Annotated in this window: 54 protein-coding genes (2 of these 54 only partly in view); 27 read left to right on the forward strand and 27 right to left on the reverse strand. The window is 69.2% G+C overall.

Going from position 1 to position 56,929, the window contains the following annotated elements; genetic code table 11:
• Positions 1-773, forward strand: the 3' portion of a protein-coding gene (locus ACWPOB_RS02590; RefSeq protein ID WP_455399899.1) for a cytochrome P450. It extends 487 nt beyond the left edge of the window; 773 of the gene's 1,260 nt are visible here — the last part of the coding sequence; its start codon lies off the left edge, out of view; the stop codon is at positions 771-773.
• Positions 774-825: 52 nt separating this feature from the next.
• On the opposite strand, the gene ACWPOB_RS02595 is transcribed toward ACWPOB_RS02590, so the two are convergent.
• Positions 826-1,977 carry an acyl-CoA dehydrogenase family protein gene (locus tag ACWPOB_RS02595; protein WP_029541658.1) on the reverse strand — a complete coding sequence of 384 codons (1,152 nt, stop codon included), beginning with the start codon at positions 1,975-1,977 and terminating at the stop codon, positions 826-828.
• Positions 1,978-2,029: 52 nt separating this feature from the next.
• A complete protein-coding gene (locus tag ACWPOB_RS02600) occupies positions 2,030-3,199 on the reverse strand; it encodes an aromatic ring-hydroxylating oxygenase subunit alpha (protein WP_006936272.1) in 1,170 nt (389 codons plus the stop codon).
• A 164-nt stretch (positions 3,200-3,363) separates the two neighbouring features.
• Here ACWPOB_RS02600 and ACWPOB_RS02605 point away from each other — a divergent pair, with 164 nt between their 5' ends.
• From ACWPOB_RS02605 to ACWPOB_RS02615, 3 genes are all read left to right on the forward strand, one after another.
• Entirely contained in the window at positions 3,364-4,350 is a 987-nt protein-coding gene (locus tag ACWPOB_RS02605) for a GNAT family N-acetyltransferase (protein ID WP_455399802.1), read from the forward strand.
• 174 nt (positions 4,351-4,524) lie between these two features.
• Positions 4,525-5,349: a mycofactocin-coupled SDR family oxidoreductase gene (locus ACWPOB_RS02610; RefSeq protein ID WP_455399803.1), complete on the forward strand. Its 825-nt coding sequence runs from the start codon at positions 4,525-4,527 to the stop codon at positions 5,347-5,349.
• A gap of 19 nt (positions 5,350-5,368) precedes the next feature.
• Complete coding sequence (locus ACWPOB_RS02615) at positions 5,369-6,865, forward strand: aldehyde dehydrogenase (RefSeq protein WP_100055025.1); 1,497 nt, start codon at positions 5,369-5,371, stop codon at positions 6,863-6,865.
• A 98-nt stretch (positions 6,866-6,963) separates the two neighbouring features.
• Here ACWPOB_RS02615 and ACWPOB_RS02620 read toward each other — a convergent pair whose 3' ends face one another.
• From ACWPOB_RS02620 to ACWPOB_RS02630, 3 genes are all read right to left on the reverse strand, one after another.
• Positions 6,964-7,626, reverse strand: coding sequence for a TetR family transcriptional regulator (locus ACWPOB_RS02620; protein WP_100055043.1), 663 nt, complete (start codon positions 7,624-7,626; stop codon positions 6,964-6,966).
• A gap of 86 nt (positions 7,627-7,712) precedes the next feature.
• Entirely contained in the window at positions 7,713-8,576 is an 864-nt protein-coding gene (locus tag ACWPOB_RS02625) for an alpha/beta fold hydrolase (protein WP_100055026.1), read from the reverse strand.
• 23 nt (positions 8,577-8,599) lie between these two features.
• A complete protein-coding gene (locus tag ACWPOB_RS02630; protein ID WP_029541674.1) occupies positions 8,600-9,391 on the reverse strand; it encodes an SDR family NAD(P)-dependent oxidoreductase in 792 nt (263 codons plus the stop codon).
• Positions 9,392-9,503: 112 nt separating this feature from the next.
• Between ACWPOB_RS02630 and ACWPOB_RS02635 the strand changes: the two genes are divergently transcribed.
• The 5 genes from ACWPOB_RS02635 to ACWPOB_RS02655 all read left to right on the forward strand — a co-directional run bounded on the left by ACWPOB_RS02635 (position 9,504) and on the right by ACWPOB_RS02655 (position 15,198).
• Complete coding sequence (locus ACWPOB_RS02635; RefSeq protein ID WP_455399804.1) at positions 9,504-10,466, forward strand: PDR/VanB family oxidoreductase; 963 nt, start codon at positions 9,504-9,506, stop codon at positions 10,464-10,466.
• Between the two features lie 8 nt (positions 10,467-10,474).
• Positions 10,475-11,914 carry an MFS transporter gene (locus ACWPOB_RS02640; RefSeq protein ID WP_455399805.1) on the forward strand — a complete coding sequence of 480 codons (1,440 nt, stop codon included), beginning with the start codon at positions 10,475-10,477 and terminating at the stop codon, positions 11,912-11,914.
• Between the two features lie 124 nt (positions 11,915-12,038).
• Positions 12,039-13,556: a class I adenylate-forming enzyme family protein gene (locus tag ACWPOB_RS02645; RefSeq protein WP_100055028.1), complete on the forward strand. Its 1,518-nt coding sequence runs from the start codon at positions 12,039-12,041 to the stop codon at positions 13,554-13,556.
• 28 nt (positions 13,557-13,584) lie between these two features.
• The gene (locus ACWPOB_RS02650; RefSeq protein ID WP_455399806.1) at positions 13,585-14,427 is read left to right on the forward strand and encodes an enoyl-CoA hydratase-related protein; all 843 of its coding nucleotides are present in this window, start codon (positions 13,585-13,587) and stop codon (positions 14,425-14,427) included.
• A gap of 114 nt (positions 14,428-14,541) precedes the next feature.
• The gene (locus tag ACWPOB_RS02655) at positions 14,542-15,198 is read left to right on the forward strand and encodes a TetR/AcrR family transcriptional regulator (RefSeq protein WP_050034674.1); all 657 of its coding nucleotides are present in this window, start codon (positions 14,542-14,544) and stop codon (positions 15,196-15,198) included.
• Positions 15,199-15,249: 51 nt separating this feature from the next.
• Here ACWPOB_RS02655 and ACWPOB_RS02660 read toward each other — a convergent pair whose 3' ends face one another.
• Positions 15,250-15,843, reverse strand: coding sequence for a TetR/AcrR family transcriptional regulator (locus ACWPOB_RS02660; RefSeq protein ID WP_455399807.1), 594 nt, complete (start codon positions 15,841-15,843; stop codon positions 15,250-15,252).
• 86 nt (positions 15,844-15,929) lie between these two features.
• Between ACWPOB_RS02660 and ACWPOB_RS02665 the strand changes: the two genes are divergently transcribed.
• From ACWPOB_RS02665 to ACWPOB_RS02705, 9 genes are all read left to right on the forward strand, one after another.
• Complete coding sequence (locus ACWPOB_RS02665) at positions 15,930-17,153, forward strand: cytochrome P450 (RefSeq protein WP_455399808.1); 1,224 nt, start codon at positions 15,930-15,932, stop codon at positions 17,151-17,153.
• 74 nt (positions 17,154-17,227) lie between these two features.
• Positions 17,228-17,788, forward strand: coding sequence for a TetR/AcrR family transcriptional regulator (locus ACWPOB_RS02670; RefSeq protein ID WP_006936248.1), 561 nt, complete (start codon positions 17,228-17,230; stop codon positions 17,786-17,788).
• A gap of 3 nt (positions 17,789-17,791) precedes the next feature.
• Entirely contained in the window at positions 17,792-19,003 is a 1,212-nt protein-coding gene (locus tag ACWPOB_RS02675; protein ID WP_455399809.1) for a cytochrome P450, read from the forward strand.
• A complete protein-coding gene (locus tag ACWPOB_RS02680; protein WP_455399810.1) occupies positions 18,996-19,796 on the forward strand; it encodes an SDR family oxidoreductase in 801 nt (266 codons plus the stop codon). Before ACWPOB_RS02675 ends, ACWPOB_RS02680 begins: the two co-directional genes overlap by 8 nt.
• A complete protein-coding gene (locus tag ACWPOB_RS02685) occupies positions 19,793-21,151 on the forward strand; it encodes a cytochrome P450 (RefSeq protein WP_455399811.1) in 1,359 nt (452 codons plus the stop codon). The genes ACWPOB_RS02680 and ACWPOB_RS02685 overlap by 4 nt, the downstream gene beginning before the upstream one ends.
• Before the next feature lie 11 nt (positions 21,152-21,162).
• Positions 21,163-21,357, forward strand: coding sequence for a ferredoxin (locus tag ACWPOB_RS02690; RefSeq protein ID WP_006936239.1), 195 nt, complete (start codon positions 21,163-21,165; stop codon positions 21,355-21,357).
• Positions 21,358-21,374: 17 nt separating this feature from the next.
• On the forward strand, positions 21,375-21,926 hold the full coding sequence (locus tag ACWPOB_RS02695; protein ID WP_455399812.1) for a nuclear transport factor 2 family protein: 552 nt from the start codon (positions 21,375-21,377) through the stop codon (positions 21,924-21,926).
• Positions 21,927-21,931: 5 nt separating this feature from the next.
• The gene (locus ACWPOB_RS02700) at positions 21,932-23,179 is read left to right on the forward strand and encodes a hypothetical protein (protein WP_455399813.1); all 1,248 of its coding nucleotides are present in this window, start codon (positions 21,932-21,934) and stop codon (positions 23,177-23,179) included.
• A 122-nt stretch (positions 23,180-23,301) separates the two neighbouring features.
• Positions 23,302-24,870 carry a GMC oxidoreductase gene (locus ACWPOB_RS02705; protein WP_455399814.1) on the forward strand — a complete coding sequence of 523 codons (1,569 nt, stop codon included), beginning with the start codon at positions 23,302-23,304 and terminating at the stop codon, positions 24,868-24,870.
• Positions 24,871-24,891: 21 nt separating this feature from the next.
• On the opposite strand, the gene ACWPOB_RS02710 is transcribed toward ACWPOB_RS02705, so the two are convergent.
• Both ACWPOB_RS02710 and ACWPOB_RS02715 read right to left on the reverse strand, forming a co-directional pair.
• Positions 24,892-26,397: an FAD-dependent oxidoreductase gene (locus ACWPOB_RS02710; protein ID WP_455399815.1), complete on the reverse strand. Its 1,506-nt coding sequence runs from the start codon at positions 26,395-26,397 to the stop codon at positions 24,892-24,894.
• Between the two features lie 29 nt (positions 26,398-26,426).
• Positions 26,427-27,278 (reverse strand): LLM class F420-dependent oxidoreductase, encoded by an 852-nt coding sequence (locus tag ACWPOB_RS02715; protein ID WP_455399816.1) that lies wholly within the window; start codon positions 27,276-27,278, stop codon positions 26,427-26,429.
• Between the two features lie 160 nt (positions 27,279-27,438).
• Between ACWPOB_RS02715 and ACWPOB_RS02720 the strand changes: the two genes are divergently transcribed.
• Positions 27,439-28,086: a TetR family transcriptional regulator gene (locus tag ACWPOB_RS02720; protein ID WP_100055038.1), complete on the forward strand. Its 648-nt coding sequence runs from the start codon at positions 27,439-27,441 to the stop codon at positions 28,084-28,086.
• Between the two features lie 48 nt (positions 28,087-28,134).
• Here ACWPOB_RS02720 and ACWPOB_RS02725 read toward each other — a convergent pair whose 3' ends face one another.
• The 6 genes from ACWPOB_RS02725 to ACWPOB_RS02750 all read right to left on the reverse strand — a co-directional run bounded on the left by ACWPOB_RS02725 (position 28,135) and on the right by ACWPOB_RS02750 (position 35,905).
• Complete coding sequence (locus ACWPOB_RS02725) at positions 28,135-28,959, reverse strand: hypothetical protein (protein WP_455399817.1); 825 nt, start codon at positions 28,957-28,959, stop codon at positions 28,135-28,137.
• Between the two features lie 212 nt (positions 28,960-29,171).
• A complete protein-coding gene (locus ACWPOB_RS02730; RefSeq protein ID WP_165041487.1) occupies positions 29,172-29,309 on the reverse strand; it encodes a methionine/alanine import family NSS transporter small subunit in 138 nt (45 codons plus the stop codon).
• Positions 29,306-30,847, reverse strand: a complete 1,542-nt coding sequence (locus ACWPOB_RS02735) for a sodium-dependent transporter (protein ID WP_100057075.1) — start codon at positions 30,845-30,847, stop codon at positions 29,306-29,308. The genes ACWPOB_RS02730 and ACWPOB_RS02735 overlap by 4 nt, the downstream gene beginning before the upstream one ends.
• 101 nt (positions 30,848-30,948) lie before the next feature.
• Positions 30,949-32,136, reverse strand: a complete 1,188-nt coding sequence (locus tag ACWPOB_RS02740) for a lysylphosphatidylglycerol synthase transmembrane domain-containing protein (protein ID WP_455399818.1) — start codon at positions 32,134-32,136, stop codon at positions 30,949-30,951.
• Entirely contained in the window at positions 32,133-33,566 is a 1,434-nt protein-coding gene (locus ACWPOB_RS02745; protein ID WP_455399819.1) for an HAD-IB family hydrolase, read from the reverse strand. The genes ACWPOB_RS02740 and ACWPOB_RS02745 overlap by 4 nt, the downstream gene beginning before the upstream one ends.
• Positions 33,563-35,905: a glycerol-3-phosphate 1-O-acyltransferase gene (locus tag ACWPOB_RS02750; protein WP_100057077.1), complete on the reverse strand. Its 2,343-nt coding sequence runs from the start codon at positions 35,903-35,905 to the stop codon at positions 33,563-33,565. The genes ACWPOB_RS02745 and ACWPOB_RS02750 overlap by 4 nt, the downstream gene beginning before the upstream one ends.
• 170 nt (positions 35,906-36,075) lie before the next feature.
• Between ACWPOB_RS02750 and ACWPOB_RS02755 the strand changes: the two genes are divergently transcribed.
• Both ACWPOB_RS02755 and ACWPOB_RS02760 read left to right on the forward strand, forming a co-directional pair.
• Positions 36,076-37,557 (forward strand): bifunctional aminoglycoside phosphotransferase/ATP-binding protein, encoded by a 1,482-nt coding sequence (locus ACWPOB_RS02755; protein WP_455399820.1) that lies wholly within the window; start codon positions 36,076-36,078, stop codon positions 37,555-37,557.
• 52 nt (positions 37,558-37,609) lie between these two features.
• Positions 37,610-38,335 (forward strand): VIT1/CCC1 transporter family protein, encoded by a 726-nt coding sequence (locus tag ACWPOB_RS02760; RefSeq protein WP_100057079.1) that lies wholly within the window; start codon positions 37,610-37,612, stop codon positions 38,333-38,335.
• Between the two features lie 38 nt (positions 38,336-38,373).
• On the opposite strand, the gene ACWPOB_RS02765 is transcribed toward ACWPOB_RS02760, so the two are convergent.
• The 3 genes from ACWPOB_RS02765 to ACWPOB_RS02775 all read right to left on the reverse strand — a co-directional run bounded on the left by ACWPOB_RS02765 (position 38,374) and on the right by ACWPOB_RS02775 (position 41,940).
• Positions 38,374-39,267 (reverse strand): universal stress protein, encoded by an 894-nt coding sequence (locus tag ACWPOB_RS02765; RefSeq protein WP_044476559.1) that lies wholly within the window; start codon positions 39,265-39,267, stop codon positions 38,374-38,376.
• Between the two features lie 52 nt (positions 39,268-39,319).
• Positions 39,320-40,312, reverse strand: coding sequence for a zinc-binding alcohol dehydrogenase family protein (locus ACWPOB_RS02770; protein WP_455399900.1), 993 nt, complete (start codon positions 40,310-40,312; stop codon positions 39,320-39,322).
• Positions 40,313-40,413: 101 nt separating this feature from the next.
• Positions 40,414-41,940: a CYTH and CHAD domain-containing protein gene (locus tag ACWPOB_RS02775; protein WP_455399821.1), complete on the reverse strand. Its 1,527-nt coding sequence runs from the start codon at positions 41,938-41,940 to the stop codon at positions 40,414-40,416.
• A gap of 278 nt (positions 41,941-42,218) precedes the next feature.
• On the opposite strand from ACWPOB_RS02775, the gene ACWPOB_RS02780 reads away from it, so the two are divergent.
• Together ACWPOB_RS02780 and ACWPOB_RS02785 are read left to right on the forward strand one after the other, a co-directional pair.
• On the forward strand, positions 42,219-42,752 hold the full coding sequence (locus ACWPOB_RS02780; RefSeq protein ID WP_455399822.1) for a flavodoxin domain-containing protein: 534 nt from the start codon (positions 42,219-42,221) through the stop codon (positions 42,750-42,752).
• Complete coding sequence (locus ACWPOB_RS02785; protein WP_455399823.1) at positions 42,742-43,749, forward strand: Acg family FMN-binding oxidoreductase; 1,008 nt, start codon at positions 42,742-42,744, stop codon at positions 43,747-43,749. The genes ACWPOB_RS02780 and ACWPOB_RS02785 overlap by 11 nt, the downstream gene beginning before the upstream one ends.
• A 24-nt stretch (positions 43,750-43,773) precedes the next feature.
• Here the strand turns inward: ACWPOB_RS02785 and ACWPOB_RS02790 are convergent, their stop codons facing one another.
• Both ACWPOB_RS02790 and ACWPOB_RS02795 read right to left on the reverse strand, forming a co-directional pair.
• Complete coding sequence (locus ACWPOB_RS02790; RefSeq protein WP_006946948.1) at positions 43,774-44,280, reverse strand: SRPBCC domain-containing protein; 507 nt, start codon at positions 44,278-44,280, stop codon at positions 43,774-43,776.
• A 29-nt stretch (positions 44,281-44,309) separates the two neighbouring features.
• Positions 44,310-45,230, reverse strand: a complete 921-nt coding sequence (locus ACWPOB_RS02795) for a pseudouridine synthase (protein ID WP_455399824.1) — start codon at positions 45,228-45,230, stop codon at positions 44,310-44,312.
• Positions 45,231-45,330: 100 nt separating this feature from the next.
• Here ACWPOB_RS02795 and ACWPOB_RS02800 point away from each other — a divergent pair, with 100 nt between their 5' ends.
• Positions 45,331-46,191 carry a universal stress protein gene (locus ACWPOB_RS02800; RefSeq protein WP_100058449.1) on the forward strand — a complete coding sequence of 287 codons (861 nt, stop codon included), beginning with the start codon at positions 45,331-45,333 and terminating at the stop codon, positions 46,189-46,191.
• A gap of 11 nt (positions 46,192-46,202) precedes the next feature.
• Here ACWPOB_RS02800 and ACWPOB_RS02805 read toward each other — a convergent pair whose 3' ends face one another.
• Both ACWPOB_RS02805 and ACWPOB_RS02810 read right to left on the reverse strand, forming a co-directional pair.
• Complete coding sequence (locus ACWPOB_RS02805; RefSeq protein ID WP_455399825.1) at positions 46,203-47,402, reverse strand: site-2 protease family protein; 1,200 nt, start codon at positions 47,400-47,402, stop codon at positions 46,203-46,205.
• Entirely contained in the window at positions 47,369-48,268 is a 900-nt protein-coding gene (locus ACWPOB_RS02810) for a universal stress protein (protein WP_455399826.1), read from the reverse strand. Before ACWPOB_RS02810 ends, ACWPOB_RS02805 begins: the two co-directional genes overlap by 34 nt.
• 129 nt (positions 48,269-48,397) lie before the next feature.
• Between ACWPOB_RS02810 and ACWPOB_RS02815 the strand changes: the two genes are divergently transcribed.
• Both ACWPOB_RS02815 and ACWPOB_RS02820 read left to right on the forward strand, forming a co-directional pair.
• On the forward strand, positions 48,398-49,399 hold the full coding sequence (locus tag ACWPOB_RS02815; RefSeq protein WP_455399827.1) for an alpha/beta hydrolase: 1,002 nt from the start codon (positions 48,398-48,400) through the stop codon (positions 49,397-49,399).
• Positions 49,392-50,270, forward strand: coding sequence for an oxidoreductase (locus tag ACWPOB_RS02820; protein WP_100056658.1), 879 nt, complete (start codon positions 49,392-49,394; stop codon positions 50,268-50,270). The genes ACWPOB_RS02815 and ACWPOB_RS02820 overlap by 8 nt, the downstream gene beginning before the upstream one ends.
• Here ACWPOB_RS02820 and ACWPOB_RS02825 read toward each other — a convergent pair.
• The 3 genes from ACWPOB_RS02825 to ACWPOB_RS02835 form a co-directional block, all read right to left on the reverse strand.
• Positions 50,245-50,991 (reverse strand): aspartate/glutamate racemase family protein, encoded by a 747-nt coding sequence (locus ACWPOB_RS02825; RefSeq protein WP_455399828.1) that lies wholly within the window; start codon positions 50,989-50,991, stop codon positions 50,245-50,247. The genes ACWPOB_RS02820 and ACWPOB_RS02825 overlap by 26 nt on opposite strands.
• A gap of 5 nt (positions 50,992-50,996) precedes the next feature.
• Positions 50,997-52,568, reverse strand: a complete 1,572-nt coding sequence (locus ACWPOB_RS02830) for an NCS1 family nucleobase:cation symporter-1 (protein WP_455399829.1) — start codon at positions 52,566-52,568, stop codon at positions 50,997-50,999.
• A 128-nt stretch (positions 52,569-52,696) separates the two neighbouring features.
• Positions 52,697-53,437 (reverse strand): GntR family transcriptional regulator, encoded by a 741-nt coding sequence (locus ACWPOB_RS02835; protein ID WP_455399830.1) that lies wholly within the window; start codon positions 53,435-53,437, stop codon positions 52,697-52,699.
• A 166-nt stretch (positions 53,438-53,603) separates the two neighbouring features.
• Here ACWPOB_RS02835 and ACWPOB_RS02840 point away from each other — a divergent pair, with 166 nt between their 5' ends.
• Positions 53,604-54,473, forward strand: coding sequence for an oxidoreductase (locus tag ACWPOB_RS02840; protein WP_455399831.1), 870 nt, complete (start codon positions 53,604-53,606; stop codon positions 54,471-54,473).
• A 66-nt stretch (positions 54,474-54,539) separates the two neighbouring features.
• On the opposite strand, the gene ACWPOB_RS02845 is transcribed toward ACWPOB_RS02840, so the two are convergent.
• The 3 genes from ACWPOB_RS02845 to ACWPOB_RS02855 all read right to left on the reverse strand — a co-directional run.
• Positions 54,540-55,610: a potassium channel family protein gene (locus tag ACWPOB_RS02845; protein ID WP_455399832.1), complete on the reverse strand. Its 1,071-nt coding sequence runs from the start codon at positions 55,608-55,610 to the stop codon at positions 54,540-54,542.
• A gap of 96 nt (positions 55,611-55,706) precedes the next feature.
• Entirely contained in the window at positions 55,707-56,345 is a 639-nt protein-coding gene (locus ACWPOB_RS02850) for a potassium channel family protein (RefSeq protein WP_029541736.1), read from the reverse strand.
• 19 nt (positions 56,346-56,364) lie between these two features.
• On the reverse strand, positions 56,365-56,929 hold the 3' end of the coding sequence (locus tag ACWPOB_RS02855) for a TrkH family potassium uptake protein (RefSeq protein ID WP_455399833.1). The gene runs 812 nt beyond the window's last position; only the last 565 of its 1,377 coding nucleotides appear in the window; the start codon falls outside the window, past its right edge — the gene reads right to left on this strand; its stop codon occupies positions 56,365-56,367.

Raw genomic sequence — 56,929 nt, forward strand, 5'->3', positions numbered from 1 at the left:
GGCCTCTCGACGATGCCGAACAGTTCACGGAGTGGACGGATATTGCGCTCCAGGGGATTCCGGGAGCCGGCGAGGAGGAATCCGCCCGTGCCCGGGCAGAAGCGGCAACGAACGTGTTCGAGTACTTCGGTGCATTCGTGGATCGGGTGCGTTCCGGGCAGGAGGACGCGGAGAGCGTCACCGCGCAGATCATCGATACCCCGATCCGGATGGACGGAGTCGAGCGGCACCTCACTGACGAGGAACTGCGCCGCATGTTCTTCCTGCTGCTCATTGCCGGACTGCACACGGTGCAGGGTTCACTCGGTTGGGCCATGGTGCACCTTGCGAACAACCCGGTGCAACGGCAGGCGCTCATCGACGACAGCAGCCTGGTGCCGGACGCAGTCGAGGAGATCCTCCGCATCGAAGCGGCAGTCAGCATGGGCCGGCGGGCCACCCGCGATGTCGAGATCGCCGGCGTCAACATCAAGGCCGACGATCAATTGTTGCTCCTGCTGTGTGCGGCCAACCGCGACGAAGCCGAGTTCGACAATCCGGACGCGTTCGTGATCGATCGTGGCCCGAACAGGCATCTGTCGTTCGGCGCCGGGCCGCATCGGTGCCTCGGGTCTCACCTCGCCCGCCTCGAGCTCACCTTGGCGATGGAGGAGATACATCGGAGAATCCCCGACTACGCGCTGGTCGACAGTGATCCGCCGTTGATGCACGGCACGTCGGTGCGTGGTTGCGTGCGGCTACCGCTCACGTTCACACCGGAATCGCGAAGCTGACACGAGGAAGGGGACCCGATTCGATCGGGTCCCCTTCCTCGTGTGCCGGGGCTCAGGCCTTCAGCAGATCACGGTGGATGATTTCCTTCATGATCTCGTTGGTGCCACCATAGATCCGCTGGATGCGGGCGTCGATGAAGGCCTTCGCGACCGGGTATTCCATCATGTAGCCGTAGCCGCCGTGGAACTGCACACCGGCGTCGATCACACGGCCCTGCAGCTCGGTGGCCCACAGCTTCGCCTTGGACGCGTCGACCGCGGTGAGCGTGCCCTTGTTGTGTTCACGGACGCAGCGATCGAGGTAACTGCGTGAGACCTCCACCGCCGTCTGCAGTTCCGCGAGAGTGAAGCCCATTCCCTGGAACTCGCCGATGCGCTTGCCGAACGCGGTGCGTTCCTTGACGTAGTCGAGTGTCCAGCTCATGACGGCCTCGGCGGACACCTGCGCGGCGATGCCGATACCGAGCCGCTCCAGCGGAAGGCTCTGCATGAGGTAGCCGAAGCCCTGCCCCAGCTCGCCGAGCACATTCTCCTTGGGAACGCGGACATCCTCGAAGAACAACTCGGCCGTGTCCTGGGCGTGCAGACCGACCTTGTCGAGCTTGCGGCCGCGGGAGAACCCGGGCGTTCCGTCTTCGACCACGAAGAGGCTGAACCCTCGCGAACCGGCTGCGGGGTCGGTCTTGGCGAAGACGATGACGAGGTCGGCCAGGATGCCGCTCGTGATGAACGTCTTGGACCCGTTGAGGACCCAATGGTCGCCGTCGCGCACCGCGGTGGTGGTGATGCCCCGCAGGTCGCTGCCCGCGGCCGGTTCGCTCATCGCGATCGCGCCGATCGTCTCGCCCGTGACGAATCCGGGCAACCACCGCTGCTTCTGCTCATCGGTGGCATGGCGGAGCAGGTAGTTGAGGACGATGTCGTCGTTGGTCGAGAAGCCGGACTGCAGCGCGGACGCGCCCACCCGCGCTATCTCGGACTGGATCACGACGCGAAAGCGGTAATCGAGCTCGCCGGGCCCACCGTACTGCTCAGGGACGCTCAGGCCCAGCAGTCCTTGCTTACCCGCGGCGAGCCAGGTTTCCCGGTCGATGAGCCGGTCGGCGTCCCACTTCTCGAGATTTGGGACGACGTGCTTGTCGACGAAGCTCCGCACGGAGTCGCGAAACAGTTCGTGGTCGTGTTCGAAGAGATCGCTCTCCATGTAGTCCTCCTGTTGCGGGGCGCCCGCAGGCGCCCCGCTGTGGTGTTCGGTGTCAGTTCTCGCCGACGAGTTTCTGGATCTCGCGGCGGAAGACCTGGTTGGCAACCTCGTTGCGGCCCAGGAGCATGTTGCCGGCGTTCGCGCTGTCCATGGCGACCTGCGAACCACGCAGGATCGGGAAGTCCTCGTTGTGGAGGACCGCGATCAGGATCTCGACGTTCTTGTCCCAGATCCGATTCCAGCGCTCCTCGGTCATGCCGCTGTCTTCGAGCGTCGGTGCGATCAGGCGGATCTCCATGTGGCAGCGCTGCGGATCGCTCCGGTGGGGGCGGAAGGTGAGCAGTTGGAAATGGTCGGGCTGCTTGAGCAGGGTGCTGTTGGGACCCACCAGGTGGCTTTCCGTCACGTGCTCGGCGAGGCTGCGATCGCCGGGGTCTTCCTCGATCCACCGGTCGATGGTCTTGCGGAGATTGAGGAACCGGCAGTGATGTCCGAAGTCCTCGAAGGCCATGACGTTGGTGTGGATGTGCTTGGCGGCGGTGTTCGGGTGCGCGTACTGGATGTGGTAGCCGTCGAGGAACGCGTCCTGCATCAGCTTCCAGTTGACGGGCTCGTCGAAGCGCTGAACTCGGGTAGTCACCATTTTGTCCATGCCGTATGACCCCATGATCGAGTCCATCTCGGGGCCGAGCCAGTCTGCGACATCGATGGTGGCGTCGGCGTCGTCGACAACCCAGACGAATCCGTGACGTTCCTCGGTCGGGAGTTGCACGAGGTTCCGTTCGGAACGGTCGGCGTCACCGAACGTGTTGTCGCGGGTGATGGTGCGCAGCGCGCCGTCGGTGTCGTAGGACCAGCGATGGTACGGGCAGGAGAACAGGCGGCAACGGCCCTTCTCCTCCTTCTCGACCATCGCGCCGCGGTGACGACATTGGTTCACCAGGGTTTTGACGCTGCCGTCGCGCTGACGGACGACGATGACATTGTTCCGCGGCAACTGGAGGGTGACGAAATCGCCCGCGCGGGGGATCTCGGAGCCGTGGATGATGATCGACGGAACCCGGCCGAAGACACGCTCGCGTTCGAGTTTGGCGATCTCCGGATCGGTGAACTCGACGGGTTCGAACCACGTGACGTGCTCGAATTCGTCGGTGGTGTCGTTGCGCAGATGGTCGAGAGCGCGGCGAATGCGTTCCTCGCGAGGAATTCCGACCTCTGTCATGGCTGCCCTCCAGGCGGTGGTTCGGATCGATGACGCTAAATCTAACTCAAGTAGTTTTAAGTGTAAACCCCGGACCGGTTGCGGGTGGCGCTTCGGCCGTTGCGGCCCTATACCGATCGACATTAGATTTATGAGAACTGACCCGCAGATGAGGAGCGAACAGGATGATCTCGTATCAGTGGTGTTCGGAACTGGATTCCGGCGATCGGGACGAGGTGCTGGCTCTTGTCGCCGCGGCCGCCGAGTACGACGAGGAAGCCGGGTTCTCGCGGATCCACCCCGGTGATGTGACCTCGACGAGTCGCGACGGCGTCCGCGTCTCCCATCTGCCGATCAAGGCGCGCAAGGACCTGAGCGCGCACGACGATGCGCCGCTGGTGATTGTGGCGTACCTGCACCTGCAGGTGGACGGCGAGGGGCTGGGCACCGTGCAATTCGTCGTCCATCCGGACTACCGGTCGCGCGGTGTGGCCACGATGCTGGTCGAGGAGATCGGCCTGGGCACGACAGCGGACGGCGGCTGGGAGCGCACCGGTGCGGTGGCTCTGCGCTGCTGGGCGTACAGCACGCACCCCGCGTCCGAACGTCTCGCACGACGGTTCGGCATCCCGGCGGTGGGCAGGCTGTGGACGTTGTTCCGCCATCTGTCCGGCCCGTTCGCGATCCCGCTCGACGAGGTCGCGGCGCCCGAGGGCATCACGGCGGGCGACGCGCGTCCGCTCGGTGATCCGGCGGTGTCGCGGGCGATCGACGAGGTGCTGGACGCGGCGTCGCTCGTACCCGCGCAACGCGAGCGCCTCGCCGACGAGATCCGCCTCGGTTCCGGCAATGTGCTGGTCGCAACCGACTCTTCGGGAGCGAAGGTGGGGTTCGTGTGGTCCGATCCGGCGCTGTCCACCCACCTCGAGTTGGATGCGGCGTCGGTCCGGGCGCTCGTGCTCACGGAGACCGCCCGCGGGGCGGGCCTCGGGATGACGCTCCTCACGATGGCACTCGGGGCGCTGCGCGACGCGGGGGCCCAGATCGCCCTGATTCGTATCGACCCGGACGACGCGGGGGCGGTGCGCATGTGCCGGTTGATGGCATTCGAGCAGGAGGGGGAACATTCCTGCTACCAGGTGGGCGAGTGGGCCGAGGCGCCCAGCTTCTGAGCCCGCCCGGGTGAGACGAACGACGAATCTTGTCCGGCGTTGACCTAAAGGGTTTAGGCAACTACCGTCTGTGGTGCGCCTCACACTGATGTGTGGGTCCCCAACTTCACTACGTTCCCACGCACGGGCGCTTGCCCGCCCGGAGCTGGGGCGTGCAATCGGAGGAGAACACTCATGGGTCGACTCGAAGGCAAGGTCGCTTTCATCACCGGTGCCGCGCGAGGCCAGGGGCGCTCGCACGCCGTCCGGCTCGCCGAAGAGGGGGCATCCATCATCGCGATGGACATCTGCGACCAGATCTCCACGGTCTTCTATCCGATGGCGACCAGCGACGACCTTGCCGAAACCGAGCGGCTGGTCAAGGAGGCCGGAGGCTCGATCGTCGCGTCCATTGGAGACGTCCGCAACATCGAGGATGTCCAGCGGGCCTACGACGCGGGCATCGCACAGTTCGGCAAGGTCGACATCGTGCTGCCGAACGCCGGCATCATGCCGGTGATCGGTCCCGGTGAACAGCGCCAGGCATGGCACGACGCGATCGACACCATGCTCACCGGGGTATGGCACGTGCTCGAGGTGACGGTGCCGCACCTCGTCGAACGGGGGGAGGGCGGGTCGATCATCATCACGAGTTCTGCAGCCGGCCTGACGAGCATCGGGCTGAACACTCTCCCCGGTCAGGTCGGGTACAGCGCCGCCAAGCACGGTGTTGTCGGTCTCATGCGGATCTACGCGAAACAGCTTGCCCCGCACAGCATTCGGGTGAACACTGTGCACCCGACCGGCGTGAACACGCCGATGGTGGCGAACGCGGAGTACGGCGAGTTCATCAACTCCCATCCCGAGGTTGCCGCCGACGAGTCGTACAAGAACCCGATGCCGGTCGAATTGATCGAGGCCGTCGACATCAGCAACGCGATCGTCTACCTCGCCTCCGACGAGGCTCGTTACGTCACCGGTGTCACGTTCCCGGTCGACGCCGGCTACACCATCCGCTGAAGCGAAGGAGCTTTCACATATGACCACCACCGAAGCCTCGACGGGTACCATCCCGTCGATCGCCGACCGCGAACAGGTTTTCATCGGCGGCCGCTGGGTCGATTCGACCGGCGGCGAATGGGTCGACGTCGTCGACTCGTTCACCGAGGAGAAGGTCGCGCGGGTGCGCACCGCCACGGTCGAAGACGTCGCCAAAGCGGTTGCCGCAGCGCGTGAATCGTTCGACAAGGGCGAGTGGTCGTCTCGCAGCATGGCAGAGCGCGCCGATGTCGTCGACGCCATCGCCGACCGCCTCGAACGGCGGGTGGACGAGCTCACCCCGATCGGGGTCGTCGAGGTCGGCGTGCCCGTGAGCGTCAGCCGGCCGACCCAGGAGATGGTCGGGGGGTTGTTCCGTGCGGTGGCCGCGGTGGCCCGCACGTTCGAGACCACCGAGGAGCGTCCGCGCGCAGCGGGCGGTGTCTCGCGCATCGTGAAGGAACCGACGGGCGTCGTTGCCGCGATCATCCCGTGGAACGGCCCGGTCGGCACGATCGCGTTCAAGCTCGCCCCGGCGCTGGCCGCGGGTTGCTCGGTCGTGCTCAAGACCGCACCGGAGGCACCGCTCTCGCCGTCGGTGTTCGCGGACATCATCGCCGAGCTGGTCGCGGAAGGTCGCATTCCCGAGGGCGTCGTCAGCGTGCTGTGCGCCGACCGCGAGGTGTCGGAGACGCTCGTGACCAACCCCGACGTCGACCACGTCACGTTCACCGGCAGCACCGCGGCGGGCCGGCGCATCATGTCGCTGGCCGGCGAGCGCATCGCGCGTGTCTCGCTCGAACTCGGCGGCAAGTCCGCGGCGATCATCCTCGACGACGCCGACATCAACCACGTGGTGCAGACGCTCCCCATGGGGGGCTGCATGCAGTCCGGTCAGGCGTGCATCGCCCTCTCGCGCGTGCTCGTCTCCCGCAAGCGTCACGACGAGGTGCTCGAGGTCCTGAAGGCCGCGTACGGCGCGTTGCCGATCGGCAACCCGTGGGAGCCGACCAATTTCCTCGGCCCGCTCGCGTCGAAGCGTCAGCAGGATCGCGTCCTGGGATACATCGACATCGCGAAGGAGGACGGCGCGAAGGTCGTGCTCGGCGGCGGTCGTCCGGAGGGATTCGACAAGGGCTTCTTCGTCGCACCGACACTGCTCGACAACGTCGACCCCGACTCCCGGATCGCGCAGGAAGAGGTCTTCGGCCCGGTCATCTCGGTGATCACCTACGAAGACGAAGAGGACGCCATCGCGATCGCCAACAACTCGATGTACGGGCTGTCGGGAGCGGTGTACACGGAGGACATCGACCACGGGTTCGAGGTTGCGCGGCGCATCCGCACCGGCACCATCAGCGTGAACACCGCGACGATGGACTTCACCCTGCCGTTCGGCGGCTATAAGCAGTCCGGCGTGGGCCGTGAGGGCGGCCTCGAAGGTCTCGAGGAGTTCTTCGAGATCAAGACCGTCCACATGCCCGCTCCGGCCCGGTAGGACCGACGACGACGCCCCCGCGATTCGACCCGCGGGGGCGTCGTCGTTGCGTCGTGGGTGGTCGTACGACTGCCGAGCAGGTCAGTGGGCCGACACGCTCAGTGGGCCGACACGCTCAGTGGGCTCTTGTCCGCGATCTCTACCTGAGCGTTGCGCACCACGCCGTGGAGGAAGCTGCGGATCATCTCCTCGAACAACTGCCGGGAGGTCATCTCGTTCTCGGCGAGAGCCCGCGCCAGCAGCGGCTGCGACTCCGGGTCGACGTTCGGGAAGATCGTGTTCTTCGTACTCGGCTTGCGCATCGCCTCGGTGAGCACTGCGCCTAGCGTCAAACGCTCCATGCCGTCGAGAATCTGGACGTGCAGGCGGGCCGGCACGCCGGACTCCTCCAGGAATCGGGCAGTGTCCTCGTAGGTGCCGATCAGCAGATCACGCGGAAGATACTGGAGCAGGATCGGCGCGGCATTGCGGTGCTTGAGGATCGACTGACGCAGATTCATGCTCAGCGTCACGAAGTACTCGGGCCAGTCCGGGCCGGGCCTGCGGCGTGGCAGGGTGCCGGCGCCGGCGATCTGTCGCGCGACAGCTTGGAGGATCTCCGACTTGTCGGCGAAGTGGTGGTAGAGGGAGGGCGCCCGTACCCCGAGGTGCTTCGCCAGCCGCGGCAGGCTGAAGGCATCGAGTCCCTCGGAGTCGATGATCTCGATGGAAGCCGCCACCGCGGACGCGCGACTGATGAGAGGCTTCGACGGTCGGGCCATCATCTACTTTCAGCTCGTGCGGTCCACCGGGCGGGTCTGCCCGGCGGGTGACCTATAGATGCTATCTGTTCCGGTCCGGCCGGTGGTTACGCCGTGAGGACGGCCTCGTCGAGGAACTCGACCAGGCCGCGGCTCAACACGTCGTTGTCGTCGCCGCCCACCATGTGCCCGGCACCGCCCACGTCGATGTACCGCGCCCCGGGGATCAGTTCCAGGAGTTCGCGCGCACCTTCGATGCTGACGACGTCGGACTGGGCACCACGAATCAGGAGGGTCGGAACCGCGACGGCGCGCGCCGCGGCCCGGGCCCGCTCCTCGCGCTCCGCGGCAGCATCCGGAAGGTTCGTCCGATGCGACAGCATCCGCGGATCCCAGTGCCAGTACCAGCGACCGTCTCGCTCGCGCATGTTCTTACGCAACCCCTCCACCCGCGGCGGACGGCTCCGGTGCGGGTTGTACGCGATCACGGCGTCGAGCGCGTCGTGCAGGCTGTCGAAGCCCGCCAGCCCCGCGCGCATGAATCCGGTGATCTTGGCCAACCCCTCGGGTTCGGCCTTCGGGGTGATATCCACCAGCACCAGCGCGCGGGAGAGCCCCGGATTGTCTCCTTCGGCGACGAGCGAGGCCATACCGCCCATCGACGCTCCCACGAGCACCGGTGGCTCACCGAGTTCGTCGACGATCGTGCGGATGTCGCGCGCGTGTGCGTCGGAGCTGTAGTCGCCGTCGTCGGCCCAGCCGCTGTGGCCGTGCCCGCGCGCGTCGATCGCGTATGAGCGCCATCCTTGTTCCGAGAGGCGGATTCCGGTGCGCTGCCACGAGTGCCTCGTCTGCCCGCCGCCGTGCAACAGCAGGACGGTCCCCTTCCGCTCGGACGCGGGCTCCCAGACATCGGCGACCAGGGAGACGCCGTCGCCCCGAAGTGTGGTCACGGTGCTGGAGATCGTCATCGTTTCGCCCTTCGTCGTCGGAGTCAGTGTCCGGAAGTCCCACCGTCGACGGCGAGCGTCGACCCGGTGATGTAGCCGGAAGCACGGCTGGCGAGGAACACGACGGCGGCGTCGATCTCGCGCTGCGTGGCGGTGCGACCGAGCGAGCAGCCGCGCAGGAACTCCTCGAGGGTATCCGACGACATCTCGGCGATCAGGTCGGTCTCGACGAAACCCGGCGCGATCGCGTTCACGCGGATCCCTTTTCGCTGCGACCACTGATGGGACAGATCGCGGGTGAGGCCGACGAGACCGGCCTTGCTCGCGGCGTAGGCGGCCTGGGGGAGCACCGACTTGACCAGCCCGAGCATGCTCGCGATGTTGACGATGCTCGAGCCCGGCTTCATCACGCGTCCGCATGCTTGCGCTGCCCAATACGCGCCGAGCAGATTCACGTCCAGCACGGAACGGAAATCCTCGGGTCGCTCGCGCGTCGCCGGTGCGGAATGGGTGACGCCGGCGTTGTTGATCAGGATGTCGAGCCGACCGAACTCGGCGACCGTGGCCCGGGCGAGGGCGTCGCACTGCTCGGGGTCGGTGACGTCGGTGGGGACGATGAGGCAGCGTCGGCCGGTGGCCTCGATCGTGGGGCCGACGGCGTCCAGCTTCTCGCGACGGCGTGCGGCGATCACCACGTCCGCCCCGGCCTCCGCGAGGGCGCGCGCGAACCCTGCTCCGAGGCCGCTGCCGGCGCCCGTGACGACGGCGACGGACCCGTCGAGCCTGAAGAGGTCGAGGATCGAGCCGGTGTCGTGTGCGGTATCTGTCGAGGTCATGTGGCTGCTCCCGGTGCTGCGTGTCATGAGGTTCGTCTGCGGGCCTTGCGTCCCGTAAAACTAATTACTTAAGATTAGAGCGTAGGTGATGTCCAGGGGAACGGAAACACTGATGGCCGGAAGCACCGATGTGGAGCAGGGCAAGATGCGGGTGATCGGCAAGGACGCACTTGCAGACGGCGTCGTGGCGGTGCGGTTCGCCGATCCCGACGGGGGGACGGTCCCCGCATGGGAACCCGGATCGCACATCGACGTCATCATCGACGAGTCGACGGTCCGGCAGTACTCGCTGTGCGGCGACCCGGCCGACGACACCTGCCTGACTGTGGCGGTCCTCCGCGAGGAGAACGGACGCGGCGGATCGCGGTGGATCCACGACTCGCTGCAGGTCGGCGACCTCGTCAGCATCGCCTGCCCCCGCAACAACTTCAGCCTCGAGCCCGCGCAGTCGTATCTCTTCGTCGCGGGCGGAATCGGCATCACGCCGCTACTTCCGATGGTGCGGGCGGCCGATGCGGCCGGCGCCGACTGGACGCTCCTGTACGGCGGACGTACCCGCGCGAGCATGGCTTTCGCGGACGACCTCGTCGCCCGGTATCCCGGCCGGGTCGAGCTCCGACCTCAGGACGAATGCGGGCTCCTCGACCTGGCGGCAGCGCTCGACGCCCTCGGGGACGGCACCGGTGTCTACTGCTGCGGGCCGGAACCACTGCTGCACGCCATCGAGAACGAGTGCCGCAACCGCTCGGGCATCACCTTGCACGTCGAACGGTTCGCCGCGAAGGAGCGGCCGGCCGACGCCGTCGACGGGGCATTCGAGGTGGAACTCCGGCAATCGGGCAAGACGATCACTGTCGACTCGGGCGAAACACTGCTCGACGCGGTGCTCCGCTCGGGCGTCGATTCGCCGTTCTCGTGCCGCGAGGGAACCTGCGGTACGTGCGAAGCCACTGTGCTGGAAGGAATTCCGGATCATCGCGACTCCGTCCTCACCGAGGACGAGCAGGCGGAGAACGACTGCATGATGATCTGCGTATCCCGCAGCTGCACCCCCAAGCTCACTCTGGATCTATAGATCGGCCCATGGTGACCCTCCGTCTCGCCACTGCGCGAACGCGTGTGCGCACACCTGCCGTCTCGCCCGGTGTGCTGATCCCGGCGCTCTGCTTCGTCGTGATGATCACCTCGGTCATGCAGACCGCCGTCGTGCCGCTGATGCCCGATATCGCGGCGCAGCTCGGGGTGGGTACGAATGCGGTGGGATGGATCGTCACCGGGAATCTTCTGACGGCCACAGTCTGTACGCCGCTGCTGGGCAGGCTCGCCGACCGACGTGGACCACGAAAAGTGCTGCTGGGCATCCTGGGTGTGGTGCTCGTCGGTTCGTTGCTGTGTGTCGCGTGGGACTCGTTGCCGGTACTCATCGCCGGGCGAGCCCTGCAGGGGACGTCGTTCGCGCTGTTTCCGATCGGCGTCGCTGTGCTGCGCAGTGCTCTCGGACCGTATCGGCTCACGGCGGCGCTCGGCATCATGTCGGGAACGATGAGCGTCGGCGGCGGTGCGGGAATGATCGCCGCCGGACTGCTGTACAGCGACGGCGACGACTATCGTCGCGTGTTCTGGCTGCTGGTGGCGCTCGCGGTGATCGCCGCTGCACTTGCGTGGGCGGTCGTTCCCGGTTCGCCCGGTTCCGGGACCGGATCCGGATCCGATCTCTGGGGTGCGGTCGGGCTCGCGGTCGGCCTGTCCGCGCTGCTTCTGGCGCTCGCGCAGGGCGGGACGTGGGGCTGGGTGTCCGTGCCGACGATCGGTTGTGTCGTCGCGGGTGTGCTCGTGCTTGCCGTCTGGTACCGGCACGAGCGGCGATTCGATGCGCCGCTGGTGGCCCCAGCCCTCCTGACCGCACGTGCGGTGGCGCCCGCCCACCTGGCCGCGTTCCTCGTGGGAATCGCGATGTTCGTACAGTTCCTGGCCACAGCCGTGTTCGTGCAGGCCGCCCCCGAGGAAGCGGGGTACGGGTTCGGTGCTTCGGTGCTCGAGGCGAGCCTGCTGTACCTGCTGCCCGGGCAGGTTGTCGGCATCTCCGCGGCTGCGGTGAGCGGGTTCCTGGTGCGGAGGTTCCGCGCCGAGCGGGTGCTGATGGTGGCGTGCGCTATCGGGGTGTGTGGGTTCGCATTTGTCGGATTCGCCCACGACCGCCCGTGGCAGGTGATCGTTGCGGTGGCGGTCCTCAATGTTTTCGTCAGCGTTGCCTACGGCGCCCTGCCGGCAATGCTCGTCGAGCATGTGTCGCTGCACGACACCGGTGTTGCGAACGGCATCAACGCAATCGCACGGACTTTCGGCAGTTCGCTGGCGAGCGCGCTGGTGGGGATGCTCCTCGCGACGATCACGATCGCGGGTACCGCCATTCCCTCCGAGCGTGCGTTTGTGGCCGCATTCGTGATCGGCGGTGTGACCGCGCTTGCCGCCGGGTTCGTCGCCGGTGCGAGCCGCCCTTTGCAATTTACAAAATTTGATTGACGTCTCATGAGTGAGGCTATAGCCTGAGGTGTACGCGATATGAGGACCCGCGCTCCTCTCGCGCTGAAAATTCTTGTACACAAAACAGATTCGTATTCTCTCGGTCAAGGAAGGCAAGGGACACATGGCTGCCACCGTCGGCTCGGCCCTGTATTGGTGGGCGAAGACCAAGGGGGAACAGAACGCGATCATCGTTGCCGGTGAGGCTCTGACCTACCGTGAACTCCAGGACTGGTCCAGCCGCGTCGCTCGTGAGATCGTCGACCGGGGCATCAAGCCGGGTGAGCGTGTCGGAGTGCTCGGCCCGAATTCGGTGACGTGGCCCGTGGTGGCACTCGGCGTACTCAAGGCCGGTGCGGTGCTCGTCCCGCTGAATCCCCGGTTCAAGCCGGCGGAACTCCGCAAGGTCGTCGATGACGCGGGTGCCGTCCTGGTCATCGCGCCGGAACAGTTCTCCGCAACGGTCGCCCAGGCGCGTGACCTCGGCGATCCCTTCGACACGTTCGGGTTCACCGACATCGCGGCACTGCGGGAAGGGGAGCGCGACGACTTCCGCGTCGACCTCGCGCCCGACGACCCCACAGCACTTCTGTTCACCAGTGGCTCCACGGGGTTGTCGAAGGGCGTCATCTGCACCAATCGGACTCTGCTCAACATCGTGTTCGAGGCCACCCTCACCGAGGAAGGCTTCCGTCCGGGTTCCACGTCGCTGCTGGTGTTGCCGCTCGTGTTCACCCCGGGCCTCGTGTGGGGGCTGGTCATGTCCACGGTGCTCGGTGGCACGCTCATCATCGAGAAGGAACTCGATCCCGGTCGTGCCGCGGCACTGCTCGGTGAGCACAAGGTGCAGGCTCTGTTCGGGGTTCCGCTGATCTTCGAAGCGATCTCGCGGTCGCCCGAATTCGAGAAGGCCGACCTGTCGTCGCTGCGCACCGCGATCGTCGGCGGCGCGGCAGTCGCACCGGCCCTGTTGAAGCGGTGGGCCGACAAGGGCGTCGCGCTGCGTCAGATCTACGGCATGACCGAAGCCGGCGGGGTCGCGACTGCGACTCTCGTCTCCGAAGCCTTCGACCACCCCGACACCTGCGGGTCCGGCTCGATCTTCACCGAGACGAAGGTGGTCCGCGCCGACGGCACCGACGCAGAGCCCGGGGAAGAGGGGGAGATCCTGCTGCGGGGACCCGGCGTAACCCCCGGCTACTGGAACGATCCGGAGTCGACGGCGTCCGCGCTGCGCGACGGCTGGCTGCACAGCGGGGACCTGGGCACCCTCGACGAGGGCGGGCGCGTCAAGTTCGTCGACCGCCTCAAGGACCTCATCATCACCGGCGGCATCAACGTCTCGCCTGTCGAGATCGAGCGTGTCATCAGTGAGATCCCGGGTGTCGAGGAGGTCGCGGTCATTGCCGCGTCCGACGAGCGTTTCGGCGAGACGCCTGCGGCGATCGTCACTGTGAAGGACGGGGTCGACGCGGCAACGATCGTGGAGTACTGCGACCGTTTGGTCGCCGACTACAAGGTTCCGCGCTACGTCGTGATCCGGGACGAGCCGCTGCCCCGGCTCCCCAGTGGCAAGCTGTCGAAGACGGCGATCCGGTCCGAGTACCGGGACGTCTCCGAACGATTCGACAAGGTGCGCTGACGCACCCGTCGCGCAGAAAGGAGCCCTCGTGGCTCGGACCGGAACCGACGACGCGGTAATCCTCGAGCGGCACGGAGAGATCGCCGTCGTGCGCTTGAACCGTCCCGATCGGCTCAACGCGTTCACCAATGCGATGTGCTACCGGCTCATCGAGATCTTCGACGAGACCGACACCGACGACGAAGTACGCGCGGTTGTGCTCACCGGAACCGGCCGGGCGTTCTGCGCGGGCGCCGATCTCGCCGCAGGCGGCGACACGTTCGTCCTCGGCGACGATCCGGAGACCGGTGGAGCCCCCGCCGACGCGGGTGGTCAGGTGACGCTGCGGATCTACCGTTCCCTGAAGCCGGTGATCGCAGCGATCAACGGGCCTGCGGCAGGCGTCGGCGTCACGATGACGCTTCCGGCCGACATCCGCATCGCCTCGGATACGGCCAAGTTCGGTTTCGTGTTCACTCGCCGCGGCTTGGTGCCGGAGGCATGCTCGACGTGGTTCCTCCCGCGGGCGGTCGGAATCTCCACCGCCGTCGAATGGACGGTCGGCGGCAAGATGGTGCCGGTCACCGAAGCTCTCGACCGGGGTCTGGTACGTGAGGTCGTGCCCGCCGATCAGGTACTGGATCGCGCACTCGAGGTCGCCCGGGAACTGGTTTCGGGCACGTCGCCGGTATCGGCGGCCCTGACCCGTCAGCTGATGTGGCGGATGCTCGGCGCGGCGGAACCCGAGGTTGCGCACCGCGCCGAGTCGATCGGCATCTATGTCCGGGGCACCTCCGAGGACGTGCGCGAAGGTGTCGACGCCTTCCTCGAAAAACGTGATCCGAAGTTTCCTGATCGCGTCTCGGATGGACTGCCGGATCTGTTCGAGTGACACTGGTGCAGCGTCGGACGCTCCGTGCCACTGTCGCGGGTCCGATGCTTGACAATGGTCACTACTTGTATCATTGCCCGTAGGAGTCGGTGAGGACGAGTTCGGGGGTGCGACATGGCGCGACGGCGGGCGAACGTCCTCAGTGAGAACGCAGAGGTGGCGCGAGGGCAGATACTGAAGGCTGCCGAGTCGATGTTCCAGCGGTACGGGCTCACGAAGACCACGATGGACGACATCGCCAAGGAGGCCGGCGTTTCGCGGCCGACCGTCTACCGCTACTTCGGTGACCGTGACACGCTGATCACGGCCTTGATCGAGTTGCGGTCGCGCCGGCTGTTCGACAAGGCTCGTGCGTTCCTGAGGGAACGGACGACGTTCGCGGAGCAGATCGTCGACGGCCTGATCTTTCTCGTCGACCGTGGTCGCCACGATCCGATCGTCCGCTTGATCGTCAGCCCCGAACACATGGACATGGCGACGGCTCTGATCGGCAGCACCGGACTGGCGGTCCGGCTGACCCAGGAGATGTGGGCGCCGCTGCTCGACGAGGCCCGCGAACGAGGTGAGATCCGCGAAGGCCTCACCGACGAGGAGATCTGCCAGTGGATCGCGCTGGTGCAGCTCATCCTGGTCGGGCGGATGGATTTCGGCTCCGAGGGGGACCCGGAAAACAGGCGGATGCTCACCAACTTCCTGCTTCCGGGAATCGTGACGGAGGAGGCGGCGGAACAGCTGCGGTCCGGTGGGGCAGCTGCTACTCCGACCCACTGAGGATCGCGGGTACGGAGTGGTAGACCCCGGGCGCCGACCCCGGGCAACGGCTCAGCGCGGCAGCGGAGTCACCCCCGCCGCCGCAAAGGCTCCCGCGACCACGTTCTCGTAGATGCGGTCGAGGTCGAGTTCGTCGCCGAGGAAGCCGCTGCGCACGATCGTGGCGAACCCGTGCATCGCGGTGAACAGGCTCACCGCGGCCTCGAGCGTGTCCTCCTCCGGCACCCCGCATGAGGTGAGCATGGAGCACAGCGCCCTGTTCGCGTCGAGGGCCGCTGCCATCAGGGCGCTGCGGTCGATCGGTTCCGTCGTCAGCGTCCGGTAGCGATGCGGATGCTCGGCGGCCCACGCACGATGCGCGTCGATGAGGGTGCGCAGGCCCTCCGGGCCGCTGCGACCCATCGCCACCTCGCGCAGCCGCTCACCGAGGTCGGCCATCGTCCGCACCTGGATCTCGCCGCGGACGTCGTCGAGACCGCGGACGTGGTTGTAGAGCGAGGCGGTGACGATGCCGAGGCGGCCGGCAAGGGTGCTCATCGTCAACTGCTCCCAGCCGGACTCGTCCACCGTCTCCAGTGCCGCCTCGATCACCTTCTCGCGGCTGAGGTTTCGGCGGCGCATCGGCCTCTTCTTCTCGGTCCCCATCCGCCCATCCTACGGGTCTTCCGTTTCAAACGAATATGTGTAGCTTATAAACGACGATCATTCGTAAACGAGTGCGAGGTGGTCCCGTGACGGCATCACGTATCGACCTGAAGAACCCCGATCTCTACACAGAGGGGGTACCCCACGAGTTCTTCGCCGAGTTGCGGCACGGCTGCCCGGTCTACCGGCAGGACGAGGAGGACGGACCCGGCTACTGGGCGGTGACGCGCCACGCGGACGTCACCGCGGTCTCCCGCGACAGCGCCACCTTCTCGTCGGCGCTCGGCACGACGCAGATCGACGAGTTCGACGACGAGACCCGCCTCAAGCAGGCGGCGATGCTCGTCAACCTCGATCCGCCCGAGCACACCCGGTTGCGCCAGCTCGTCAGCCGCGGCTTCACGCCCCGGATGGTCCGGACGCTCGAGGGGCACATCCGGGACATCTGCAACCGCATCGTCGACGACCTGATCGAGCAGGGCCGCGACGGCGCGGTCGTCGATTTCGTGCCGGTGGCCGCCGCTCCGCTGCCGCTCGAGGTGATCGCCGCCCTGCTCGGCGCACCCGCGGAGGACGTGGGCAGACTCTACGACTGGTCCAACCGGATGATCGGGTTCGACGACCCGGAGTACGGCAACACCCAGGCCGACGGAGAACTCGCCGCTGCGGAGATCTTCTTGTACGCCAACGAGATCGCCGCGGCGCGCAGGGCGGAGCCGCGCGACGACATCGTCTCCCGGCTCGTCCGGCCGGACGAGAACGGCGACACGCTGACCGAGATGGAATTCGACATGTTCTTCGTGCTGCTGGTGGTGGCCGGGAACGAGACGACGCGCAACGCCACCGCCGGCGGCATGCAGGCGTTCATCGACCATCCGGGTCAGTGGCGCCGCCTGCAGGCCGAGCCGGAACTCGCCGCCGGCGCGGTCGAGGAGATCCTCCGCTGGGTCACCCCGGTGATCGGGTTCCGCCGCACGCCGACGTGCCCGGCGACGATAGGGGACCAGCCCGTCGAGGCGGGGGACAAGGTGGTCGTGTACTACCCGAGCGCGAACCGGGACGAGGACGTCTTCGGGGACCCGCACGTCTTCGACATCGGACGGACCCACAACCCGCACGTGGCGTTCGGGGGCACCGGGGTGCACTTCTGCCTGGGGGCGCACCTGGCGCGACTGGAACTGCGCATCCTGTTCGAGACCCTGGCGCGCCGGATCGAGCGCATCGAGCCCGCGGGGCCGGTCCGGCGGCTGCGCTCGAACTTCATCAACGGCATCAAATCCATGCCCGTGCGGGTGTATCCGAAGGCCTGAAGCGGATTCGGGTGGGTGGGGACCATTGCCTCGGACAGGCGACCGTAGTAATGTCCAGACACGTGTCCAGAAATGTGAATCTCGAATCCACCCGCCGGCGTCTCACCGAGAAGCAGGCCGACACCGTGGACCGCCTGACGCGCGCTGCCGTCGAGGTTCTGCGGGAAGAGGGGTTCGCAGGACTGACCGTACGCAACGTCGCCGCTCGGGCCGGTGTCGCACCGGCCACCGCCTACACCTACTTCTCGTCCAAGGAGCACCTCGTCGCCGAGGTGTTCTGGCGCCGGCTCGCCGCCTCGCCCGAACCCGAGGCGGCCACGACCGACCGGGTCGACCGCGTGGTCGCGGTGCTGCGCAACGTCGCGCTGATGATGGCCGACGAGCCCGAACTCGCCGGCGCGGTCACCAGCGCGCTGCTCGGCCGCGACCCCGACGTCGAACACCTGCGCGCCCGCATCGGCCTCGACATCCGGGACCGGCTCGCCACGGCCCTCGGCCCCGACGCCGATCCCGACGAGATCGAAGCGCTGGAAATGCTCTACGCCGGCGCCCTCGTCCGGGCGGGCATGGGATACGAGACCTACGAGAAGATCGCCGATCGGCTGGAGACCTCCGCCAAACTTCTATTGGAGTAGCGCATGACCCAGGCTTCGCTCGAACCGCTCCTGTTCGATCCCTACGACTACGGCTTCCACGAGGACCCGTATCCGATCTACCGGCGCCTGCGCGAAGAGGCGCCGCTCTACCGCAACGACGACCTCGGCTTCTGGGCCCTGTCCCGGCACGCCGACGTCGTCGCGGGCTTCCGCGACCACACCCGGCTTTCCAGCGCCAACGGGGTGTCCCTCGACCCGTCGGCCTACGGCCCCCACGCCCACAAGGTCATGTCGTTCCTCGCGATGGACGACCCCCGCCACATGCGCATGCGCCGGCTCGTCTCCAAGGGCTTCACCCCGCGCCGGGTCGCCGACCTGCGCAGCCGCATCCTCGAGCTGACCCTCGAATACCTCGACACCGCTTTGGACAAGGGCGAATTCGACTGGATCGCGGACTTCGCGGGCAAGCTCCCGATGGACGTCATCTCTGAACTGATGGGCGTGCCCGAGGCCGACCGCGCCGAACTGCGCCGGCTGGCGGATCTGGTGGTCCACCGGGAACAGGGCGTGCTCGACGTGCCCGTCGCGGCGATGGAGGCGTCGCTGAACCTCGTCGCCTACTACGCGGACATGCTGGCGCAGCGCCGCGCCCACCGGACCGAGGACCTCACCTCGGCCCTGCTCGACGCCGAGATCGACGGAGACCGCCTCGAGGACGACGAGATCATCGGCTTCATGTTCCTGATGGTCGTCGCGGGTAACGAGACCACCACCAAGCTGCTCGGCAACGCGCTGTACTGGGGCGCGAAGAACAAGACCGAGGTGGCCCGCGTCCTCGGCAACCCGGACGCAGCCCCCGGCTGGGTGGAGGAGACGCTGCGCTACGACACCTCCAGCCAGATCGTCGCGCGCACCGCCGCCACCGACATCGACCTGCACGACAGCACCATCCGCGCGGGCGACAAGGTGCTGCTGCTCATCGGTTCGGCCAACCGCGACGCCGAGGTGTTCGAGGATCCCGACACCTTCCGCATCGGCCGCGACAGCGCGTCCAGGATCGCCAGTTTCGGTGGCGGCGTGCACTTCTGCCTAGGTGCCCACCTTGCGCGCCTCGAGGCGAACATTGCGCTCGAACAGTTCGCCGCGCGCGTCGCCGACTACGACGTCGACTTCGACCGCTGTGAACGCGTCCACTCCACCAACGTCCGAGGCCTCGCGGCCCTGCCAGTAGAGGTGACCCGGCGACATGCCTAGATTCGAACCCAACCCACCGCGCCGGCCCGCGATCGTCAGCGGCGCCTCCTCCGGCATCGGTACGGCCACCGCCTTCGCGCTCGCCGCTCTCGGCCACCCGGTCGCCCTCGGCGCGCGGCGCGTCGAACAGTGCGAGGCCCTCGCGGAGAAGATCCGCGGCGAAGGCGGCGAGGCCTTCGCACACTTCCTCGACGTGTCGTCCACCGAATCGGTCGACGAGTTCGTCGCCGCCGCCGAGAACGCCCTGGGCCCCAACGAGATCGTCCTGTCCGGCGCCGGTGACATGGATTTCCGGCTCGTGCACGAGATGGATCCGGACCGGTTCGAGTTCCAGGTGAACGTGCACCTCGTCGGCACGCAGCGTCTCGCCCATCGCGTGCTGCCGGGGATGATCGAACGGCGCCGCGGCGACTTCGTCGTCATCGGTTCGGACTGCGCCGACGTCGCGCGACCCCGCATGGGCGCCTACGTCGCCGCCAAGACCGGCCTCGAGGCGCTCGTGCGCCAGATGCGGATGGAACTCGAGGGCACCGGGGTTCGCGCCTCGGTGGTGCGTCCCGGCCCGACACAGACCGGGATGGGACTCGACGCCCCCGCGGAGATCATCGAGCCGCTGATCGCCGACTGGACCAGATGGGGCTTCGCCCGGCACTCCTACTTCCTCCGCGCCTCCGAGATCGCGAACGCCGTCGTCGCCGTGGTCTCGGCCCCGCGCGGTACCCACCTGGTGCTGACCGAAGTGCAGCCGGAAGCGCCTCTGCGGAAGGATTCTCGGGGAAAGGACCCTGCATGACCACGATCACCACCCCCACGCGCGTCTCGGGGGGCGAGCACGAACACGGCCACCTCGAGGAACTGCGCACCGACCCGATCGGCCTGATGCAGCGGGTCCGCGAGGAGTGCGGCGACGTCGGCGCATTTCAGCTCGCCGACCGCAACGTCGTGCTGCTCTCCGGGGCTCGGGCCAACGAGTTCTTCTTCCGCTCCTCCGACGAGGACCTCGACCAGCAGGCCGCGTACCCGTTCATGAAGCCGGTCTTCGGGGAGGGCGTGGTCTTCGACGCCAGCCCCGAGCGCCGCAAGGAGATGCTGCACAACTCTGCGTTGCGCGGCGAGCAGATGAAGGGCCATGCCGCCACGATCGAACGCGAGGTCCGTGACATCGTCGCCGGGTGGGGTGACGAGGGTGAGATCGACCTGCTGGAGTTCTTCGCGGAGCTGACCATCTACACGTCCTCGGCCTGCCTGATCGGCAAGAAGTTCCGCGACCAGCTCGACAGCCGGTTCGCGAGCCTCTACCACGACCTGGAGAAGGGCACCGACGCGCTCGCCTTCGTCGACCCCTACGCGCCCATCGAGAGCTTCCGTCGCCGCGACGAGGCCCGCCGCGGGCTGGTCGCCCTCGTCGAGGAGATCATGGTCGACCGCATCGCGAACCCGCCCCAGGGCAAGGAGGATCGCGACATGCTCGACGTACTCGTGTCCATCAAGGACGAGGACGGCAAGGAGCGGTTCAGCGCGGACGAGATCACCGGCATCTTCATCTCGATGATGTTCGCCGGCCACCACACCACGTCGGGAACCGCGGCATGGGCGTTGATCGAGTTGCTGCGCAATCCGGAATACCTGCGCGGGGTCACCGATGAGCTCGACGTCCTCTACGCCGACGGTGAAGGTGTGAGTTTCCATGCGCTGCGGCAGATCCCGATGCTCGAGTCGGTTCTCAAGGAGACGCTGCGGCTGCACCCGCCGCTGATCCTGCTGCTGCGCGTCGCGCGCAGCGAGTTCGAGGTCGAGGGGTACCGGATCGGCGAGGGCGACCTCGTCGGCGCTACCCCGGCGATCTCCAACCGCATCCCGGAGGACTTCCCCGAGCCCGATGCCTTCGATCCGGGCCGTTACCTCGATCCGCGGCAGGAGGACATCGTCAACCGCTGGACCTGGATCCCGTTCGGGGCCGGCCGGCACCGGTGCGTGGGAGCGGCGTTCGCCCTCATGCAGCTCAAGGCGATCTTCTCGGTCCTGCTGCGCGACTACGAATTCGAGATGGCTCAGCCGGCCGACACCTACCGCAACGACCATTCCAAGATGGTGGTGCAGCTCGCGCAGCCGTGCGCCGTGCGCTATCGCCGTCGCACCCGGACGTAAGGACTCGCGCCGTGAAAGTGGAAGCAGACCTCGATCTGTGCCAGGGCCACGCGATGTGCTCGCTGGAGGCACCGGACGTCTTCGACGTTCCCAAGCACGGCAAGGTCCGGATCCTGATGGACGACATACCCGAAAAACTGTGCGGCGACGTCCGATCCGCCGTACGGTACTGCCCCACCCGAGCCCTCCGCATCGTCGAGGACTGATCCAGAGGAGACAAGTCATGGCACCCTTCGACCGAGCAGAACTCGACGAGATGATCGAGCGCTGGATCGAGGCGAACAAGAAGGCCGAGGCAGCCGGCGACTGGAAGCCTTTGGCCGACATGTACACCGAGGACGCGACCTACGGCTGGAACTACGGTCCCACGGACGACTTCATGGCGGTCGGGCGCGAGGAGATCCGCGAGCTCGCGCTCGGCCAGGAGATGGCCGGCCTGGAGGGCTGGCAGTATCCCTACCAGCGGTTCGTCGTGGACGAGCGGACCGGCGACGTCATCGGCTTCTGGAAGCAGGTCGCCGACGCCACCCGCGACGACGGGTCGCACTACGAGGTGTACGGCTTCGGGGGCAGCTGGTTCCGCTACGGCGGGAACTTCCGATGGTCCTGGCAGCGTGACTTCTTCGACTTCGGGAACGTCTCCCACCTCTTCCTGGAGATGATCACGGGCAACGCCCTGTCCGACGGCATGAACAAGCGGATCGAACGGTCGACGTCGACGAAACGTCTTCCCGGCTGGTATCCGGCCGGACAGGCGCCGGTTCCGCTGTGGTGAGCCCGGTGAACGTCCGCGACTCCTTCGCGGCGCTCTCCCGGGCCGACCTCGCCGTCCTCGTCCCCGAACTGCTCCTGTGCGGCCAGCTCATCGACCGCTCCGGGATGGCCCACCTGATCTCGGCGTTCGGACGGGAGGGGATGACCGAGGTCGCCGTCGAGGAGTGGCAGGCGTCGAGCCCGTGGTACACCCGGCGCATGCAGCGTGCCCTGCGGTACGAGGGCGACGGCGTCGAGACGATCTTCAAGGGGCTGCAACTCGACATCGGCGCGCCCCCGCAGTTCATGGACTTCCGGTTCCGCGTCGACGACCACGACCACGGTGAGTTCCGGCTCGACCACTGCGGCGCGCTCATGGACGTCGAACCGATGGGCGATGCGTACGTGACGGCCATGTGCCACGACATCGAGGACCCCACGTTCGACGCGACCGCCCTCGCCACCAACCCGCACGCCCGGGTGCGGCCGATCCACCGGCCGCCGCGCCGGCCGGCCGGCCGTCATCCGCACTGCGCGTGGACGGTGACGATCGACCCGTCGCACGTTCCGCCGCAGGCCGCGCCCCACACCGAGGCGATCGGGCGTACCGCGGCCGTCGCAGTGGAACTCAGCGCGATCGACCCGGCGGACGAGGGACTCGGCGACTATTCCGGGCCCCTGCTCTCCGACCTGAGGTTCGAGGCCTTCTCGCACTCGGCACTGGTACGGATCGCGGAGGAGGTGTGCCTGCAACAGCATCTGCTCACGCTGGGCTTTCTCATCGGCGTGCGCAAACGCACCGACGAGGAAGCCGCGCTGGCCCTCACCCGCAAGCAGTTGACCGGCATCGCCGGGCTGGCGTCCGAGCGGATACGCGACGCCCTCGGCCTGCCGCGCGACTTCGAGGGACTGGCGACGGTGCTGTCGGTCCACCCCGTGTTCGCGCCGAGGCAGTACGTCCAGCGCGACATCCGGTGGGAGCCCGACAGGCTGCACCTGCGCCTCGGACGAGCCGGGGGTGCCGACGCGGACGGGTCGTGGCCGACTCTGGTCGACGGGCACCACCTCGAGCCGCTGCAGGCGCTAGTGCGCGGCGTCGACCCGCACTTCACCGCGCACGTGGTGTTCGAGGACGCACACGCGCTCACCGTCGAGGTGATCCGCGACGCCGAACCCGCGAAGGAATGCGGCGAGGTGGCGATCACCCGCTTCAGCACCGGCGCGAACTTCACGTTCGCCGACCGGGGAATCCCCCTGCCGCTCACCGTCGTCTGAGCGTCCCGTCCATTCCCACCCCACCCCACCCCCGCACGCGAGCGAATGTATCGTTCTGTCGGCCTGAGAAGGTGAGCGATACATTCGCTCGGGTGGCTGCGTGCAGTCAGGAGCGAATCGGAGTGACCCAGAGAATTTCCCGCCGTGCCCTGCTCGGCGGAGCGGCCGTCGCCGCGGTCGGACTGTCCCTGCCGTCCGTCGCGCGAGCCCGGCCCGCGGTGACCGAGGAACGTCACCGCGCCGTGATCGTCGGCAGCGGATTCGGTGCCGGTGTCACCGCCGCGCATCTTGGCCGGGCGGGCGTGCGCACGGTCGTGCTCGAGCGGGGCTTGCGCTGGCCCTCCGGTCCCAACGCCGAGACCTTCCCGCACATGATGACCCCGGACCGGCGGGCGTCGTGGCTGTCGCCGCTGCCGGTGATGACCGCGGCACCGCCCATCCCGTCGCAGCCCTACACCGGGCTGATGGAGCGGGTGAAGGGCAACGGCATCGACATCCTGTGCGGAGCCGGGGTGGGCGGCAGTTCCCTTCTCTACCATGGGATGACGCTGCAGCCCGACGGTGAGCGTTTCGCGCAGAGCGTGTCGTCGCGCATCGACTACGACCTGCTCGCCGTCGAACACTTTCCCCGCGTGGCGCGCACGCTGCGCCTGCAGACCATCCCCGACGACCTGCTGGACCACGAGCGCTACCGCTCGTCGAGGCAGTTCCTCGACCGGGTCGCCGAGGAGGGCTTCGAGCCACTCCGTGTGCCGATGCCCATCGACTGGGAGTTCGCCCGGCGGGAGCTGACCGGCGAACTGGCGCCGTCGTACACCAACGGCGACCTGATCTACGGCGTGAACAACGGCGGCAAGTTCTCCGTCGACGTGACGTACCTGGCGGAGGCCGAGGCCACGGGGCACGTCCGCATCGAGACGCTGCACCGGGTCAACGACATCGAGCGCGGACGGGACGGCACGTGGATCGCGCATACGGACCGGATCTCCACGGACGGTGTGGTGCTCGAACGCAAGCGCATCGTCGCCGACGCGCTGTTTCTCGGCGCCGGATCGCCTGGTACCACAAGGCTTCTCGTCAAGGCGCTCGCGAAGGGCCTGATCCCGGATCTGCCCGACGCCGTGGGAACGGGATGGGGCAACAACGGCGACCGCGTGTTCTCGGTGACGACCCCGCTGCTCAGTCCGGGTGCATGGCAGGGCGGTCCCGCGTGCGTCGGCTTCAAGGACCTCGGGAATCCGGCCGGTCCGCTCATGATCGTCACCGGCCCGGTGCCGTTCCCGGCCGACCTGGGTACAACTTCGGTGATCGGGCTCGGGGTCGTCCGGGGACTCGGCCACTGGCACTACGATTCGGTGCTCGACGACGCCGTGGTCGACTGGGACCAAGCCTACGACCGGGAGCTCACCCGGGCCATCGAGGCCCGCATCCGGCAGATCGCAGGGCCGTCCGCGATCGTCGTCGACGTCAACGCCGCCGACGTCAACACCTTCCATCCGCTCGGCGGCGCACCGTTCGAGTCGGTCTGCGACGATGCGGGCCGCGTGCTGGGCCAGCGGGGCCTCTACGTGGTGGACGGCGCGAAGATCCCCGGCTCGACCGGGGCGTGCAATCCGTCCATGACGATCGCGGCGCTGGCGGAGTTCGGTGCCGACGACATCGTCCGTCGCGATGTCGGCGCCCTCTTCTGAGCACCCCGAACCGGCCGAATGTCACATGGGTTCGATCGAATCGAACCCATGTGACATTCGGCCACACTCGGCGGCGGCGACGCCGGCGCGACGGCCGAAGAAGCTGCTGTCCCCGAGCGATGTGCCGCTCGCGTAGCCCCCCGCACACACGCCGGAGGTGCACCGGCCCGCGGCGTACAGGCCCGGGATCGGTTCGCCCGAGACGTGCAGGACCTCCGAGTTCACGGTGGTGCGCAGGCCGCCGAGGGTGAAGCCCGCGGTGCAGTTGCGCAGGTCCAGGGCCGCGACGGGGGTGCCGATCGGCGTGACCCACTCCGGCTTCTTCCCGAGGACGGGGTCGGTGCCGGCCGCGGCGTGCCGGTTGTACACCTCGACGGTGGCCTGCAGCGTGCCCTCCGGCAGGCCCATGTCGGATTCGAGTTCGGCGACGGTCTCCGCCGCCCACTTCGGCGGGAACCGGAAGTACGGGGTGGAACTCGTCGTCGTGCATCCTTCCTCGTACGCCGCCTCGTCGATGATCAGGTACGCCTGGTTGTCGTTCTCGAGGAGGGTGAGCTGCCCGATGCGTCCCGGGTAGGTGTCCTCGGGAACGTACCGCTGGCCGCGGCCGTTGACGAGGATCCCGCGCGCCATCAGCTGCGGGTCGGCGAAGAACGCCACCTCGGTGGCGCTCATGTGCGCGAGGTCGGCGCCGAGGGCCTGAGCCATCCGGATGGAGCAGCCGTCGTGCTCCTCGATCGCGGCAGCCGGGCGGCCGATCAGCTGCGGGGCGAACGAGGTGACCATGGCCTCGTTGTAGGCGAAGCTGCCGGTGGTGAGCACGACGCCGCGCCGCGCCCGCACGAAGACCTCCTTCCCGTACTTCTTGGCGGCGATCCCGACGACCCGGTCCGTGTCGTCGACGATCAGCCGCTGCACCCGGATGTCGAAGACGGTTTTCACGCCGAGGGATTCGGCTGTCTCGGCGAGCGGCTTCATCAGCATGTACCCGCCGCCCTGCTCACCGGTGCGCTTGTTGCTCATCTGCGGCACGTGGCCGCGCGGGGCGGGTGTGGCGATCTCGTTGAACGGCGCGGAGTTCTCGCCCCCCGAGTACATCAGACCGTCGTCACCGGGGATCTCCCATCCGGGCTCGCCCCAGAACGCCGGCTTGAAGACCACTCCGTTGTCGGTGAGCCAGTGGTAGTGCTCGACGCTGCCGTCGCAGTATTCCGAGATCTTGGCCTCGTCGGCGCCGGGGCCGAGAGCGGCGAGCATGAATCTCTTCATGTTCTCCGGGGTGTCCTCGAACCCGAGCTCGCGCTGCAGCGGGGTGCCGCCGCCGAGGTAGACGATTCCCCCGGACAGGGAGGCGGCACCGCCCCAGCCGCCGGTGCGTTCGAGGATCAGCACGTCGGTGCCGGCCCGCGCGGCCTCGATGGCGGCCGAGACGCCGGCGATGCCGTAGCCGGCGACGACGACGTCGGCTTCGTGGTCCCAGGCGGTGACCTCTGCGGCACGGAGCGGGCGGAAGGGAGCTGTGGTCATGGAGGTGTTTCCTTCTCGGTCGTGGACCGTCAGCGGGTCGGTTCCAGCGTGGCGGCGAGCTTGTCCAGGTAGGCGAGGATCTCGTCCTCCGAGCGGTCGGGCAGGCCGAACATCACTTCGGTCACGCCGAGGTCGCGCCACTGCTGGAGCTTGGCGGGGTCGGGCCGGCCGGCGAGGACGACGATCTCCGGGGCGCCGTCGCGGCCGGCCTCGGCCCAGGTGGCGCGCAGCCGCTCGACGTTGTCGTCGATGTCGCGTTCGATCGGGGTGGTGATCCAGCCGTCGGCGGAGCGGGCGATCCACGCGAAGGTGCGCTCGGTGCCGCCCGCGCCGATCAGCACCGGGGGGCGGGGCTGCTGGATCGGCTTGGGCCAGGCCCAGCTCGGGCCGAACGAGACGAACTGCCCGTCGTAGGAGGCTTCCTCCTCGTTCCACAGCGCCTGCATCGCCTCGAGGTATTCGCGCAGGGCGGTACGCCGCTTGCCGGGAGGTACGCCGTGGTCGGCGAGTTCCTCGGCGTTCCAGCCGAAGCCCGCGCCGAGGACGACCCGCCCGCCGGAGAGATGGTCGAGGGTCGCGATGGTCTTGGCCAGCGTGATGGGGTCGTGCTCGAGGGGCAGGGCCACCGAGGTGCCGAGCCTGATGGTCGAGGTGACCGCCGCGGCGAGTCCGAGGGCGACCCACGGGTCGAGCGTGCGGCGGTACCGGTCGTCGGGCAGCGTCTCGTTGCCGGTGCCGGGGTGTGCGGATTCGCGGCGCACGGGGATGTGGGTGTGTTCGGGGACGTAGAACGCGTCGAAGCCGCGTTCCTCGGCCGCTCGGGCGGCCCTCTCGGGCCGGATACCGCGATCGCTGGTGAACAGGGTGATGCCGTGACGCACGGAAGCTGCCTCCCTACTTGTCGGGTCCACGCAACTGTAACGCGTTCTAGTGTTTGGTGGAACCCGTTCCAGACACCTGTCCATTTTTTCGGTCAGGTCCCGGCGCCGGCCCAGGGAAGGCGCACTACGCTGGCGGGCAGGCGTACGAAAGGTGAGGACGATGGCGGAGCCGAGTGCAGCATCCCGAACGAAGGCGCGGTCCACTTCGCTTCTCGGCGCGGACCTGAAGCCGGCCCAGCGCGCCCGCTACCTGAGGATCATCGAGACCGCGAAGGAACTGGCCTCCGAGGGCGGATACGACGCGGTCCAGATGCGTGCCGTCGCCGAGCGGTCGGGCGTGGCGCTGGGCACCGTGTACCGCTACTTTCCGTCCAAGAACCACCTGCTGGTGGTGGCGATGGTGCTGCTGTTCGAAGATCTGAGCAACAGGTTCGGCGACACCGACATCCCTGGCGACTCGGCTCACGAACGGATCATGTCGGTGCTGCACGGCTACATCGGCCGGCTCGAGAGCGACCACAACCTCTACGACGCGCTCGTGCGTGCGGCGATGTTCGCGGACGCCTCGTCGTCGGCCGAGCTCGACCGGCTCGGAGCGATCATCACCGGGATGTACGCCCGGGCGGCCGGGGTCGAGGTGGTCAGCGAGCAACTCCTCAACGCGGTGCACGTGATCGCGGACGTGTGGATGTCGAACCTGGTGAGCTGGGCCGCCGGTCGGGCCACGGCGGATCAGGTGATGGCGCACATGGACAGTGTGGTGCGGCTCGTGTTCGACCGGCTGGAGAAGCTGCAGGCGATCGGCTGACGCGGCCGCTGCGTCCGGGGCGCGGATGCGCGCCCCGGACGCGACGGATCAGGCGGGAACCTCCACGATGCCCACGGTCGGGAGGAAGAAGCACGACGTCTCGCCGTTCTGCACCGTGCCGAACACGGCGGCCAGGACGGTTCCCGAGCCGGTCGCGACCGGTGCCGCGCGGACTCCGCCGAGCGGGACCGCGCCGGCGAAGAAGTTCTGCACCGCGGCGGCGACGAGGGGCTTGGCGAACTCGGGCAGGCCGCCGGGAACGGCGAGGGCTGCGGCCTCGGCGATGGTGCCCATGGGCACGAACCCGCCCTGGAAGGTGTTGACGTTGAACCAGGCGACCTGCATGCCGGTGGTGTTCCCGCCGTCCTTCTCGACGCCCATGGGCACGAAGGCGAACAGGGTTTCGCCGGGATCGACGGCGTTGACGGGACCGACCATCGGGATGTTCAGGTTGGGCCACGGGCCGGGAGCCGCGCCGGCGACGGCGGGGGCGATACCGAGCGGCAGGCTGCCGCCCTCGGTGCAGAAGGGCGCGCCGGTGGGGTAGAGGAACGGTTCGATACCGAGGCCGCGCAGGAACTCCACGGCGTCCTCGTAGGCGGAGAGCGGCGAGTTCTCGGCGACGTCGGTGGCACCGCCGCGGGCGGAGCCAATGGCCTCGGCGGCGGCGAGCGCGAGCGTATCGGCGCCCGGCTGGGCCCGGAGCGTCTCGAGGGCGCCGAGGAGCGGGTCGGGCGCCGGCGCCGCGGCGACTGCGGGGTCCGCGGGGGGTTCGGCGGCCGCGACGGTGGGCAGCGCCAGAGCAGCGGCCACGGTGAGGGAGGCTGCGGCGGTGAGCCGGCGCAGCCTGCGCCGGGTGGTCCTGGTGGTCATGCTTCGCTCCTGTACGTGGTCGGAACCGGAACACCCTCCGCCCCGGAGTCGTGCGACGGCTCCGGGGCGGAGACCCATGGGTCTGGTGTTACTCGTGTGACTCATGGTGTTGGTGAGATCAAGCAGACCACAGGAAGAACAGACCGGCCAGTCCGGCGCGGCGTGGTGTTATTCAAACGAAACGAGTTGTGTCCGGTTCGAGACCGGACATTTCAGTCGTGGCGAGGTTCCGCCGGCGCCAGCCCCGAAGTCTCGTCCGGGTTCCGGCGCAGATGCAGCAGGCTGACGGTGAGACCGCCCCACACCAGCCCCAGCGCGACGAGCATCATCCCGATCGCAGATCCACTCACAGTCTCTCTCCCGCTTCCGTCGATTCGGTATGCGCCAGCTCGGCGTCGGTCAGGCCCCATGGTGCGAAGGACAATGCCACCGCGATCACGATCACCAGCACCTGCACGCCCCACCCGAACGTCATGACGAGTGCATCCGGCAGGTCGTTGTAGCCCTCCCGGCTCCGATCCACGATCTCGCTGATCAACATGTAGCCGAGCACGATGGGTGTGAGGACGCCGGCGAAGACCCGCCAGAGCAGGCCTACCCGGAACGACGACACCGAGTTGAGATGGTCCTGCAGTTCGGGCAGCCGGCGCAGCCCCCACGCGAGCACCACGAGCGTCGCGAAGGCGACCCCGACGATGCCGAACTGGTTGGCGAAGCGGTCGACCACGTCGAGGGTGTTCAGGCCGGTGGTGGTCGGGAACAGCAGCAGCGAGGTGATGCTTGCGACGCCACCGACGATCAGGACCGCCGGGACGCGGGTGAGGCCGGTCTTGTCCTCGACGGCCGACACGCACACCTGGATGATGCTGATCAGCGACGTGAAACCGGCGAAGACGAGCGAGCCGAAGAACAGCAGGCCGAACAGGGAACCGCCGGGCATCTCCGAGACGATCGTCGGGAACGCGATGAACGCCAGCCCGATACCGCCGCTGACCACCTCGTCGACGGCGACGCCCTGCGCCTGTGCCATGAAGCCGAGCGCCGAGAACACGCCGATTCCGGCGAGGATCTCGAAGCTCGAGTTCGAGAAGCCGACGACGAGACCGGAGCCCGTGAGGTTGGTCCGGTGCTTGAGGTACGACGAGTAGGTGACCATGATGCCGAACGCGACGGACAGCGAGAAGAAGATCTGCGCGTAGGCGGAGATCCACACCCCGGTGTCGGTCAGCGCCGACCAGTCCGGCCGGAAGAACGCGTCGAGACCGGTGGCGGCGCCGTCGAGGGTCAGCGCCCGCACCACCATGCCGGCGAACAGCACCAGCAGCAACGGCACGAAGAACCGGTTCGCCGCGCCGATGCCGCGCTGAACGCCCAGACCCAGGATGACGAGCACCACGAGCCAGATCCCGAGCAGCGGCCACGCCACGCCCGGGACGAAGTCCAGGCCGAACGTGGCGTCCGCGTTCATCTGCAGGAAGTCCTGCAGGAAGAAGGTCTCCGCGTCGTCGCCCCATGCCTGCGTGGCTGAGAAGAACGTGTAGCGCAGCGCCCACGCGATGATCACCGCGTAGTAGACGCCGATGACGAAGCAGATGCCCACCTGCCACCAGCCGAGGCTCTCGGTCGCGCGCTTGAGGCGGTGGAACGCCAGCGGCGGCGACCCGCGGAACTTGTGACCGATCGCGTAGTCGACGAACAGCAACGGGATGCCCGCGGTCAGCAGGGCCACCAGATACGGCACGATGAACGCACCGCCGCCGTTCTCGTACGCGATGTACGGGAAGCGCCAGATGTTGCCCAGGCCGACCGCCGAGCCGATGGCGGCGAGGATGAACACCGACCGGCCGGACCAGACCTCTCTCTTGCGCACCGCTGCGTCCTCTGTCACTGACGTACCTTTCCTCGGTTACAGACTGTCGACGCTAGCGCCCCCGCGGCTGCCTCGCGGCTGATCCGGGCGGACGGACGCGGTGTGCCGGCGGTGGTGGCTCAGTCCCGCCACAGTTTGTCGAGTTCCGGACCCGGTTCCTCGTCCGGCGGGGCGCCGCGGTAGCGCAGGGCGAAGATCACCCAGCCGATCGACGCGATCATCAGGAAGCTCACGAGCCGGTATACGACGACGGCGGCCAGGGCCTGCGCGCCGGTCATCCCGCTGGCCGTCAGCGCGGGCACGAGCACGGCGTCCATCACCCCGAGCCCGGCCGGCAGGAGGGGGATTGCGCGGCTGGCGGCGGTGCCCGCGGCGTACGCGACGGCGATGCCGGCCAGGCTGGGCTTGCCGCCGATCGCGTACGCGGCGAAGGCGAGGCACGCACCGTCGCACAGCCAGTTGAACAACGACCAGCCGAACGCGCGCGCGGCGTGGGTGCGGTCGAGCTGGACCGCCTGGAGCTGAGCCACGATCCGCTTCCAGGCGCGGGTACCGGCCCGTGCGGGCTTCTTGCGCAGGCGGTTGACTCCGCGCAGCGCGATGATGCCGATCGATTCGAACGCGTCGGGCCGGCTGGCCGCGTACTGCACGAGCACCAGGAACGCCGCGAACCCGCCGAGGGAGAAGATGAGCGAGAACGGGTTGGTGGTGGCACCGACGAGCAGCGCGCCGACCAGACCGAGCAGCGCCAGGCCCGCGGCCTGCAGCAGGCCGGCCATCACCAGCTGCCAGGTGGAGACGACGGGGCTGGCCCCCCACTTGCGCATCTGCCGGTACGTGAAGGTGGTGGCCACCACGGGTCCGCCGGGCAGGGTCACGCTCATCGAGTTCGCCGCGTACGCCACCGACAGGGACTGACGCTGCGTCACGGTGACCCCGGCCGCGGACAGCAGGGTGCGCTGTACCCGGGCAAAGCTCGACATCTCGGTCAGTGCGGCCAGGATCGCCGCACCCACCCACCACCAGCGCAGGTCGCCGAGGCTGCCGACGCTGGTCTTCAGCTCCGGCCAGACGAGAACGACCTCCACGGTGAGGACGACGACGAGCACGAGCCCGAGCAACCACTTGAGGCGCCGGCGCCGGGTCGGCGACATTCCGCCGTTGCCGTTGCCGTTGCCGTTGCCGTTGCCGTTGCCGCTGCCGCTGCCGTTGCCGCGGCCGTTGCCGTTGCCGCTGTCACGTCCGTGGCCCGGGGTGTGGTCGTCTTCGCCCACGGACGCGCCCCCGTTCTCACCCGCATCGGTCATGTGGTCGCGGGCCAGTTCGCCAGCGTCTTCCGGTACAGGTCCTCGACCTCCACGACCCGCGCACCGAGCTCGTCGAGGGTCCAGTCGCTCACGTCGATGGGATCGAGGACCACCACGTCGACGGTTCCCGGCCGCAGCACCGTGGAGTGCTTCCACAGCACCTCCCCGGCGTTGCGGATCACCACCGGCACGATCGGCACGCCCGCCTGCATCGCGATGTGGAACGCGCCCTTCTTGAACCGGCCGATCTCCGGGGTCAGGGAGCGGGTGCCCTCCGGCGCGATGATCACCGAGGTGCCCTCGCGCAGCGTGTCGACCACAGGGCCGAGTGCGGCCTTCGCCTGCTCGGTGTTGGCCCGGTCCACGAACGCGGCACCGACGAAGCGGAGCACCAGCCCGAACAGCGGGTCGCTCGCCATCTCCTTCTTCGTGACCCCGGTGAAGCTGTGCCGCAGCACCCGCGCCATGATCACCGGATCGAGCTGGCTCTGATGGTTGAAGATGAACACCGCGGGGCGCTGTGACCAGGCGTTGGCCTCGTTCCGAATGTTCACGTCGATGCCGGCGAGCGCGAGGGGCACCTCACCGGTGAGGGTGGCGATCGAGTCGAGCGCCACCTTCTTGTTGCGGTTGAGCAGGCCGAGGCCGACGCCCGTCCACACCGAGCCGAACAGTCCGCCGTACGCGGCGAGGGTGCGGATCACCTCCTTGGTGCCCGGCGTTCCGCGCGGCCTGAATCGCAGGATCGGCCAGCCTTGCTCGGCGGCGGTGCGCTCGAGGTTCCGGTCCGGATTGGTCGGCGTCGGATTGCCCATCGTGGCGAGGAAGTCGGCGTCCTCGCCCCCGTTGGAATACGTGTAGCTCTGCTCGCGATCGATGTTGTTCGCCTCCGCGAACGCCGCCACGGCCTGCGCTTTGCCGCTGCGCCACAACGACTTCCCGTCCACACGGCCCGTGAGCACTCCGTCGCGCACCTCGAGGGGGCTGAACAGGACGTGTTCGACGCCGAGTGCGTCCGCCGTCGCCTGGATCTGGTAGCGCGACGCCGAGGACGCGATCACCACCGTGTGCCCCGCCGCCTGGTGCGCCCGGATGAGCTGCCACGCCTCGGGATAGATGTGGCCGGCGATCGTGGACGCGAACAGCCGGCGCCCGATCTCGTACAGCTCCTCCTCGCTGTGCCCGCCCCACGCCTTGAACGCCACGGCGACGAACCGCTCGAAGTCCGCCTCGGTGTCGTGGCCGCGCAAGCCGTTGAGCATGGTTGCGGCGAGTTCGGCGGCGCCGACCTTCCCGGCGAGCAACCGGTCGCGGAAGAAGTGCAGACCGGAGAAGCCGTGGACGATGGTGCCGTCGAAGTCGAAGAATGCCGCGATCTCCGGACCCTTCGGCCCGGTACGCACGCGCTCGAGCGCTTCCTCGAGGATCACCGCTCCGCCTTTCTGTTGGATACGTCGAGAGACTCGGCGAGCCGGACCCGCTCGCCCACCGCCAGCAGCTGTGCCGCGAACTCCTCCCGCTTCTGCCGAATCTCCTCGCCCCCACGTTCCAGCAGCCCGCGGTTGGCGGCAAGCTGTAACGCCGTCGCGAACAGTTCCGACGAGACCGATTCGGGTCCGAACAGCCGGCCCTGCAGCAGCATCTGCCGGCCGACCGCGACGCACTCGTCCAGGAACGTCTTGCGGTCGACCTGCAGGGACGGGTCGCGCCGGGCGAGCCGCTCGGCGACGACGAGCTGCGCGTCGAAGAAGGACCGCAGAGCTCGGTGCACCATGAAGAACCCGGTTTCGAGGAGCGCGGCCAGCGCGAGCTCCACGTCGGGCAATGCGTCGCGCCAGGACGGCATCAGCAGGGCGATCTCGTCGCGCATGTCGGCCTCGAACCGGTCCCGGTCGGGGAAGAAGAACTCGAACTTGAGCAGGTCGCGCGCCGCCTTGGCCTCCTCCCACGCCGCCCGCACCGGGTCGAGGCCCGGATTGGCGTGCGCGTGGAGGATGGCCAGCTCCATCAGGGCACGGTTGACGAACCAGTGCACGCCGCTGTTGCGATAGAACGCGGCGACCAGGTGCTGCCCGGGCTGGATCGCGTAGACCGGCTCGTCCCCGCCGGCGTAGGTGGTGACCACACCGGCATCGCTCAGCGAGGCGAGGACGTTCGCGAGGCCGCCCTCGATGTCGAGGACGCCGAGTTCGCCCTGGGGTATTCCGCGGGCGTCGATGTACCGGCGCACCGGCGCGATCACCGCCCGCACCTCGTCAAGGGTCAGCGCCCGGTCCCGGACGCCGAGTAGAGCGAGGGTGACCAGGCAGTTCACCGTGACCGGGGTGTGGCAGTTGATGCCCACGGCCACCTCGAACGCGACCTTCTGCAGCGCCTTGCGGCTGCCCTCGCTCCCGGGCTCGGCCGGCTCCCCGGACAGCTCGGGGTCCCCGCTCGTGGCGAGCTGCGAGCGCATCGACAGCGGTTCGCCGAACCGCACGTACACGTTGCCCGCGCGGCGCCGCTGATTGCGCGCGTACCGGGCCAGCCAGGCCAGGCCCTCGGGCTTCTTCTGGGCCCCCGTCTGTTCGGCCGCGACGGCCGCGACCTCGGCGAGCCCCTCGTAGGTGATGGACACCGGCACGAGCATCGCGTCCTCGACCCGGCCGCTCCGGATGGCGTTGGCCACATAGTTGAGCAGGCCGTAGCGGGGCGCGCGGAGTTTGCCGGTGCGGGTGCGGCCACCCTCGAAATACCATTCGAGGTTGAACCGTTTGGTCAGCAGATACGCGAAGTACTCCTCGAGCGCCGCCTTGTAGACGGCATCGTCGCCGAAGCTACGGCGGATGAAGACGGTGCCGGTGCGCCGGGCGATCGGGCCGATCGGCCAGAACGTCAGGTTGGCGCCACCCATGAGGTGATTCCGCGGAAAATCGTTCCGGGCCAGCACGTCGCCGAGCACGAACGCGTCCGCGTAGGACCGGTGCGACGGCAGGAACACCAGCGGATATCGCCGGTTGACGTCGCGCAGGCTCCGCAGCCCGGACTCGTCGGCGTGCACGGTCCACGCCGCGGAGTGCAGCGGACGCATCATCTCGGTGAACAGGTCGGTCACCAGCCGGGACTGGACGGCGACGAGTTCCCCGAGGGCGGACGTCGCCCGTACCCGGACCTCCTCGGGCGCGATGTTGTGCTCGGTGCTGATCGCGTCGAGCCGGCGCCGGAACGACGCCGAATCCATGATCTGCTCCGCCACCAGCCTCGGCACCTTGTAGCGGTCGCCGATGACGGCACGCTCGGCCCGATCGAGGCCCACCACCGCGCGGTGCGTCACGAACCGGGCGAACGACTCGGGTGCCGGGTCGCCGTCCTCGGCCAGGTGCCGGGCACGCAACTCGCTCAGCCGCGCCGGCTCGGCGAGAACGATCCGATACCGGTCGGGGGACCGCCCGACCAACCACTTCTGCAGGAGCCGGTTCGGACTGCGCGGGTTGGTCAGCGCCACGACGTCGGAGAACCGGACCCGGCGCTCGCCGTCCCGGGCCTCCGGCAGCCACACCACTCCCACGGGGAGCACCAGGGGATCGTCGTCCCGGTTCACGAGATCGCGCGCGAGCCGGCGCGGGTCGAGTTCCATCTCCTCGACCGGTCCGTCGGCGCGGTACTCCTTCGGCACCCGGTCCGACCGCAGCCAGCTCGCGATCAGCTTGCGCTCGATCGGTGTCGTCGTCTCGGCGACGACCACCGTCGGTTGTCTCCCGGATTCCGAGCCCCGCCCGTTCGTGCTCATGTCACCCCATTCCCGGATAGCCCGAGTGAAACGTACCGCGTATCCGGCACCGGCTCCGGTGCAACCACACGAGAGACCTTCGGCACTTCTGCCGGCGCGCGATCCGGTCCACCCTGAGGCAAGGTGGGCAGCGTACCGATGTTCGACAAGCCCCATCGGGGAGGAACTCCGTGACCGGCACCGACCGATCCGAACCCGCGTACGCGGCGATCCGCGAGACCCACACCTCGGTGGTGTTCTTCGTCGGGGGCCGCGTGCACAAGCTCAAGAAGCCGCTCGATCTCGGGTTCCTCGACAACCGGACCCGGCAGGCGCGGGAGCGGGCCTGTCACCGTGAGGTCGAACTCAACCGGCGTCTCGCCCCGGACGTCTACCTCGGCGTCGCCGACGTGCACGGGCCCGACGGGCAGGTGTGCGAGCACCTCGTCGAGATGCGTCGGCTGCCCGACGACCGCCGGCTCGCCGCGCTGGTGCAGCGGGGCGAGCCCGTCGCCGGGGTCGTCACCGCCGTCGCGCGGCAGGTCGCGGCCCTGCACGCCGCGTCGCCGCACGATCCGGCCATCGACCGGTGTGCCACGGCGCAGTTCCTCGACGGACTGTGGCGCGAGAGCCTCGACCACCTCGACCGTCTGCCCGTCGGGGCCGAGGCCGCCGACGGGCTCACCGCGATCCGGGACATGGCCGGCCGTTATCTCGCGGGCCGCGAACGGGTGCTCGACGAGCGGATCGCCGCCGGGCGGGCCGTCGACGGCCACGGTGATCTGCTCGCCGACGACATCTTCTGCCTCGACGACGGCCCCCGGATCATCGACTGCCTCGAGTTCGACGACCGGCTGCGCTACGGCGACGCCGCACTCGACATCGCCTTCCTCGCGATGGATCTCGAACGGCTCGGCGGCGAGGCGGCGGCGCGGCAGTTGCTGCCCGCCTATGCCGAGTTCTCCGCCGACGCGTTCCCGCCGTCGCTGATGCACCACTACATCGCGTACCGGGCCGTGGTCCGGGCCAAGGTCGCTGCGCTGCGGCACGAACAGGGTGACGAGCACTCGCGCGGCAGCGCGCTCGCGCTCCTGGACCAGACGCGGCGCAACCTCGACCGGGGCCGGGTCCGCCTCGTCGTCGTCGGAGGACTGTCCGCCACCGGCAAGACCACCGTGGCCCACCTCGCCGGGCAGTACCTGGGCGCGACCGTGCTGCGCAGCGACGTGGTCCGCAAGGAACTGGCCGGTCTCGCCCCGACCGCCGATGCGACCGCCGCCGTCGGTGCCGGGCTCTACAGCGCCGCCCACACCGACGAGACCTACGGGGAGGTGCTGCGTCGCGCCGCCGTCGCGCTCACCCACGGCGAATCGGTCGTGCTGGACGCGACGTGGCTCACCGAGGCTCGTCGCGCGGCGGCGCGTGAGGTTGCGGCCGCCGCGACCGCCGACCTCGTCGAGATCGAGTGCCGGGCGGACCCGGCGGTGTTGGTCCGCCGCATCGTGGCCCGGCGCGAGCGGGGCGACGACGCGTCCGACGCCACGCCCGCGGTCCTGGACGAGCAGCTGCACGTGCGCGACGAGTGGCCCACGGCTCGCGTCGTGGACACGAGCGACGGCGCCCTCCCCGATGCCGCGTGGCTGGAGCGGGAACTCGGTCCGGGACCGTGGTGAGGACAGGCTCGCATTGCTACCGCGGCGCGCGGAATCGCCCTAGCCTGGCGGCATGTCGACCGATCCTTCCCTCAATCACGCCGACGTCGAGCCGCACTCCGGAGGCATCTCGGCGAAACTGAACTGGCTGCGCGCCGGCGTGATGGGCGCGAACGACGGAATCGTCTCCACGGCCGGCCTCGTCGTCGGTGTGGCCGCCGCCACCACCGACGAATCGACGATCCTCACAGCGGGTTTCGCCGGGCTCGCGGCCGGCGCGGTGTCGATGGCCCTGGGGGAGTACGTGTCGGTCAGCACGCAGCGTGACACCGAGCGGGCGCTGCTGCACAAGGAACGTCGCGAGCTCGAGGAGATGCCGGACGCCGAGCTGGAGGAGCTGACCGCGCTGCTCGAGGGCAAGGGGATGTCGAGGGCGACGGCGCGCTCCGCGGCGAAGGAGATGACCAAGCGCGACGCGCTGGCCGCGCACGCCGAGGTCGAACTCGGCATCGATCCCGAGGCGCTGGCCAATCCGTGGGCCGCGGCGTTCTCGTCGGCGGTCTCGTTCACAGTCGGCGCCCTCGTGCCGCTGCTCGTGATCGTCCTGCCCCCGGCGAGCCTGCGGATCCCCGTCACGTTCGTGTCGGTGCTCGTGGCGCTGGCTCTGACGGGTTCGGTCAGCGCGTGGCTCGGCGGCGCGCGGCGCGGCCGGGCGATGTCCCGCGTGGTGATCGGCGGTGCGCTCGCGATGATCGTGACGTATGCGGTGGGTATGGCGTTCGGGACCGTGACGGCCTGAGCCGGTGCCGCCCGGCCACGGGCGGCACCGGCCGGTCGTCATTTCTTGCGGCTGATCATGATCGGGCAGGGCGCGTTGTGCAGCAGGTTCTGGCTCACCGACCCGAGCAGCGCCCCGGTGAACTGGCTGCGACCGTGGCTGCCCACCACGACGAGCTGTGCGTCCTCGAGCTGGCGCAGGATCACCTTCGCGATGGGGCCCCGGTCCACGACGCGGCGGACCTCCACGTCGGGGAACTTCTCGTGCCAGCCGGCGAGAGTCTCGGACAGGACCGCGGATTCGGACTCGCCCACCGCCTCCCAGTCCACCAGCGTCGCGACCGTGCCGACGCCGAGGGCGGCGTCCCCGATCCAGGAGTGCACCGCGACCAGCGGCACACCGAACAGTGAGGCGTACTCGAAGGCGTGCCCGACCGCGGCCGTCGACAGCTCGCTGCCGTCGACGCCGACGACGATGGGTCGGGTGTCCGGCAGCGGTCGTGCTGTGTCGCCGCGCCACACCACCACCGGGCACGGGGCGTGGTTGGCCACGCGCAGCACGGTCGAGCCGAGCAGGAAGTTCTCCACGGCGTTGGCGCCGGTGGCGCCCATCACCACGAGGCGGGCGTCCTCCGCGGCCTCGAGCAGGGAGTTGGCGGCGGGTCCCGGACCGATGAAGCTCTGCACCTCGAGATCCGGATGGTCGGAGCGGACCACGTCGGTGACGTTCGACAGGATCGCTTCGCCGTCCTCCCGGAGCTGGTCGACCATCTGCGCCTGGATGAGCACCGCGGCCTCGCTGTAGAAGATGCCCTCGCTGGGCAGCGAGTGCACCAGGTGCAGGGGCGCTCCGAGACGAGCAGCGAGGGCGGCCGCCCACCGGGCCGCACTCGTGGCGACAGCGGAACCGTCCACGCCCGCTACGACGGCATTCCGGTTGGCAAGTGTGCTCATTCGATCTCCTTCTCGGTGCATTCTCCGCGCTCGGGGGCGCATGTCGAGTGTTTCACGGAACCAGGACCGCCGCGCCGCCGAAACGCCCCGCGGACAGGTCCTCGAGCGCGCGGTCGGCACGGTCGAGCCCGTACGCGGTGGTGGTGACGTGCAGGTGGTGTTCGTTCGCGAAGCCGAGGAACTCGTGTGCGTCGGAGCGGGTGTTGGCCGTGACGCTGCGCACCTGGCGTTCGCGGAACAGATGCTGCTGGTAGTTCAGCGGAGGCACGTCGCTGAGGTGGATGCCGGCGACGGCGAGCGTGCCGCCGGCGTCCAGTGCGGCGAGCGCGGTGGGCACCAGTTCCCCGGCGGGGGCGAACAGGATCGCCGAGTTCAGCGGCTCGGGCGGCTCGTCGTATGCGCCCTGCGCGGAGGCCGCGCCGAGTTCGAGGGCGAGCCGCCGGGCGGTCTCGCCGCGGGTCATGACGTGCACGCGGGCGCCCCGGGCGAGGGCGACCTGCGCGGCGAGGTGGGCGCTGCCGCCGAAGCCGTACAGGCCGAGCACGCCGCCCTCCGGGACCTCGGCGCGCAGCAGTGCCCGATAGCCGATGATGCCGGCGCACAGCAGGGGTGCGAGTTCCGCGTCCGAGTACCCGGACGGTAGCGGCAGTGCGAAAGCGGAAGGGACGGTGGCATATTCGGCGTAACCACCGTCCGCATCCCAGCCCGTGTAGGTGGAGTTCGGGCACAGGTTCTCGTCCCCGCGCAGGCAGTACCGGCACCGGCCGCACGTGCTGCGCAGCCACGGGATGCCCACCCGGTCGCCTACCCGGTGCTCGCCGAGGTCGCCACCGACCACCTCACCGACGACCTCGTGGCCGGGGACGACGTGCGGCCGGTGCACCGGCAGGTCGCCCTCGCTCACGTGCAGGTCGGTACGGCACACCCCGCACGCGAGGACACGCACCAGCAGTTCCCCGGGCGCCGGTTCGGGAATCGGTTCCCGGACCGGCCGCAACGGATGTTCCGCCGCGGGGCGTGGGATGTCGACACGCCATGCTCGCATCTCTCCGGGGGTGCTCATGCGCGTCTCCTTCCGTCGTCCGGCTCAGCATGCCCTTTCTCGGCGGTGGTCGGCCAGGGGACAAGGACCCGGTCGGCAGTGGTTCACTTCCACAGCGGTTTCGCCGCCCGCCGCGCCCGCTTCCACGCGCGTTCGAGCAGCGCGACCTGCTCTTCACCGATCTCGAGTTCGCGCTGGTAGACGATCCCGAGGCCGAAGCTCGACTCGGCGGTGTGGTCCTGCTCGGACACCATGTCGAGCAGGTGCTCGCGGGCGACGACCGAGTCCTGGAACTCGCCGAGCAGATCCTGGAAGTCGTCGAAGTGATCGAGGGCGCGTTGGGCGCGCTTGCGATGCAGCGGCCGCAGCACCTCGATGGCGTAGCGCATCCGCTTGGCGCCCTTGCGGGCCCGATGGACGAGTTCGTCCCGCTCGGCGTGCGTGGCTGCGTCCCCGGCGTTGCGGACCCGGCGCGAGACCTTCTTCGCGAGGCGGGCGAGCGCACGGTCGAGGTCCTTCGGGCGAACCTGTCGTCGCCGTTCGCCGGGACCGGATCCGACTGCCCCCGTCGCCAGCTTGTCGATCAGTGCGTCGAGCGAACCCAGCAGGGCCGCGTAGCGGTCCGAGTCGAGGGTGCCGACGGCCTCGAGCCGGGCCGCGTCCGACCGGGCGGAGAAGTACTCGTCGACGCGGGCGCGGATGGCCTCGCGCTGCGCTTCCACGGGTACCTCCCCGACGCGGTCCACGATGCGCTCCCACTGCACCTCGAGGTCGCGCGACGGGCTGAGTTTCCTTCCCGTCCACCGTAGTTCGTCGACCAGGCTGTCGTCGATCGCGAAGGTTCCCGCATATGTCTGCAGGGCACTGCGGATCCGGCGCAGGGCCTTGCGCATGCTGTGGACGGCGTCCGGGGCGTCCCGGCGCACGCCGATCTCGGCGAGCTCGAGGGTGCGCAGCTCGCCGCGCAGGTAGTCGCGCAGGTACCCGGCCGGGCCGGGCACCTGCTCCTCGGCGGGCAGCAGATCGCCGAGCGCCCGATGCAGCTTGGAGGGATTCGGGGCGCGCTCGATTCCGGCCGCGGTCAGCCGCTCCTCGACGGCATCGAGCAGATCGGTTCCGGCCGAGGCGAGCTCGACCTCGATCTCGCGCCACCGCTGCGACTCACTGCCCTCCCCTCGGGTCGCGACGACGTCGTCGACGACGATCTCGGCGAGGTCCCGCCCCTCGTCGTCGATCAGGCGGTGGCGCCACCGCTGCGTGTTCAGCACCGCCGCGAGCGCGACGGGACGCGCACGGCGCACCCCGTGCAGGAGGGTGAGCAGTTCGGCCGGTGGCCGGGCGGTGTCGTCGCCGAGCGGGAAGCGCACCTCCGTCCGGGTGTCCGTGCCGGCGGGGAGCTTCACGTGCCAGCCGGCGTCGTGACCCCCCTCGCGGCGGCGCAGGGTGATCCCGGCGCGCAGCAGTCGCAGATCGTCGGTGTCGTAGTACCGCGCCGACAGCTGCTGAAGTTCGGGCTCCGGGTGTCCGTCGACGCCGGGCAGGCCCGACAGGTCCGGCAGCTGCTGCCCGTGCCCGACCGCATACTTGCGTTCCGATTCCTGAACCGCGTCGATCCTGGGCGGCGTGGTCATGCGATCCGACTCCTGTTCCGGCGGTTGCCCTGCGTGTCCTCGTCGCGCTCGTCGGCGGCGTTCGTCAGACCACTCTGCCACCCCGGCACCGACCTGTGCCCGTCGCGCGTGATCGCCACTGCGGCCGGGCCGCACGGCGCCACTGCGGCCCGGCCGCACCGTGGACTGCGGCCCGGCCGCACGGCGCGGCTGCGGGCCCGGGAGCGGGGCCCTTCGACTCTGTCCGACCGCGTGCCCGTCGGGCGATCATCGAATAACCTGGGCCGGGGAGGACACAGATGAGGATTCTGGTGACGGCGGCGAGCAGGCACGGCTCCACCACGGAGATCGCCACGGCTCTCGCGGCCGCCCTGCGCGACAAGGGAGCGCACGTCGACGTCGTCGCGCCCGAGCAGGTCGACGCCGTGGACGGCTACGACGCGGTGGTCCTCGGCAGCGCCGTCTACCTCGGGCATTGGCTGCATCCCGCCAAGACCTTCGTCGATCGGCACGCCGGCGCGCTGCGGGAGCGCGCCGTGTTCCTGTTCTCCTCGGGCCCGATCGGCGACCAGGACCGCCCCGTGAACAGGCCGTACGACGCCTCCCTGGCGACGGAGCGCACGGGCGCGCGCGAGCACCGGATGTTCGCCGGGAAACTGGATCCGGAGGTGCTCGGCGCCGGCGAACGCGTGGTTGCCCGCATGACCGGAGGACGCACCGGAGACTTCCGGGACTGGGACGCGATCGGGACTTGGGCCGCGCAGATCGTCGAGTCCGTGGAGCGGCATGCGGTCGAGTCGAGCGGCTGTGGGAGAGACAACGATGGTTACTGAGATCCGGCCGGACACCGCGGCGATCCGGGATGCGGTCGAGTCGGCGTGCCGGGCGCCGTCCCTGCACAACAGCCAGCCGTGGCGTTGGGAGTGGACGGGCGAACGGCTCGAACTGTATGCCGTCGCCGAGCGCATGCTCGGCCACACCGATCCGAGCGGCCGGCAGCTGGTTCTCGGCTGCGGGGCGGCGCTGCACCACGCCCGCGTCGCGCTGTCCGCCGCGTCGTGGATCCCCACGGTGACCCGGCTTCCGGATCCGTCGCGCCCGGACCTGCTGGCCGTTCTCGACTTCGACCGGCCGCACACGGTCGACGCCCGTGACGCCGCCCTCGCCCTCGCGATCGGTGCCCGGCACACCGACCGGCGGCCGTTCGCGGCGCCCACGACCCTGCGCGAGAGCCTGGTGGATCTGGAGAACGCCGCCCGCCGGGAGGGGGCGTCGCTGTCGATCCTCGACGCCGAGGCCCGCTCGGACCTCGCGCGGGCGTCGGAACTGAGCACGGCGATCCGCGAGGGCGACGAGGCCTACCGGCAGGAGCTGGCCTGGTGGACCGGTCGCGCGGAGCCCGGCGACACGGGCGTGCCGGCGTCCGCGCTGCTCGACGAGGAGGCCGCCGGGGACATCGACGTGGGACGGCGGTTCCTCACGGGTGCAGGAACTCTGGACACCGTGCAGCCGAAGGTGGACGCGTCGGCGCTGGCGGTGCTCAGCACCCGGGCCGACGAGCGGATCGACTGGCTGCGGGCGGGGGAGGCGATGTCCGCGGTACTGCTCGAGGCCACCGCGGCGCATCTGGCGACCTGCCCGCTCACCCACGTGACGGAGATCGAGGCCAGCCGCGGCATCGTGCGCACGGCGACGGCGCGGACCGGGGAGGTCGCGGGATTTCCCCAGGTGGTGATCCGATTGGGGGCCCGCAGCGCGCGGGGACTGCCCACCACGTCGCGACGTCCGGTCGACGAGGTCTTCGTCGACCGGAGCGGAAGGGACGGATAGCCGCCGGCAACCGGACGAGTGGGATCAGTCGGACGGGTTGCGGTACTTGTCGGCGAGTTCCCGGGCGCGTTCCCACGGCGACCAGTTCACGTCGCGGCCTTCCAGCTGGGCCTCGAGCACCTCGAACCCGGCATGCCAGTCGGCGCCGTGCGCGTAGGCCGAGTCCTCGTCCTCGACGGTGTGCGTGAGCGTCAGCCAGCAGCCGCCGGACCCGTCCGGCACCAGTTCCCAGTGCAGGACCTCGGCGTCCCACATGTACTCGAGGATGCGCCCGGGATGCACGGAGATGACGGTGCCCGTGGCGGTGTGGTCGGCGGGTAGCCCGAGGCGCTCGGCCTGCTGCTCGGTGGCATGGAAGACGAGCTGGGCACCGGGGGTGAGATCCAGTTCTACGCGGGCCGGGAACCAGGCGCGTAGGTACTCGGGGTCGGTGATGACCCGCCATACGCGGTCCGGGGGATGGGCGAAGGCGTGCTGGAAGCGCAGGGCGACGCGGCCGTCGTAGGTGCGCGAGACGGTGCCGTTATCCATGGGGTCCTCCAAGACGTGAGCCCGTGCGATCAACGGGGTCCTGGTGTGCTGTGCCTCCATGCTGCCAGGTTTCGTGCGCTGGCGAAGCGGGTCCGTCGACCTGTATACGGATCATCGAACTCCACCGCGCGGGCCAGTAACTGCAGTGGGCACGAATAGTCTTGGGGCGCAACATCATAAATATCGGGATACAGGTTGTCTCCGAGGATCGGCAGGCCGAGCGAATTCATGTGCACGCGCAACTGGTGCGTCTTGCCGGTGCGGGGCAGCAGCCGGTAACGGCCCAGCCCGGCGTCCGTTTCGAGCAGTTCGACGCGGCTGAGGGCGTTGATCTCACCCCGCACCTCCCGCGCCTGCAACACGCCGCGCTCCTTGACGATGCGGCTGCGCACCTCGCGCGGAAACCGCATCCCGGGCACGTGCCGGGCCACGGCCTCGTACTCCTTGTCGACCCCGCGGGCATCGAAGAGCGACTGGTAGGCCCGGCGCGCACCGGCGTGGACGGTGAAGACCAGCACGCCCGCCGTGAGCCGATCGAGCCGATGGGCCGGGCTCAGCTCCGGCAGGTCGAGTTCGCGGCGCAGCCGCACCAGCGCCGTCTCGGCCACCCACGACCCACGCGGTGTCGTCGCCAGGAAGTGCGGCTTGTCCACCACCAGCAGGTGCTCGTCGCGATGCAGGACATCGATCTCGAACGGCACCCGCTCCTCGACCGGCGGATCGCGGTACAAGTACACGAATCGGCCTGCCGCGTACGGGGTGTTCTCGGTGATCGCCGCGCCGGCACCGTCGACGACCTCACCGGCCGCGACCTTCTCCTGCACGCGCGCCGCGTCGGCGGGGAAGCGCGCCAGCAGAAACTCCGCCACCGTCGCCCAGGAGCCGCCGTCGGGCAGGCGCAGGCGGGTCGGATTCAGGCCGTCGCGGACGGGCAGCGGAGCACGGCGCACACCCGCACGGTAACTGTTTCCGCCAACCGACCGCGCGGCGACCGCGGGATGGCGACACTGGTGGCGGAAGAACCGGACGGAACGGGACAAGGAGCGGGCGATGAATGATGCGCCGATCGTGGTCGGGGTCGACGGATCGGCGCCGGCGCGCGCCGCGCTGCGGTGGGCGGCCGGCGAGGCCGCCTCCACGGGGGCGCCGCTGCTGCTCGTCTCCAGCGCGAACGCCGGCGGGATCGGCGCCTCGTCGCCGTTCTTCGACGAACTGCGATTCACCGCGCGACGGAACCTGGCGTCCGCCGCGGAGTCCGTGGAACGGGAGCACCCCGAACTGTCCGTACGCACCGAACAGTCGAGCCTGGTGGCCGCACAGGCGCTGCTCGGGTATTCCGGTCGGGCGCGGATGCTCGTCCTCGGCCGGCGCGGTCTCGGCGAGTTCACCGGCGGCCTGGTCGGATCGGTGACCTCCGCGGTGGTCGCGCACGCACACTGTCCCGTCGCGGTGATCCCTGGGCCCGACGAGAGCGGACGGGGCGCGGACGGCCCCGTCGTGGTCGGTGTCGACGGCTCGCCGGCGAGCCTGCACGCCCTCGACGTCGCGTTCGAGGCCGCCGACCGCTACAAGGCGCCGCTGGTGGCGGTGCACGCATGGTCCGACCGCGACCTCGTCGACGTCGTCGCCGGCACGCCCGGAGCCACCTGGGAGGACGTCGACCAGCAGGAGAGTGTCGTGCTCGCCGAGTCCCTCGCCGGCCGCACGCAGGACTATCCGAACGTCGACGTGGAACGGGTCGTCGTGCGGGACCGCCCGGTGCGCAACCTGCTCGAGCGGGCCGAGAACGCCCGGCTGCTCGTCGTCGGCAGCCGCGGCCGCGGCGGCTTCGAGGGCATGCTGCTCGGCTCGACGAGCCGGGCGCTGCTGCACACGACGCCGTGCCCGCTGCTCGTGGTCCGGCGCGACTAGGGATACCCGGGTCAGGTCTGCTCGTCCGGCGGCGGTGTGCGGCGGATGGGCAGACCCAGCGCGCTGCGATCGCAGGCCCGCACCAGGTCCGTCGCCGTGACGATGCCGACCAGTCGTTCGCCCGACACGACGGCCACGAGGTCGAGCCCCGGCCGCAGCAGCACCCGGCTCGCGACCTCGGCGAGCGACGCGTCGGCGAGCACCCGCGCCGCCGCGGGCAGCGGCCGGGCCCGGTCCGCGACCGAGACGACCGTGCGCTCGCCCTCCGGGACGGGCGTCAGGTCGGACAGCGACACCACGCCGGTGGGCCGGTGCCCGTCGTCGACGACGGGGAACACCCGGTGGTGCGAGCCGCGGGCCGCGACGGCGAGGAGCTGCGCCACGCTCCAGCGCGCGGGGGCGGCCACCGGCGACGGCGTCATGACGTCGCCGACCCGGGTGTCGCCGAGCTGATGCCTCAGCGACGCGTTCGCGAGCTCGGCGTTGGCCGCGGTCCGCAGGAACCAGCCGAGGAGCATCAGCCACAGGCCGCCGGCGCTGCCGAGGGCGAGCGTCTCGGCGGCGCCGAGCAGGATCAGCGCCAGCCCCACCGCGCGGCCGGAGCGCGCGGCGCCGCTCGCGGCCGCGAGGCGGTCGCCGGTGCGGCGCCACAGCACCGCCCGCACGACCCGTCCGCCGTCCAGCGGCGCACCCGGCAGCAGGTTGAACACGGCCAGCACCAGGTTGGTCGCGCCGAGCCAGCCGATCGTCGCGGTCACCAGCTCCGGGACGGGCGGGCCGAGGAACGAGGCCGCCGCCAGCGCCACGACGCCGATCCCGACGCTCGTGAGCGGTCCGGCCAGCGCGATACGCAGATCGGCTTTCGGGTTCGGCGGTTCGTCGCGCAGCTCGGACACGCCGCCGAGCAGCCACAGCGTGATCCCGTCCACCCCGACTCCGTAACGGCCCGCTACCACCGAATGCGCAAGCTCGTGGGCGAGCAGCGACACCAGCAGGCCCACCGCCGCGGCGACGCCCGCGATCCAGAACTGTGCGGGGCTCGGACCGCTGATCCGGGCGGGCAGGATCGCCCCGGCAAGCAGCCACGACAGCAGCCCGAGCGTCGCGAGCAGCGACCAGTGGGCCCGGATCTCTATCCCCGCGACCCGGCCGATCCGGATCGATCCGCGCAGCATCGTCACACCCCCGGACGGCAGATCATGGTCGGGCACGGCGCGTGGTGTAGCAGCGCCTGACTCGTCGAGCCCAGGAGCAGGCCGCCGAGCAGTCCCCGGCCGTGGCTGCCGACGACGCTCAACTGAGCGTGCTTCGCCAGTCGCAGCAGCAGGTGCCGGGCGCCGATCTGCTCCACGATCTCGGTGACCGGCACGTCCGGGTACCGCTCGCGCTGCCCGGCGAGGCACTCGGACAGCAACGCCGTCTCCTCGGCCTCGACGACCGCCCAGTCGATCAGTTCGAGCGCCGAGGTGCGGCCCGCCACCTCTCCGGCACCCCACGCGTGGGCGGCGAGGACGCCGACCCCGAGCGCCGCGGCCATGTCGAACGCGGCGGTGACCACCGGGCCGGCGTCCTCGCTGCCGTCGAGGCCGACCAGCACCGGCCGGCGGTCCGTGCCCGGTTCGGGGACCGGATCGCCCCGCCAGAGGACGACCGGGCAGGTGGACCGGTTGGCGACCCGCAGCGCGGTGGAGCCGGTGAGCAGCGAACCGAGCGCACCCGTGCCGGTGGCTCCGAGTACGAGCATCCGGCTGCGGTCGCCGTGTTCGAGCAACGCCAGGTCGGGTGGCCCGTCATGGACGGTTGTGACCACCTCGAGATCCGGGTGTTGCCGGTGCAGCTCCGCCGCGGTGTCGTCGAGCAGTTCGCGGCCGGTTTCGGCGAGGCGGTGGGTGTATTCGGCCCGCGCGCGCAGCGCGGCGTCACTGAAATAATTCCGGGGGCCCGGCAGCGAATGGACGAGCTGCAGGTCCGTGCCGAGCCGCTCGGCGACGGCTGCGGACCAGGTCGCAGCCTGTTTCGCGGCGTCGGAGCCGTCGATTCCGACGGTGACGGGCCGCCTGCCGAGGTCGCTGCTCATTGCGCCTGCCTTTCGGTTCGGCTTTGCTCGATAACGATTATGTGCAAGCCTCGTACGGGCCGACGTGGACCTCTACCGTGTTGTTGCGTAACTGTCGGGGCCACAGTTGTTGTTGCTACAAATGTGCTGATGGAGCCTGGTGTGACTCATACTTCCAGAACCAAGGCCGGACGTCGGGGGGTTCGGGCGCTCGTCCGATTCCTGATCGCGGCGCTCGTGCTGCCGCTCGCGGTGGCCTTCGCCGGCGCGGGCACTGCGTCGGCGGACCCCTACTCCCGCCTGCGGGAGCACTGGGTGCCGGCGCCGGGCGGGGTCGGCCAGATCAAGGTACGCATCTGGCTGGCGAACAACGGCAGCAACAAGGCCATGTACCTGCTCGACGGCCTGCGCGCCACCAACGACGTGAGTGGCTGGGAGCACGAGACGAACGCCGCGTGGCTGTCGGATCACGGCGTCAACGTGGTGATGCCGGTCGGCGGCCAGTCCAGCTTCTACACGGACTGGTACGCGCCGAGCAACCTCAACGGCCAGCGCTACACCTACAAGTGGGAGTCCTTCCTCACCGAGAACCTGCCGGACTTCCTGGCCGGTACGTACGGCATCGACCGTTCCAGCAACGCGATCGTGGGCCTGTCGATGGGGGGCAACGCGGCGCTGATCCTCGCGGCCTACCACCGCGACCAGTTCCGCTTCGCCGGTTCCATGTCCGGTTACCTGAACCTGTCCGCGCCCGGCATGCGTGAGGCGATCCGCCTCGCGATGATCGACTCCGGCGGCTACAACGCCGACTCGATGTGGGGTCCGCCGTGGAACTCGGCGTGGCTGCGCAACGACCCGTTCGTCGCCGCGCCCAGCATGCGGGGGCTGCCGATGTGGATCTCCGCGGGCAGCGGTCTGCCCGGCCAGCACGACCGGCCGAACTCCGCGATCGGGGTGTTCAACACGGGTAACGCGATGGGACTCGAGGCGCTCGCCCTGGCGCAGAACCGCGCGTTCCAGGTGCGGTTGGCGACGCTGGGCATCAACTCCGCCCACTTCGACTTCCCGGCCGCCGGCACCCACACGTGGGGGTACTGGCAGGACCAGCTGTGGGCGATGCTGCCCATGATGAAGTCCTCCATCGGTGCCTGAACGGTTCTCCCCGCCGGCACCCGGCACCCTGCGGGGCCGCACCTTCGTGGTGACCGGCGCGAACAGCGGTCTCGGTGAGGCCACCGCCCGGACGCTCGGCGTTGCCGGTGCCGACGTGGTGCTCGCGTGCCGGAACGTGGCCAGGGGCGAGGCGGTCGCGCGGGATATCGGCCCGCACGCGCAGGTGCGCCGGCTCGATCTCGCCGACCTGGCGTCGGTGCGGGAGTTCGCGTCGGGCATCGAGACCGTCGACGTGCTCGTCAACAACGCCGGCGTGATGGGCGTGCCGCTGAGCCGCACGGTGGACGGCTTCGAGATGCAGATGGGCACCAACCACCTCGGGCACTTCGCGCTGACCGGGCTGCTGCTCGATCGGCTCACCGACCGCGTGGTCACCGTCTCGAGCATGAGCCACCGGTTCGGGCGCATCCATCTCGACGACCTGAACTGGGAGCGCCGCCGGCACTACAGCCGCTCGCTGGCCTACGCGGAATCCAAGCTGGCGAACCTGATGTTCAGCCTCGAGCTCGGGCGCCGGCTGGCGGCCGCCGGATCGCCGCTGCGGGCGGTGGCCGCGCATCCGGGCTATGCGGCCACCGACGTCGGGACGCACACCGGAACGTGGTTCGACCAGTTGTTCCGCCTCGGGAAGAGAGTGCTCGAGCGCACCCCGGCCCAGGGCGCCGAATCCGTGGTGGTGGCCGCCGCCGATCCCGAGGTGACCGGCGGCTACATCGGGCCGGACCGTTTCTTCGAGCTGTACGGCCCGCCGACCGTGGCCGCCTACAGCCGCCGCGCCGGAGATCCGGACACCGCCCGGCGACTGTGGGAGCTGTCGGAGAAGCTCACGGGCGTGCGGTTCGATCTCTAGCGAACGGCGCCAGCAGGCCCGCGTACGGCTTCGCCGGCGGGACGGCGAACTCGCCCCGTTTGCCGGTGCGCAGACCCAGCGTGACCAGGGACTGGACGAACAGCGTCGCCGCGGCCACCCCGTCCACGACCGGGGCGCCGAGCTCCTCGGAGATGTGTGCGCACAGGTCGGCCATGCCGGCACACCCGAGCACGACGGCGTCGGAGCCGTCCGCGTCGAGCGCCTCGAAACAGGCCTCCGTGACGATCTTGCGGGCGTCGGGATCGGTCTCGAGGTCCAGCACCGGCAGCTCGCACGCGTGCACGCCGAGGCAGGACCGGCGCAGGCCGTACCGTTCGGCCAGATCCCACGTCCGGCCGGTGGTCCGGCCCAGCGTCGTGACGACGGAGAAGCCACGGCCCAGGAGCGCGGCCGCGTGCATGGCGGCCTCCGCGATGCCGACGACGGGCCCGGCGGCGATCTCCCGCGCTGCGTCGAGCCCCGGGTCGCCGAAGCAGGCGATGACGTATCCGTCGACGCCGGCCTCCTCGCCCGCGGCGATCTCGGCGAGCACGCCCGGTACGGCGAGCGCCTCGTCGTAGTGGCTCTCGATCGAGGCGGGACCCATCGTGGGGCTGACCGCCTCGATGTCGGTGCCCGGGCCGGCGACGGCCTGGGCACATGCCTCGATGGTGGCGGTCATCGACCGGGTGGTGTTCGGGTTGACGACCTTGATGCGCATTCCGATCAGCCCACGCTCACCGGTTCGGCGGAACCGTCGCCGACGCGGACCGCGAGGGCGGTGCGGGTGGCGAGGACGTAGTAGATGGCCAGGCCGAGACCGCACCCGATGAACCAGCTGTACTGCGCGGCGGTGTGCATGCCGGGCGCGGACTTGACCAGCACCGGGATCACCGCGACGGCGGCGCCGACGACGGTGGCGATCACCGCGGCGGGGTTGTAGCCCTTGCGGTACCAGTACGCGCCGCGCTCGGACATGGTGAACAGATCGTCGACGATCACCTTCTGCCTCCGCACCAGGTAGTAGTCCGCGATCAGGATGCCGAACAGCGGACCGATGAATGCGCCGAGCGTCTCGAGGGTGTAGTGGATGACATCGGGGTTGTTGTACAGGTTCCACGGGGTGATCAGCACCGAGCCGACGGCGGCGATCATTCCGCCGGCGCGCCAGCTGATCCGCTGGGGGCTGACGTTGGAGAAGTCGAAGGCGGGGGAGATGAAGTTGGCGACGATGTTGATGCCGATGGTGGCGACGGTGAACGTCAGGGCGCCGAGCACGATCGCGAAGGTCGAGTCGATGCGGGCGACCGTTTCGACGGGATCGGTGATCAGCTCGCCGTACACGGGCAGGGTCAGCGACGCGGTGATCACCACGAGCAGCGAGAACACCAGGAAGTTGACCGGCAGTCCGAGGATGTTGCCCTTCTTCACCGCGGCGAAGGACTTTCCGTAGCGGGAGAAATCGCCGAAGTTCAGCATCGGTCCGGAGAAGTAGGACACCACCAGCGCGATCGCGCCCAGCATCACCGGAATCGCATCCAGGCCCGTGTAGGTCACCGAGCCGAGATTCAGATCGATTGCGCTCCAACCGGCCTGGGAGATCAGGTAGCCGCACAGCAGGAAAATCACGACATAGACTGCGGGACCGCAGAAGTCGATGAACCTACGGATCGACTCCATGCCGCGCCAGAACCCGCAGGCCTGCACGACCCACAGGGTCAGGAAGCTGCCCCAGCCCAGGGCGGAGAGCCCGGCGAACCCGTAGTCCTCCACCACCGCGTACGGGGCCAGCGACGGGAACAGCTTGATCAGCACCACATCCAGCGCCGCCGAGGCGAGGAACGTCTGGATTCCGTACCAGGCCACCGCGATCAGGCCGCGGATGATCGCCGGGATGTTCGCGCCGAGCACGCCGAAGACGCTGCGGCAGATCACCGGATAGGGCACGCCGGTCACCTGACTGGGCTTGGCGACGAGGTTGCAGAAGAAGTAGACGATCGTGATGCCGGCGAGCAGGGCCACCAGCACCTGCCAGCTGGCCAGGCCGAGGGCGAAGAGGCTGCCGGCGGTGACGTAGCCGCCGACGCTGTGCACGTCGGACATCCAGAACGCGAAGATGTTGTACGAGCCCCAGCTCTGCTTCTTCAGCGGGGCGAGGTCCTCGTTGGTGAGCCGGGGGTCGTAGTCCGGCTCGACCAGCCCGCCGCCGACGGGGTGGCCCGCCGCTTCGACGAGGTCGCCGGCGCCGAGCACGGCGCCGGGCGGCAGATCACGGCGGGGAGAGATCAATTCGGTCATGGGTACTCCTGGACGTCGACGACCCGCGGGGTGCCGATCGGTTTCGGCACGGCGCAGGTCCGCGAGGAAGGCAGTGGACCCGGAATCTCAGCGACGGTGGTGAATTCCGATGAGGAGAACGGTAACGATCAGGTGTTGCCGGTGGGTTTCCCGATCGGTATATCTTCCGGGGTCAGCAACCCGGCGTCGGCGGGCAGCGTCGCGATCACGGAATCGAGCCGATGGTTGTGGGCTTCGGCGGCGGCGAGGAGCCCCGGCGTGTCCCGGGCCAGGAACGCGGTCAGCATCCGCTCGTGCTCGGCATGCAGAACCGTCCGCTGCGCCGCGGACACGTGCACCATCGGTTGCACGGGTTCGGTGATGTTCCAAGCTGATTCGAGCATGTGCAGCAGCCGGTGCATGCGCGACGGGCCGGCCAGCGCCAGATGGAACTCGCGGCTCTCGCGGTGGTAGGTGTGCGGATCGTCGTCGGCGACGGCGCGTTCGAGGCGTGCGTGGACCCACGCGGCGTGGGCGTGATCGGCTTCGGTGGCCAGCGCCACCGCCGCCGTCAGTGCTGCCGTCTCGAGGGTTTCCCGCACGAGATACATCTCGCGGAGTTCGGCGGCGGTCAGCCGGGCGACGGTGTATCCGTGGTTCCGCCGGTGGTCGACGAGTCCCTCGCCGATGAGGGTTTTCAGCGATTCCCGGATCGGGATGCGGCTGACGCCGAACAGTTCCGCCACCTCGGGTACCGGGATGGGGGTTCCCGGCGGGACGGCGCCGGAGAGGATGACGCGGCGCAGTTCGTCGAGGATGGCCTGCTGGGGACGGCCGGGGGTCCCGGATTCGAGCCGGTCGAGCAGTATCGACCTGCGACGTGGCGGCACGGGATCCTCCTACTGCTCCCTTCGGAATTCCGGCGCGACGTGCGACGGAAGCGAGGCGACCCTATCGACGGCCTGTTTCGGGAACGTGTCGGCGACGTGTCGCCGCCGGGCGGGTGGCCGAGCGGGTTCCTTTCCCGGATGTCCCGTTCACCGTAGGGTGGCCGACATGACGGCTTGGACCACACGCGACATCCCGAAGCAGGACGGCCGCACCTTCGTGGTGACGGGCGCGAACAGCGGCCTGGGCGAGGTGGCGGCCCGGGCACTCGGGGCCGCGGGGGCGCGGGTGGTGCTGGCGTGCCGGAACGTGGCCAAGGGCGAGGCCGTGGCCCGGGAGATCGGGCCCAACGCGCAGGTGCGGCGCCTCGATCTGGCCGACCTGGCGTCGGTGCGTGAATTCGCCGCGGGTGTCGACGAGGTCGATGTGCTGGTCAACAACGCCGGCGTGATGGCGGTGCCGCTGCGCCGCACCGCCGACGGATTCGAGATGCAGATCGGAACCAACCACCTCGGCCACTTCGCCCTCACCGCCCTGCTGCGCGAGCGCGTCACCGACCGCGTGGTGACGATGTCGAGCGGCATGCACCGGATCGGCCGCATCGATCTCGACGACCTGAATTGGGAGCACCGTCGCTACGACCGGTGGCTGGCGTACGGGCAGTCGAAGCTGGCCAACCGGCTGTTCACCCACGAACTGCAGCGCCGGCTCACCGAGCAGCGGTCCCCGGTCGTGGCGGTGGCCGCGCACCCGGGATACTCCTCGACGAACCTGCAGTCACACACCGAGTCGATCCAGGACGTGTTCCTGGGCGTGGCGAACCGGCTGGTGGGGCAGTCCGCGCAGACCGGAGCGCTGCCGTTGCTGTACGCGGCCACCGCGCCCGGCGTCGAGCCCGGCGGGTACTACGGTCCCGGTGGCCTGTTCGAGATGCGGGGTGCCCCCGAGCGCGTCGAATCCAATTCGCGCTCGCACGACGAGGCTATCGCCCGTGGACTCTGGGAGCTGTCGGCGCGGCTGTGCGCCCCGGCCGGATAGCGGGACCCGGGACGGCAACCGCACGGTCGGACATCCCGCCCCGCCGGTCGGTCCGAGACGCGCCGATCAGTCCGAGACGCGCCGGATGTAGAGCAGCCGGTCGCCGGCCTCCACCGCCTCGACCTCCGGGGACCCGACACGCAGCAGGCGGCCGTTGCGTTCGACGCCCAGGACGATGTCGGGGAGGTGCCGCGGTGAGCCGCCGACCTCGCCGGATTCGACCTCGCGTTCGGCGATCGCGAAGCCTTCCTCCGGGGTGAGCAGGTCCTCGATCATTTCCACGACGTTCGGGGTGATGGTGGCGGCTCCGAGCAACCGGCCCGCCGTCTCGGACGAGATCACCACCGTGTCGGCGCCCGACTGGCGGAGCAGATGGGTGTTCTCCGATTCGCGGATGGCCACGACGATCTTGGCGGCGGGGGCGAGTTCACGGGCGGTGAGGGTGACGAGCACCGCGGTGTCGTCGCGGTTGGCGGCGACGACGATCGAGTCGCAGTGCGGCACCCCGGCCAGGCGCAGCACGTCGGACTTGGTTGCCGAGCCCTGGACGGTGACCAAGCCCTGGCCGCTGGCGGCGTCGAGCACCACCGGGTCGGTGTCGACGACGACGATGTCCGAGGGCGCGGCGCCGTCGCCGAGCATCGCATCGACCGCGGTGCGGCCCTTGGTGCCGTAGCCGACGACAACGGTGTGGTTGCGCACGCGGTGTCGCCAGCGTTGGATGCGGAAGGTTTGGCGGGAGCTCTCGGTCAGGGCGGAGAGGGTGGTGCCGACCAGGATGATGAGGAAGAAGATCCGCAGCGGGGTGATGACCAGGACGTTGACCAGGCGGGCCTGCGGTGTGATGGGGGTGATGTCGCCGTAGCCGGTGGTGGAGAGCGACACCGTCGCGTAGTAGATGCAGTCCAGTAACGACAGTTCGTTGTCCTGGGTGTCGGAGTAGCCGTCGCGGTCGAGGTAGACGACGAGCACCACCAGGGACAGGGCGATCAGGGCGTACCCGATCCGGCGCACGATCGCCCGGCCCGGGCTGGTCTGTAGCTGCGGCACCCGCAGAATGCCTACCAGCGCGAAGTCGGGTCGCTCGGTCAGGGCGTCGGAACGGCTGAACCGGGTCCTCAGCGTGCTACCGGGCACGACCGGTGCCGTTCGGTGCCGCGGCCGGGTGGGGGTCCGGTCGCTCCTGGTGCGCTGTCGGTGACATCGTCTGCAGCCTACGTCGTTCCGGTGCTGTCAGGTGAGTTCGCTGAATCGTTCGGTGTTCCGGACCCGCCCGGAGACGATAATGGTGTCCCCGGGGGCGAGAACGGTGTCGGCGGTGGCGTAGGTGAAGTCCTCCCCGGGACGTTTGATCGCCACGACGGTCACGCCGAAGTCGGAGCGGACGGCGGTGTCGCCGAGGCGCCGGCCGATCGCGAACGCCGGTGGGGTGGTCTTGACCATGGCGAAGCCGTCGTCGAACTCGATGTAGTCGATCATCCGTCCGCGCACCAGGTGGGCGACCCGCTTGCCCATGTCGTGCTCCGGCCGGACGACGTGGTGCACCCCGATCTGGGTGAGGATCTTCGCGTGCGCGTTACTGATCGCCTTGGCCCAGATGTTGTGCACGCCCAGGTTGATCAGGGCGGAGGCGGTGAGCAGGCTGGCCTCGAGATCGGAACCGATTCCCACGACGGCGCGGCCGTACTCGTGCACCGACAGTTGCCGCAGCGATTCCTCGTCGGTGGTGTCGGCGACCACGGCGTGGGTCAGGCGGTGAGCGACCTTCTGCACCACGGCGTCGCTGGAGTCGATGCCGAGGACCTCGGTGCCCTGGCTCATCAGCTCGAGCGCGAGCGACTTGCCGAACCGCCCGAGCCCGAGCACGACCACCACGTCGGCGGCGGATTTCCTAGCCAATGAAGGGCCTTTCTTCCGGGAGTTCGTAGCGCCGGCCGCGATCGCGGGCGGCGAGAGCGCTCACGAGGGTGATCGATCCGATGCGGCCCAGGTACATCAGGAGCACCAGGATCAGCTGCCCCCAGACGGGCAGCTGCGCCGTGATCCCGGTGGACAGGCCGACGGTGGCGAACGCGGAGGTGACCTCGAACAACAGGACGTTGAGGTCGAAGGAGGTCCCCGCCAACAGGGCGATGGTCGGCACCATCACCAGGGCGACACCGATCAGGGCCACCGACAACGCCTGACGCTGGACCCGGGTGTCGATGCGCCGGTCGAAGACGATCACCGATCGCTCGCCGCGGGCCTCGGCGAGGATGACGAACAGTAGAAGGACGAAGGTGGTGACCTTGATTCCGCCGGCGGTGCCGCCGCTGCCGCCGCCGACGAACATGAGCACGTCCGTCACCAGGAGGGTGGCGGGGTCCATCTGGGCGTAGTCGACGCTGTTGAAGCCGGCGGTGCGGGGCATGACGCCCTGGAACGCGGCGACGAGCAGCTTCTGGCCGAAGTGGTAG

The sequence above is a fragment of the Rhodococcus sp. 2H158 genome, assembly GCF_053764755.1.

Coding starts and splice junctions, on each gene's coding strand:
- ACWPOB_RS02675 (WP_455399809.1), top strand. CDS start 17,792: ATGACCCAGGCTTCGCTCGAACCGCTCCTGTTCGATCCCTACGACTAC.
- ACWPOB_RS02780 (WP_455399822.1), top strand. CDS start 42,219: ATGAGGATTCTGGTGACGGCGGCGAGCAGGCACGGCTCCACCACGGAG.
- ACWPOB_RS02800 (WP_100058449.1), top strand. CDS start 45,331: ATGAATGATGCGCCGATCGTGGTCGGGGTCGACGGATCGGCGCCGGCG.
- ACWPOB_RS02620 (WP_100055043.1), bottom strand. CDS start 7,626: ATGGCCCGACCGTCGAAGCCTCTCATCAGTCGCGCGTCCGCGGTGGCG.
- ACWPOB_RS02600 (WP_006936272.1), bottom strand. CDS start 3,199: ATGACAGAGGTCGGAATTCCTCGCGAGGAACGCATTCGCCGCGCTCTC.
- ACWPOB_RS02685 (WP_455399811.1), top strand. CDS start 19,793: ATGACCACGATCACCACCCCCACGCGCGTCTCGGGGGGCGAGCACGAA.
- ACWPOB_RS02625 (WP_100055026.1), bottom strand. CDS start 8,576: ATGACGATCTCCAGCACCGTGACCACACTTCGGGGCGACGGCGTCTCC.
- ACWPOB_RS02775 (WP_455399821.1), bottom strand. CDS start 41,940: ATGACCACGCCGCCCAGGATCGACGCGGTTCAGGAATCGGAACGCAAG.
- ACWPOB_RS02740 (WP_455399818.1), bottom strand. CDS start 32,136: ATGACCGATGCGGGTGAGAACGGGGGCGCGTCCGTGGGCGAAGACGAC.
- ACWPOB_RS02710 (WP_455399815.1), bottom strand. CDS start 26,397: ATGACCACAGCTCCCTTCCGCCCGCTCCGTGCCGCAGAGGTCACCGCC.
- ACWPOB_RS02765 (WP_044476559.1), bottom strand. CDS start 39,267: ATGAGCACACTTGCCAACCGGAATGCCGTCGTAGCGGGCGTGGACGGT.
- ACWPOB_RS02790 (WP_006946948.1), bottom strand. CDS start 44,280: ATGGATAACGGCACCGTCTCGCGCACCTACGACGGCCGCGTCGCCCTG.
- ACWPOB_RS02770 (WP_455399900.1), bottom strand. CDS start 40,312: ATGCGAGCATGGCGTGTCGACATCCCACGCCCCGCGGCGGAACATCCG.
- ACWPOB_RS02760 (WP_100057079.1), top strand. CDS start 37,610: ATGTCGACCGATCCTTCCCTCAATCACGCCGACGTCGAGCCGCACTCC.
- ACWPOB_RS02610 (WP_455399803.1), top strand. CDS start 4,525: ATGGGTCGACTCGAAGGCAAGGTCGCTTTCATCACCGGTGCCGCGCGA.
- ACWPOB_RS02630 (WP_029541674.1), bottom strand. CDS start 9,391: ATGACCTCGACAGATACCGCACACGACACCGGCTCGATCCTCGACCTC.
- ACWPOB_RS02815 (WP_455399827.1), top strand. CDS start 48,398: ATGGAGCCTGGTGTGACTCATACTTCCAGAACCAAGGCCGGACGTCGG.
- ACWPOB_RS02840 (WP_455399831.1), top strand. CDS start 53,604: ATGACGGCTTGGACCACACGCGACATCCCGAAGCAGGACGGCCGCACC.
- ACWPOB_RS02720 (WP_100055038.1), top strand. CDS start 27,439: ATGGCGGAGCCGAGTGCAGCATCCCGAACGAAGGCGCGGTCCACTTCG.
- ACWPOB_RS02725 (WP_455399817.1), bottom strand. CDS start 28,959: ATGACCACCAGGACCACCCGGCGCAGGCTGCGCCGGCTCACCGCCGCA.
- ACWPOB_RS02750 (WP_100057077.1), bottom strand. CDS start 35,905: ATGAGCACGAACGGGCGGGGCTCGGAATCCGGGAGACAACCGACGGTG.
- ACWPOB_RS02825 (WP_455399828.1), bottom strand. CDS start 50,991: ATGCGCATCAAGGTCGTCAACCCGAACACCACCCGGTCGATGACCGCC.
- ACWPOB_RS02680 (WP_455399810.1), top strand. CDS start 18,996: ATGCCTAGATTCGAACCCAACCCACCGCGCCGGCCCGCGATCGTCAGC.
- ACWPOB_RS02595 (WP_029541658.1), bottom strand. CDS start 1,977: ATGGAGAGCGATCTCTTCGAACACGACCACGAACTGTTTCGCGACTCC.
- ACWPOB_RS02645 (WP_100055028.1), top strand. CDS start 12,039: ATGGCTGCCACCGTCGGCTCGGCCCTGTATTGGTGGGCGAAGACCAAG.
- ACWPOB_RS02655 (WP_050034674.1), top strand. CDS start 14,542: ATGGCGCGACGGCGGGCGAACGTCCTCAGTGAGAACGCAGAGGTGGCG.
- ACWPOB_RS02615 (WP_100055025.1), top strand. CDS start 5,369: ATGACCACCACCGAAGCCTCGACGGGTACCATCCCGTCGATCGCCGAC.
- ACWPOB_RS02695 (WP_455399812.1), top strand. CDS start 21,375: ATGGCACCCTTCGACCGAGCAGAACTCGACGAGATGATCGAGCGCTGG.
- ACWPOB_RS02660 (WP_455399807.1), bottom strand. CDS start 15,843: ATGGGGACCGAGAAGAAGAGGCCGATGCGCCGCCGAAACCTCAGCCGC.
- ACWPOB_RS02640 (WP_455399805.1), top strand. CDS start 10,475: ATGGTGACCCTCCGTCTCGCCACTGCGCGAACGCGTGTGCGCACACCT.
- ACWPOB_RS02785 (WP_455399823.1), top strand. CDS start 42,742: ATGGTTACTGAGATCCGGCCGGACACCGCGGCGATCCGGGATGCGGTC.
- ACWPOB_RS02830 (WP_455399829.1), bottom strand. CDS start 52,568: ATGACCGAATTGATCTCTCCCCGCCGTGATCTGCCGCCCGGCGCCGTG.
- ACWPOB_RS02810 (WP_455399826.1), bottom strand. CDS start 48,268: ATGAGCAGCGACCTCGGCAGGCGGCCCGTCACCGTCGGAATCGACGGC.
- ACWPOB_RS02635 (WP_455399804.1), top strand. CDS start 9,504: ATGGCCGGAAGCACCGATGTGGAGCAGGGCAAGATGCGGGTGATCGGC.
- ACWPOB_RS02605 (WP_455399802.1), top strand. CDS start 3,364: ATGATCTCGTATCAGTGGTGTTCGGAACTGGATTCCGGCGATCGGGAC.